At 44.2% G+C, this 57,671-nt stretch carries 53 protein-coding genes (1 of these 53 running past the window's edge); 42 read left to right on the top strand and 11 right to left on the bottom strand.

Features of this window, described 5'->3' with window-relative positions:
* Positions 1–2,373, bottom strand: the 5' portion of a protein-coding gene (locus DC094_RS18855; RefSeq protein ID WP_116688684.1) for an ATP-binding protein. The gene continues 384 nt to the left of window position 1, outside the view; 2,373 of the gene's 2,757 nt are visible here — the first part of the coding sequence; its start codon is at positions 2,371–2,373; the stop codon falls past the left edge of the window.
* Positions 2,374–2,515: 142 nt separating this feature from the next.
* Positions 2,516–3,463 carry an ABC transporter substrate binding protein gene (locus DC094_RS18850; RefSeq protein WP_116688683.1) on the bottom strand — a complete coding sequence of 316 codons (948 nt, stop codon included), beginning with the start codon at positions 3,461–3,463 and terminating at the stop codon, positions 2,516–2,518.
* 213 nt (positions 3,464–3,676) lie between these two features.
* On the opposite strand from DC094_RS18850, the gene cysM reads away from it, so the two are divergent.
* The 9 genes from cysM (at position 3,677) to DC094_RS18805 (ending at position 14,276) form a co-directional block, all read left to right on the top strand.
* Entirely contained in the window at positions 3,677–4,576 is a 900-nt protein-coding gene (gene cysM, locus DC094_RS18845; protein ID WP_116688682.1) for a cysteine synthase CysM, read from the top strand.
* On the top strand, positions 4,527–5,948 hold the full coding sequence (gene rlmD / locus DC094_RS18840) for a 23S rRNA (uracil(1939)-C(5))-methyltransferase RlmD (protein WP_158527393.1): 1,422 nt from the start codon (positions 4,527–4,529) through the stop codon (positions 5,946–5,948). Before cysM ends, rlmD begins: the two co-directional genes overlap by 50 nt.
* 3 nt (positions 5,949–5,951) lie before the next feature.
* The gene (gene relA, locus DC094_RS18835; RefSeq protein WP_116688680.1) at positions 5,952–8,174 is read left to right on the top strand and encodes a GTP diphosphokinase; all 2,223 of its coding nucleotides are present in this window, start codon (positions 5,952–5,954) and stop codon (positions 8,172–8,174) included.
* Entirely contained in the window at positions 8,174–8,971 is a 798-nt protein-coding gene (gene mazG, locus DC094_RS18830; RefSeq protein WP_116688679.1) for a nucleoside triphosphate pyrophosphohydrolase, read from the top strand. Before relA ends, mazG begins: the two co-directional genes overlap by 1 nt.
* Positions 8,972–9,068: 97 nt before the next feature.
* The gene (adk, locus tag DC094_RS18825; RefSeq protein WP_116688678.1) at positions 9,069–9,710 is read left to right on the top strand and encodes an adenylate kinase; all 642 of its coding nucleotides are present in this window, start codon (positions 9,069–9,071) and stop codon (positions 9,708–9,710) included.
* A 520-nt stretch (positions 9,711–10,230) separates the two neighbouring features.
* Complete coding sequence (locus tag DC094_RS18820; protein WP_116688677.1) at positions 10,231–11,220, top strand: hypothetical protein; 990 nt, start codon at positions 10,231–10,233, stop codon at positions 11,218–11,220.
* Positions 11,221–11,288: 68 nt separating this feature from the next.
* Entirely contained in the window at positions 11,289–11,981 is a 693-nt protein-coding gene (tsaB, locus tag DC094_RS18815) for a tRNA (adenosine(37)-N6)-threonylcarbamoyltransferase complex dimerization subunit type 1 TsaB (RefSeq protein WP_158527392.1), read from the top strand.
* A gap of 147 nt (positions 11,982–12,128) precedes the next feature.
* Positions 12,129–12,410 (top strand): YebG family protein, encoded by a 282-nt coding sequence (locus tag DC094_RS18810; protein ID WP_116688755.1) that lies wholly within the window; start codon positions 12,129–12,131, stop codon positions 12,408–12,410.
* 120 nt (positions 12,411–12,530) lie between these two features.
* Positions 12,531–14,276: a sensor domain-containing diguanylate cyclase gene (locus tag DC094_RS18805; RefSeq protein WP_116688675.1), complete on the top strand. Its 1,746-nt coding sequence runs from the start codon at positions 12,531–12,533 to the stop codon at positions 14,274–14,276.
* Here the strand turns inward: DC094_RS18805 and dapE are convergent.
* From dapE to dapD, 5 genes are all read right to left on the bottom strand, one after another.
* Positions 14,273–15,424 carry a succinyl-diaminopimelate desuccinylase gene (gene dapE, locus DC094_RS18800; protein ID WP_206605702.1) on the bottom strand — a complete coding sequence of 384 codons (1,152 nt, stop codon included), beginning with the start codon at positions 15,422–15,424 and terminating at the stop codon, positions 14,273–14,275. The two genes, DC094_RS18805 and dapE, sit on opposite strands and share 4 nt — an antisense overlap.
* Positions 15,414–15,764, bottom strand: a complete 351-nt coding sequence (locus tag DC094_RS18795) for a Spx/MgsR family RNA polymerase-binding regulatory protein (RefSeq protein WP_116688674.1) — start codon at positions 15,762–15,764, stop codon at positions 15,414–15,416. Before DC094_RS18795 ends, dapE begins: the two co-directional genes overlap by 11 nt.
* Before the next feature lie 23 nt (positions 15,765–15,787).
* Complete coding sequence (locus DC094_RS18790) at positions 15,788–16,696, bottom strand: NgoMIV family type II restriction endonuclease (protein ID WP_116688673.1); 909 nt, start codon at positions 16,694–16,696, stop codon at positions 15,788–15,790.
* A gap of 4 nt (positions 16,697–16,700) precedes the next feature.
* Positions 16,701–17,711 (bottom strand): DNA cytosine methyltransferase, encoded by a 1,011-nt coding sequence (locus DC094_RS18785; protein ID WP_178030932.1) that lies wholly within the window; start codon positions 17,709–17,711, stop codon positions 16,701–16,703.
* A gap of 76 nt (positions 17,712–17,787) precedes the next feature.
* Complete coding sequence (gene dapD / locus DC094_RS18780; RefSeq protein ID WP_206605705.1) at positions 17,788–18,813, bottom strand: 2,3,4,5-tetrahydropyridine-2,6-dicarboxylate N-succinyltransferase; 1,026 nt, start codon at positions 18,811–18,813, stop codon at positions 17,788–17,790.
* A 415-nt stretch (positions 18,814–19,228) separates the two neighbouring features.
* On the opposite strand from dapD, the gene DC094_RS22200 reads away from it, so the two are divergent.
* The gene (locus tag DC094_RS22200; protein WP_158527391.1) at positions 19,229–19,393 is read left to right on the top strand and encodes a hypothetical protein; all 165 of its coding nucleotides are present in this window, start codon (positions 19,229–19,231) and stop codon (positions 19,391–19,393) included.
* 76 nt (positions 19,394–19,469) lie between these two features.
* Here the strand turns inward: DC094_RS22200 and glnD are convergent, their stop codons facing one another.
* Together glnD and map are read right to left on the bottom strand one after the other, a co-directional pair.
* Positions 19,470–22,190, bottom strand: coding sequence for a [protein-PII] uridylyltransferase (gene glnD / locus DC094_RS18775; RefSeq protein WP_116688670.1), 2,721 nt, complete (start codon positions 22,188–22,190; stop codon positions 19,470–19,472).
* 7 nt (positions 22,191–22,197) lie between these two features.
* Positions 22,198–22,998 (bottom strand): type I methionyl aminopeptidase, encoded by an 801-nt coding sequence (gene map, locus DC094_RS18770; protein ID WP_116688669.1) that lies wholly within the window; start codon positions 22,996–22,998, stop codon positions 22,198–22,200.
* 201 nt (positions 22,999–23,199) lie between these two features.
* Between map and rpsB the strand changes: the two genes are divergently transcribed.
* The 20 genes from rpsB to eno all read left to right on the top strand — a co-directional run bounded on the left by rpsB (position 23,200) and on the right by eno (position 46,441).
* Positions 23,200–23,943, top strand: a complete 744-nt coding sequence (rpsB, locus tag DC094_RS18765; RefSeq protein WP_116688668.1) for a 30S ribosomal protein S2 — start codon at positions 23,200–23,202, stop codon at positions 23,941–23,943.
* Positions 23,944–24,033: 90 nt separating this feature from the next.
* Entirely contained in the window at positions 24,034–24,909 is an 876-nt protein-coding gene (gene tsf, locus DC094_RS18760) for a translation elongation factor Ts (RefSeq protein WP_116688667.1), read from the top strand.
* A gap of 2 nt (positions 24,910–24,911) precedes the next feature.
* Positions 24,912–25,652: a UMP kinase gene (gene pyrH, locus DC094_RS18755; protein WP_116688666.1), complete on the top strand. Its 741-nt coding sequence runs from the start codon at positions 24,912–24,914 to the stop codon at positions 25,650–25,652.
* Positions 25,649–26,206: a ribosome recycling factor gene (gene frr / locus DC094_RS18750; RefSeq protein ID WP_116688665.1), complete on the top strand. Its 558-nt coding sequence runs from the start codon at positions 25,649–25,651 to the stop codon at positions 26,204–26,206. The genes pyrH and frr overlap by 4 nt, the downstream gene beginning before the upstream one ends.
* A gap of 52 nt (positions 26,207–26,258) precedes the next feature.
* The gene (uppS, locus tag DC094_RS18745) at positions 26,259–27,014 is read left to right on the top strand and encodes a polyprenyl diphosphate synthase (RefSeq protein ID WP_116688664.1); all 756 of its coding nucleotides are present in this window, start codon (positions 26,259–26,261) and stop codon (positions 27,012–27,014) included.
* A complete protein-coding gene (locus DC094_RS18740; RefSeq protein WP_116688663.1) occupies positions 27,007–27,828 on the top strand; it encodes a phosphatidate cytidylyltransferase in 822 nt (273 codons plus the stop codon). The genes uppS and DC094_RS18740 overlap by 8 nt, the downstream gene beginning before the upstream one ends.
* 2 nt (positions 27,829–27,830) lie before the next feature.
* Positions 27,831–29,015 (top strand): 1-deoxy-D-xylulose-5-phosphate reductoisomerase, encoded by a 1,185-nt coding sequence (gene ispC, locus DC094_RS18735; RefSeq protein WP_116688662.1) that lies wholly within the window; start codon positions 27,831–27,833, stop codon positions 29,013–29,015.
* Complete coding sequence (gene rseP, locus DC094_RS18730) at positions 29,003–30,349, top strand: RIP metalloprotease RseP (RefSeq protein WP_116688661.1); 1,347 nt, start codon at positions 29,003–29,005, stop codon at positions 30,347–30,349. Before ispC ends, rseP begins: the two co-directional genes overlap by 13 nt.
* 43 nt (positions 30,350–30,392) lie before the next feature.
* Positions 30,393–32,834: an outer membrane protein assembly factor BamA gene (gene bamA / locus DC094_RS18725; RefSeq protein ID WP_116688660.1), complete on the top strand. Its 2,442-nt coding sequence runs from the start codon at positions 30,393–30,395 to the stop codon at positions 32,832–32,834.
* 15 nt (positions 32,835–32,849) lie between these two features.
* Positions 32,850–33,413: an OmpH/Skp family outer membrane protein gene (locus DC094_RS18720; protein ID WP_116688659.1), complete on the top strand. Its 564-nt coding sequence runs from the start codon at positions 32,850–32,852 to the stop codon at positions 33,411–33,413.
* Entirely contained in the window at positions 33,413–34,441 is a 1,029-nt protein-coding gene (gene lpxD, locus DC094_RS18715; RefSeq protein ID WP_116688658.1) for a UDP-3-O-(3-hydroxymyristoyl)glucosamine N-acyltransferase, read from the top strand. The genes DC094_RS18720 and lpxD overlap by 1 nt, the downstream gene beginning before the upstream one ends.
* A 5-nt stretch (positions 34,442–34,446) precedes the next feature.
* A complete protein-coding gene (gene fabZ / locus DC094_RS18710; protein ID WP_116688657.1) occupies positions 34,447–34,896 on the top strand; it encodes a 3-hydroxyacyl-ACP dehydratase FabZ in 450 nt (149 codons plus the stop codon).
* Positions 34,893–35,666 (top strand): acyl-ACP--UDP-N-acetylglucosamine O-acyltransferase, encoded by a 774-nt coding sequence (lpxA, locus tag DC094_RS18705; protein ID WP_116688656.1) that lies wholly within the window; start codon positions 34,893–34,895, stop codon positions 35,664–35,666. Before fabZ ends, lpxA begins: the two co-directional genes overlap by 4 nt.
* Positions 35,667–35,753: 87 nt before the next feature.
* Positions 35,754–36,908 (top strand): lipid-A-disaccharide synthase, encoded by a 1,155-nt coding sequence (gene lpxB / locus DC094_RS18700; RefSeq protein ID WP_116688655.1) that lies wholly within the window; start codon positions 35,754–35,756, stop codon positions 36,906–36,908.
* Entirely contained in the window at positions 36,902–37,468 is a 567-nt protein-coding gene (rnhB, locus tag DC094_RS18695) for a ribonuclease HII (protein ID WP_116688654.1), read from the top strand. Before lpxB ends, rnhB begins: the two co-directional genes overlap by 7 nt.
* 67 nt (positions 37,469–37,535) lie before the next feature.
* Complete coding sequence (dnaE, locus tag DC094_RS18690; protein ID WP_116688653.1) at positions 37,536–41,048, top strand: DNA polymerase III subunit alpha; 3,513 nt, start codon at positions 37,536–37,538, stop codon at positions 41,046–41,048.
* Between the two features lie 38 nt (positions 41,049–41,086).
* The gene (gene accA, locus DC094_RS18685; protein WP_116688652.1) at positions 41,087–42,034 is read left to right on the top strand and encodes an acetyl-CoA carboxylase carboxyl transferase subunit alpha; all 948 of its coding nucleotides are present in this window, start codon (positions 41,087–41,089) and stop codon (positions 42,032–42,034) included.
* Positions 42,024–43,361, top strand: coding sequence for a tRNA lysidine(34) synthetase TilS (gene tilS / locus DC094_RS18680; RefSeq protein ID WP_116688651.1), 1,338 nt, complete (start codon positions 42,024–42,026; stop codon positions 43,359–43,361). The genes accA and tilS overlap by 11 nt, the downstream gene beginning before the upstream one ends.
* A gap of 73 nt (positions 43,362–43,434) precedes the next feature.
* Positions 43,435–45,060: a CTP synthase gene (gene pyrG, locus DC094_RS18675; RefSeq protein WP_116688650.1), complete on the top strand. Its 1,626-nt coding sequence runs from the start codon at positions 43,435–43,437 to the stop codon at positions 45,058–45,060.
* Positions 45,061–45,148: 88 nt separating this feature from the next.
* Positions 45,149–46,441, top strand: coding sequence for a phosphopyruvate hydratase (gene eno, locus DC094_RS18670; protein ID WP_116688649.1), 1,293 nt, complete (start codon positions 45,149–45,151; stop codon positions 46,439–46,441).
* A gap of 61 nt (positions 46,442–46,502) precedes the next feature.
* Here the strand turns inward: eno and DC094_RS18665 are convergent, their stop codons facing one another.
* Positions 46,503–47,024: a hypothetical protein gene (locus DC094_RS18665; protein WP_116688648.1), complete on the bottom strand. Its 522-nt coding sequence runs from the start codon at positions 47,022–47,024 to the stop codon at positions 46,503–46,505.
* 209 nt (positions 47,025–47,233) lie between these two features.
* Here DC094_RS18665 and DC094_RS22195 point away from each other — a divergent pair, with 209 nt between their 5' ends.
* The 12 genes from DC094_RS22195 to rpoS all read left to right on the top strand — a co-directional run bounded on the left by DC094_RS22195 (position 47,234) and on the right by rpoS (position 56,219).
* Positions 47,234–47,380 (top strand): hypothetical protein, encoded by a 147-nt coding sequence (locus DC094_RS22195; RefSeq protein WP_158527390.1) that lies wholly within the window; start codon positions 47,234–47,236, stop codon positions 47,378–47,380.
* A gap of 3 nt (positions 47,381–47,383) precedes the next feature.
* Positions 47,384–48,736, top strand: coding sequence for an AAA family ATPase (locus DC094_RS18660; RefSeq protein ID WP_116688647.1), 1,353 nt, complete (start codon positions 47,384–47,386; stop codon positions 48,734–48,736).
* Entirely contained in the window at positions 48,720–49,388 is a 669-nt protein-coding gene (locus DC094_RS18655) for an HNH endonuclease family protein (protein WP_116688646.1), read from the top strand. Before DC094_RS18660 ends, DC094_RS18655 begins: the two co-directional genes overlap by 17 nt.
* Positions 49,385–49,666 carry a cell division protein FtsB gene (gene ftsB, locus DC094_RS18650; protein WP_116688645.1) on the top strand — a complete coding sequence of 94 codons (282 nt, stop codon included), beginning with the start codon at positions 49,385–49,387 and terminating at the stop codon, positions 49,664–49,666. The genes DC094_RS18655 and ftsB overlap by 4 nt, the downstream gene beginning before the upstream one ends.
* Positions 49,659–50,363: a 2-C-methyl-D-erythritol 4-phosphate cytidylyltransferase gene (gene ispD / locus DC094_RS18645; RefSeq protein WP_116688644.1), complete on the top strand. Its 705-nt coding sequence runs from the start codon at positions 49,659–49,661 to the stop codon at positions 50,361–50,363. Before ftsB ends, ispD begins: the two co-directional genes overlap by 8 nt.
* A complete protein-coding gene (gene ispF, locus DC094_RS18640; RefSeq protein ID WP_116688643.1) occupies positions 50,360–50,833 on the top strand; it encodes a 2-C-methyl-D-erythritol 2,4-cyclodiphosphate synthase in 474 nt (157 codons plus the stop codon). Before ispD ends, ispF begins: the two co-directional genes overlap by 4 nt.
* Before the next feature lie 55 nt (positions 50,834–50,888).
* Positions 50,889–51,968: a tRNA pseudouridine(13) synthase TruD gene (gene truD / locus DC094_RS18635; protein WP_158527389.1), complete on the top strand. Its 1,080-nt coding sequence runs from the start codon at positions 50,889–50,891 to the stop codon at positions 51,966–51,968.
* A gap of 41 nt (positions 51,969–52,009) precedes the next feature.
* Positions 52,010–52,759, top strand: coding sequence for a 5'/3'-nucleotidase SurE (gene surE / locus DC094_RS18630; protein ID WP_116688641.1), 750 nt, complete (start codon positions 52,010–52,012; stop codon positions 52,757–52,759).
* Positions 52,760–52,791: 32 nt separating this feature from the next.
* Positions 52,792–53,436, top strand: coding sequence for a protein-L-isoaspartate(D-aspartate) O-methyltransferase (locus DC094_RS18625; RefSeq protein ID WP_116688640.1), 645 nt, complete (start codon positions 52,792–52,794; stop codon positions 53,434–53,436).
* Positions 53,437–53,506: 70 nt separating this feature from the next.
* A complete protein-coding gene (locus DC094_RS18620; RefSeq protein ID WP_206605701.1) occupies positions 53,507–54,085 on the top strand; it encodes a YqaA family protein in 579 nt (192 codons plus the stop codon).
* A gap of 3 nt (positions 54,086–54,088) precedes the next feature.
* Entirely contained in the window at positions 54,089–55,075 is a 987-nt protein-coding gene (locus tag DC094_RS18615) for a peptidoglycan DD-metalloendopeptidase family protein (RefSeq protein ID WP_116688638.1), read from the top strand.
* A 100-nt stretch (positions 55,076–55,175) separates the two neighbouring features.
* The gene (rpoS, locus tag DC094_RS18610) at positions 55,176–56,219 is read left to right on the top strand and encodes an RNA polymerase sigma factor RpoS (RefSeq protein WP_116688637.1); all 1,044 of its coding nucleotides are present in this window, start codon (positions 55,176–55,178) and stop codon (positions 56,217–56,219) included.
* Positions 56,220–56,848: 629 nt separating this feature from the next.
* On the opposite strand, the gene DC094_RS21915 is transcribed toward rpoS, so the two are convergent.
* A partial coding sequence (locus DC094_RS21915) for a hypothetical protein (RefSeq protein WP_206605700.1) occupies positions 56,849–57,671 on the bottom strand: 823 nt, incomplete at its 5' end.

Raw genomic sequence — 57,671 nt, 5'->3', positions numbered from 1 at the left:
ATAGTTGCACCATTTTTCTAATAACTGGTGCATTTGAAATTCTTCCAAAGGCTTGGCTAGAAAATCATCCATGCCGCATTCTAATAACCGTTGGCGCTCACCTGTAGTGGCGTGGGCAGTTAAAGCAATTACTGGCGTGCCTTGCATACCCGCCAATTGCCTTAAATGTTTCAGTGTTTCAATGCCATCCATTACCGGCATTTGAATATCCATAAACACTAAATCAAATGACTGATCTCTTGCAGCTAATAAAGCTTGTTCGCCGCTAATCGCGGTAGTGACCTTAACGCCGGACTGTTGCAATAAAGTTGAAAGTAACAATAAATTAGCATCGTTATCATCAACCGCCAATATTTTAGGGTGATAGCCGGCGGTTGTTGGCTGACTTTCTATTTGTTTGGCAGGTGGGGCTTTACTGAAATTGTTCTCCAAGTATTGCTTGAGTTTGCTCTTACTTGCAGGCTTGGCTAAGAAATAACAATTTGGCAAGGATTTAGCTAGTTGCTCGCCTTTTTGCTGTTCTATATTACCTAGCAGTAATATTTTGCCGCCCATCGATTGTAAAATTTCATTGAGAGATCGAGCATGCTCGGCTATAGCAGAGTCCTGATAATCTTGGTAACTATTAAAACCAAGAATAATCCAGTCGACTTGTTTGCGATCATCGAGCCTTAATTCTATCGAGTCGAGGCTGCTAAAATTTCGGGTTTGCGCGCAGCAGGTATCGACTAAATGGCCTAAAGCCATTCTGGATTGTTCTTTTTTATCCCAATACCAGGTTTCCATAGCAAGTTTTTCTTCAGCTTGCGGCTGTTTAACTGGTTCGGCTTTAAAGGTAAACCAAAAGGTTGAACCCTGATCTTGGCGGCTTTCAACATCCATTGTGCCGCCCATTTGTTGTACCAGTCTTTGAGATATCACCAGACCTAGCCCGGTGCCGCCAAATTCACGACTGGTGCTGGCATCTGCTTGAGTAAAAGCCTGGAAAATTCGATTCCTGACTGCATCTGACATACCGACACCAGTATCACTAACGCTGATTCGAATCGTTAATTGTTCTTTTTCTTCGTGCTCCAGCATTACCCGGATCATCACATAGCCCTGCGGGGTAAATTTAATTGCGTTATTAATCAAATTTGTCAAGATTTGCTGGATCCGCAAAGGATCGGCCCGAATATACTCAGGAACATCTTTGTAAAATACTGGAATCAGTTCGAGTGATTTTTCTTTGGCTTGAGGTGCCAGCAATAAAACAGTTTGCTCAAGACTGTCCCGTAAGTTGGTAAATATCTGATCAAGCGACATTTTTCCAGCTTCTATCTTAGAAAAATCGAGTATGTCGTTGACTATTTTCAACAAATTCTTCGATGATTTGCGAATAGTGAGTAAATATTCTTTTTGCTGTTCGGTTAAGGGAGTTTTTAGCAATAGATTGGTAAAACCGAGCACGCCATTCATTGGGGTTCTGATTTCATGGCTCATATTTGCCAGAAATTCAGACTTTACTTGGCTGGCTTGCAATGCTTGTTTTCGCGCAAGATCCAGTTCAATATTTTGAATTTCGATCGTTTCCAGTGTTTGCCGTAAGTCAGAAGTTGCTTGGTCTACATTGTTTTGCATTTCATCGCGGGCGCTTTCTAAAAACTTTGCCAAAGTATTGATGCCACTTTCGAGCTGATAAAGCTCGCCGCCTGAATTTGAATTGAGCCGAATATCCAGTTTTCCGCGACGTAAGCTAGAAAGTGCCTGCAATACAGCGCTGATTGGGCGGTTAATATCGTTGCCCATTTTGATTGAAAATAACAAGGTGATAGTTAAACCGCCTATTAATAGCAATAGACTGGATAGCAAAGTTTGATATTGGCGCAAGTGCGTTTCAGTTTTACTGACTTCTACGCAACTCCAGCCAAGTAATTTTTGGTTGCTATTTAGATTGCGCTTTGAGCTGGCAAAATAGTCATCAACAAATAAGCTGCGGCTGAATATGGGGGTCAGAAATTCACTAAAATCCTTGTGCTCAAATTGTTGAAGGCCAGTTCCTTGGATATTATTAACGGTTTGGTTGCAGCTATTTAAACTGCCAGTCTGAGCGAGCAGCTTTTTGTCCGAGTCAAAGATGGCAACTGATTGTATTTCTTTATTTGTTAGAGCACGGCTAAGTTGTGCATCTAACGCATTGGTATTGCCAGCAAATATTCCGTATTCACTTGAAGCTGCAAGATGGCTGGAGAGTGAAACGCCTTTTTCAATTAACCGGTTTTGTAGATGGCTGATTAACTCGGAAGTGAAATAAGTTGTCAGAGAGATTGCAACTAATAGCGTTGGCATAAGTGCCAGTGCGAGCAAACGCTTTTTGATCGACCAATGTTTCATATTTTGCTCTTTAACAAGGCTGGAAGTTATGCCTTATTACAAATATTTTTATTTTGTATCCATGTTGTAAATTAACGATCCATGTTAACTAGCGATGTTCACTACCGATATATACAGGTTGGTTATTTGCTTGATGAATTCATTATTGATGCAGCTGTTGCATCAATAATTTGATGGTTGGTAGCGTTATTCCTAAAGATTTGGCAGCGTTCTGGTTAATCGATAGATCAAATAACCAAGGGTGTTGCTTGCCTGCAATATTTTCTTCTAGCCAAAGTTTTTCCAGTAATTCATGCGCCATGAATGCGTATTGTTGCGGCGTGCTGTATAAGCCTGCTAAAGCACCTGCCGCTACATATGCAGGAGAAAAAGCGATGCTGGGTACTCTGGCGCGAAATGTAGATAAAAGCATTGGCTGAATGTTGTTAGGTGCAATTATTTTGGGTTCTGGCAGTAAAATAACCGCATCAGCTCGTTTTAGTAGACGCTCAAGAATTCGCAATGGCATTTTGTTACCAGAAACTGTTGCGCCAATTAATGAATAGCCGTTACTGCGGGCAATATTTTTCAAGTTTGCTAAACGCTGCTGAGGTGGCGGAACTAGTGCAATCAGATTTTTGCTGTTGGGTATTATTGCTCGGGTGAGCTTCAGGTAGCGCTCAAATGGTTGGTCAGCAAGTACTATCGGCAGTGTTTTATGCCAGCTTGTGCCAAGCAGCGCCTTGTTGTTAACCATTAGAGCAATAGTCTTTTTATGGTCAAAACCTCGAGTTTGTGCGAGGCATTCTATTCCCAGGCAAACCAGCCAGTCGCCAGGATTTAAGAAAAGCTTTTTATCACTACTGAAAAGATGAAGTTGGCTGGAAAAATTACCACTATTACTGGCGAGCTGTTCTGCAAATGACTGATAGAACTTATGGATTGCAGGGCTGTGTGAATCGCCAGCGACAATAATTTTTTCTCTGGCAGCCAGTTGCTGTGAGAAAAAAGCGCTTAACAGTAACAGTGAAACTGCTCTGATGATCTTGAAAGTAGGTGATAAAATCAAAGGGATATCTATAGTTGTTTTTGTAATATGCTGGTTATGCATTCTAACAGTGCATTCCTTGGAACCTCAATAACTTCTGAAGGTCTTTAGCTAGTTGAATTGATAGATTGTTTAATAAATGAAAGGTCGACATCATTTCATGGTTGCTGTTTACCCGCGCTAACCCTATTAGTGCAACCGATAGCGAGGTTGAAGTCATTGTCAATCTGCAACAAATGATATGATGTACTGCCAAAAAGAGGTTCTGAGTAGAAAATGCGCTATCCAACAATAGCTGACCTAGTAGGAAATACGCCTCTGGTCGAGCTGACAAGAATCCTGAATGATAAATCTCGCAATAATAGAATTCTCGCCAAGCTAGAGGGCAATAACCCAGCTGGCTCGGTTAAAGACAGGCCTGCATTGAATATGATTGTGCAGGCTGAATTACGAGGCGAAATTCAAGCTGGCGATACTTTAATCGAAGCTACCAGCGGTAATACCGGTATTGCGCTTGCGATGGCTGCTTCGGTTAAAGGTTATAAATTGCGGCTAATTATGCCGGAAAATAGTACCCAAGAACGTAAAGATGCCATGCAGGCTTATGGCGCCGAATTAATCGGCGTTACTAAAGCGCAAGGAATGGAAGGTGCGCGAGATTTAGCTTTGGAAATGCAGCAGCGGGGTGAAGGTAAAGTACTTAATCAGTTTGCTAACCCTGATAACCCGAATGCGCATTACTTAACTACTGGGCCAGAAATTTGGCAACAAACCGACGGTGAAGTGAGCCACTTTGTTTCAGCTATGGGCACCACTGGAACTATTATGGGCGTGTCGCGCTATCTTAAAGAGCAAAATGAATCAGTCAGAATTGTGGGTGTTCAACCAGATGAAACCTCATCAATTCCCGGTATTCGCCGTTGGCCGAAAGCTTATTTACCAGAAATTTTTGAAGCGGTACGGGTTGATCAAACTATCGATGTTAATCAGGCCGAGTCAGAAGAAATGACCCGAAAACTATCTCGGGTTGAAGGATTATGTGCCGGCATTTCGTCTGGCGGAGCGCTTGCTGCAGCGTTGAAACTGGAACAGACCATAGAAAACGCCACAATTGTGGTGATTATTTGTGATCGGGGTGATCGTTACCTGTCCAGTGGTGTTTTTAGTCAGTCATAGTTTTTGGAGAAATCCCTTGGTTCGAATGGTTACTGGTGGGCGTAAACAACCGCCATTGCGACAAAATAATCAAAAGTTAACCTTAAAGGTTGATCGGTTAAGTCATGATGGTAGAGGGGTTGCCCATAATGATGGCAAGATTGTTTTTATTTCTGGTGCTTTGGCGGGAGAAATGGTTGAGTGCAGAATTGAAAAACAGTTATCTAAACAAGATCATGCCAGTTTATTAAAAGTGATCGAAGCCAGTCCACAGCGTATTGAACCATTTTGTAAGTATTTTGATAAATGTGGTGGTTGTAGCATGCAAATGTTGCAGCTAGAACAGCAAATCAGCCACAAGCAACAAATATTAGCGGAACAGCTAGCGCATTTTGCTGAATGTGAAGTTCAAAGCTGGCAGCCGCCGTTATTTTCTAATATTGAAAATACCGGTGAACAGGGTTATCGATATCGAGCCCGATTGCATGTTAATTACACTAAAGGTTTGGTTCAGGTCGGATTTTTACATGCATCCAGTCACAAAATAGTCGAGTTAAACGACGGCTGTCCGGTGCTAGTAAAACAATTGCGAGCCATTTTACCTTTGCTTCAACCGCTGTTGGCTGAAATTGCCAGTGGTTTTCGTGCCGATGAAATACAGCTTACTTATTCTGAGCAGAAAATTTCATTAGGTCTGGTGGGTGTAAAGCGGCAAAAGAAACCAGCTAAAAAAGTTATTTCTCATTTGCAGCAATGGGCTGAAATGCACCAAGTTTCGGTTTATTACCAGCTGCCAGATAACCCAATAGAAATGGTTTATGGAGATGAGTTTTTAATCTATCAAATCATGCCGGATCTGAAGTTAAAATTCTCACCATCTGATTTTACTCAAGTTAATCCCCAAATGAACCGGGCAATGATCAACCAAGCCCTGCAATGGATTGATATTCAACCGGCTAAACAATATTTAGATTTATTTTGTGGTTTAGGTAACTTCACTTTAGCTATGGCTAAATCAGGGGCTAATGTTACTGGCTTTGAGGTTGGGCAGGACATGGTTTTACGTGCCATGGATAATGCAAAACTGAATGGTTTGGAAAATGTAAACTTTATTAAGGCAGATCTGTTTAAGTCGATTGATCCAAAATGGCAAAAGCAACGCTTTGAAGCTATTTTGCTCGATCCGCCGCGCGCAGGCGCAGAGACAGTTTGTCGCTGGTTGGCCAATCAAAAACTAACCCATAAAATTCTTTATGTGTCCTGCAATCCGTCAACTCTAGCTAGAGACGCCGGGATTTTATGTCAGGGTGGCTTTTCTGTATCCCGGGCGGGTGTGATGGATATGTTTCCTCATACTTCCCACGTGGAATCCATGATCCTTTTTGAGCGTTAATTTATGGTCAAAGTGAGAGACGACCTGCCGCTAACTTCTGAGCGGCAAATTGATTTAAATGTCTGGTTAGAGCCCATTATGTCTGGTCGACAAGATGCTGCTGCCGAGCGATTAATTCGAGATGCGCTGGAATTGGCAAGGGTAACCGGACGAGGCGTTCCCAGTTTAAGTGGTAGTGATTGCCTCGATGCAGGCATGTCGGTCGCCGAAATTCTTAATTCAATGGGAATGGATCATCAGTCAGTTGCTGCAGGTTTAATTTTTCACTGTGTCGAAGAAGGTGGATTGTCACTTGAGGATGTAGAAGATTCTCTCGGTCGTCGAATTGCCTCTCTGGTGAGAGGTGTGATTCAAATGGATTCTATGGGCGAATTAGTTCGCCATGAAGACCAAGATCATCAACGACATAGAGTTCGTGTTGAGCATGTCAGAAAAATGTTGCTGGCAATGGTTCAAGACGTTCGGGTGGTTTTAATTAAGTTGGCCGAACGGCTGTGTTATTTGCGTGCAGTAAAGCATCAAAATGAACATGAACGAAAAACAACCGCTCGTGAAGTAAAAGAATTATATGCGCCTTTGGCAAATCGCTTAGGTGTTGGCCAGATGAAATGGGAAATGGAAGATTTGTCATTTCGTTATCTGGAAACGGATGAATATAAAAGAATTGCCAAGCTGTTGGATCAGCGACGGGTTGACCGTGAGCAATATATTAAGCATATGATCGAGCTGCTCGAGCAAAAAATGCAGCCGATGAAAATTGAATTCGAAGTGATGGGGCGGATTAAGCATATCTTCAGTATTTGGAAGAAAATGCAGCGTAAGCAATCTGGCTTTGAAGATATTTATGATGTGCGTGCTGTGCGCATTCTGGTGCCGGAAATTGAAGATTGTTATTTAGCATTGGGGATGGTTCACGCTGATTGGAATCATATTCCAGAAGAGTTTGATGATTATGTGGCTACGCCGAAACCTAATGGTTATCGCTCAATTCACACTGCGATTAATGGTCCGGAAGGTCGTGTGGTTGAAGTGCAAATTCGTACTTTTGCCATGCACCAAGAATCGGAGTTAGGTGTTGCTGCGCACTGGCGGTACAAGGAAGGTAGTCGTTTCCGTGGTGAAAGTGCTTACGAAGCAAAAATTGCTTGGTTAAGGCAGCTACTGGATTGGCAAGCTGAGCTGGGTAAAGAAAGTGAGCAGCTTGAAAAAATTCGTAATGAAGTTTTTGCAGATCGAGTTTATGTATTTACACCTAACGGCGATATTATCGATTTGCCTGCGGGCAGCACTCCACTCGACTTTGCTTATCATGTTCATACTGAATTAGGCCACCACTGCAAAGGCGCCAAAGTTAATGGCCAAATAGTGCCGTTAAATTATCAGCTACAAACTTCTGACCGTATCGACATTATGCGATCCAAACAACCAGTATTAAGTCGTGACTGGTTGCGGGCTGATAGTGGGTATTTATGTAGTTCACGGGCTAGAGCAAAAGTTCACCATTGGTTTAAGCAGCAAGATAAAGATATCTATATCGCTGATGGTCGAACGCAATTAAATAAATCCTTGCAGCAGCAAGGATTAGATAGTTGTGATATGGAGCGGTTATCACTCCGTTTTAATTACCACACCATAGATGACATGTTTGCAGGTATTGGTGCTGGCGATCTGAAAATTGGTAAAGTGCTAAATGCTGCCCAAGATATGGTGGTAATTGAGCACGCACCTGAACCGTTGCCGCTTAAAAAACCTTCGGTTAATAAAGGCAAGGGGGAAGTTTATGTTGAAGGCGCAGATAATCTTTTAACCAAGTTAGCGCAATGTTGTAAACCGGTTATTGGCGATCCAATTGTTGGCTTTATCACTCAAGGGCGGGGCATTACAATTCACCGCCGAAGCTGTTCCAATTTAACCAGCGTATTTGAATCTGAAACAGAGCGTTTGGTTGAGGTGGGTTGGACAGAAGAGCAGAAAAATGTGCTTTATCCTGTCGATCTAATTATTCTTGCTGATGACCGATCGGGGCTATTGGCTGAGATTATGCTGATGTTTGTTGAAGATAAAATCAATGTAACAGCAGTGAATACAACCAGTAATCGTCGTCAGGCTGAAGCGCGAATGATAATTACCATTGAAATTCGTAACGGTGAAATTCTTCAGCGGATAATTAATCGCTTACAAGCTCACCCAGCTCTAATTAGTGTTTCCCGTAGAGGTAAGCATTAATGGCAGATCTTAATGATTTACGGATGCTCATGGAGCGATTGCGCGGGCCGGATGGTTGCCCGTGGGATGCTAAGCAAACTTGGAATAGTTTAACGCGACATACTATTGAAGAGGCCTATGAAGTGGCGCAAGCCGCAGAAGATGGTGACGCGGAGCACTTAAAAGAAGAATTAGGGGACTTGCTGTTGCAGGTTTTATTTTATTCCAGCATTGCCCAGCAACAGAATCTATTTACCCTAGATGACGTAATGACCGGTTTAAGTGAAAAGCTGATTCGGCGCCATCCGCATGTTTTTGCAAATGCCGTTGCTAAAGATGCAGATTCGGTGAGTGTTTTGTGGGATCAAATTAAACATCAAGAAAAAAACCAACCTGATCAATCATCTTTATTAGATGATTTGCCAATAAACTTACCAGGCATGTCACTGGCGGCAAAAATTCAAAAAAGAGTCTCTCGGGTAGGCTTTGATTGGAAAAATACATCTCAAGTAATTGATAAGTTAGATGAAGAAGTGTCTGAGTTCAAAGCGGCGTATTCTGAGTCAGACCAAAGTGCAATTGCTGAAGAATATGGCGATTTGTTATTTACTATGGTGAATTTGGCCAGACATTTGAAAGTTGATTCTGAACAGCAGATGCGCTTTGCCAATAAGAAGTTTGTGCAAAGGTTTCAGATGTTGGAAGGTATGCTCCAACAAGCGGGAATTGCAGTAGAAAATGCCACGCAACAAGAAATGGATTTTTACTGGGAAGCATCTAAAAGGTTTGAAATTGATAATTCTAATTCTGATGAATGATAGTAACATTTGACAGCTGGCTGATGTCAGGCATCATAGCGGTTTTTTTGCTTGGCTATTTCATGACAGCAAGTAGCAACAAGCCAATGGAGGCAATATGAGAGCGATTCTACTAGGTCCCCCCGGAGCGGGTAAGGGCACCCAGGCGCAGTTTGTTAAGGAGCGCTATTCCATCCCTCAGATTTCTACCGGCGATATGCTTCGTGCGGCAGTTAAAGCTGGCACCCCTTTAGGGGTGGAAGCAAAGAAAGTAATGGATGCGGGACAGCTGGTTTCCGATGACATTATTATTGGTCTGGTAAAAGAAAGAATTGCCGAGCCTGACTGTAAAAATGGTTTTTTGTTTGATGGTTTTCCAAGAACATTACCTCAGGCAGCAGCTTTAAAAGCCTCAGGCGTTGTGATTGATGCAGTAATTGAAATTGCTGTAGCAGACGAAGAAATTGTTAAGCGCATGAGCGGTCGCCGTATTCATGAGGCTTCAGGTCGTTCTTATCACGTAATTTATAATCCACCTAAGCAAGAAGGATTGGATGATGAAACAGGTGATGTATTAATTCAGCGTGTTGATGATGCTGAAGAAACAGTAAGAAGTCGTCTTGATGTTTATCACCAACAAACAAGCCCGTTGGTTGAATATTATTCAAAAGATTCTGGCGATTCGACAGCTTATGTACGCGTGGAAGGTGTTGGTGAAGTAAATGAAATCCGTGACCGTATCTTTGGCGCGTTAAGCTAAATAGCAATTTAGCTGATTGAAATAAGACAGGGGTCATTCGTGGCTCCTGTTTTTTTTGTTTTGAAAATACGGTGTAGCATGCTCTAAATTCTATTGAATCATAGTGAATTCAGTAAAATCTGGTGCTAATTTGAAATAGAGCATCAAAATAAATTGAAACTTTTAGATGTTTCGTCTTTGATTACTCATCAATGGTAGGTAATTGATCATGGTTTTAGATCAACATGATTATGTAATTTTACTTTCTTGGGCTGATGACAGAAATTTGATCTGAAGTTTCACGATTTGATCTTACTCTGAAATTAGAAATTGCATGGGCTGAAATTTATAAGGAGATCAAAGCATTCCAATTTTGAAAGTTGGAAGGATTATTAGAAAGATGCTCTGAAAATGAGTTTTGTCAAAAAAAATTACTAGTGTATATTTCAAATGATTAAATCATTTGCTGCAGTATGGTCGCATTTGTGATTTTTCTGTGTTTAAATATTTATAGGAAATTCGAGTCTCCGGAGAAAGCCTGATGCCAAGAGTGAAAAAAACTATTGCAAAGAAAGCAGCTACTCGCGCTTCTTCTGCACCCAAGAGTGACAAAATGAATAAGCAGTTAGAAGCCGCGCGCGATAAATGGCACGTAGCAGTTAAAAAAGCTAAAGACGTTGAAGATAAATATAAATCTCAACTGAAAGAAGCTAAAGATGCATTGAAAGCTTTAAAAGCTGATCAAAAAGTTGAAATTGAAGCGGCTATTGCAGCAGCAGAAACTCAAGCAGTAGCTAAGTTTCTGGCTGATGCTCAGAGCCAATTAGGCACAGCAGCTAAACCAGCTAAGCGTCGCGGACGTCCAGCTAAGGCCGCAGCGGATAAAGCAGCACCTAAGGCAGAGCCTAAGCGTCGCGGTCGTCCACCTAAGGCCGCAGCTGATAAAGCAGCACCTAAGGCAGAGCCTAAGCGTCGCGGTCGTCCACCTAAGGCAGCAGCTGATAAAGCAGCAACTAAGGCGGAGCCTAAGCGTCGCGGTCGTCCACCTAAAGCAGCAGCTGATAAAGCAGTAGCAGAAGCACCTAAGCGTCGCGGTCGTCCACCTAAGGCCGCAGCTGACAAAGCAGCACCTAAGGCAGAGCCTAAGCGTCGCGGTCGTCCAGCTAAGGCCGCAGCTGATAAAGCAGCACCTAAGGCAGAGCCTAAGCGTCGCGGTCGTCCACCTAAGGCAGCAGCTGATAAAGCAGCACCTAAGGCAGAACCTAAGCGTCGCGGTCGTCCAGCTAAAGCCGCAGCTGATAAAGCCGCTGTTAAAGCAGAGCCTAAGCGTCGCGGTCGTCCAGCTAAAGCCGCAGCAGATAAAGCAGCACCTAAAGCAGAGCCTAAGCGTCGCGGTCGTCCACCTAAGGCAGCAGCTGATAAAGCAGCACCTAAGGCAGCACCTAAGCGTCGCGGTCGTCCACCAAAGGCTGCTAAGCCTGAAGTGAAAAGCGAGCCAGCAGCGCCCGTACAAGGTGAATTGACAGAATAATTCTGTAATTTTACTTTATAGCCGCCGTCCTTATTGAGGGCGGCGGCTTTTTTATGTGGTTAATAAAAATGACAGTTTCTAAATTAGTTAATGGGCCTATTCTGGCGCTTGAGTGTTGTACCGATGCTTGTTCTGTAGCATTGCAGGTTGATGGGAAAATATATTCCCGGTTTCAGGTTGTGCCGCGATCACATTCAAAAGTAATGTTGGAAATGGTTGATCAAGTTATTGCTGAAGCAGCAATTGATAAAAAGGATTTAAAGGCTTTAGCGGTTACGGCGGGCCCCGGAGCATTTACCGGTGTTCGATTGGGTGTCTCTTTTGCTCAAGGTATTGCATTTGGGTTGGATATTCCTGTTTATGCGGTAAATACTTTGGATGTTATTGCTCAAGGTGCTTATGTAGAAAATCCACAAGTAAAAAGTATTTTATCTGTTTTAGATGCTCGAATGGGTGAAGTGTACTTAGCGGGTTATCAAATTCAGAATGGGCAATTGCAGCTTGAAGTGCAATCTGGAGTATTCAAGCCTGAAGCGTTACCTAATTTAGACGTTGTCTCGCAGGCGCTGGTCTGCGGCACTGGCTGGAATGTATGTAAGCAGGCGTTACCGAAGGATGTGACTTCTGAAACAGAAAATCGTTTGCCTTCAGCTGTCGATATTTTCCCGCTGTTGGACAATACTCAGCCGATGTCAGCCGCTGATTTATTGCCAGTATATTTACGCAACGAGGTGACCTGGAAAAAATTAGACCAGCAGTAATGCAAAAGTAGAATTTACGTTTCCAGTTACAACTAATGGCAATTTAAAACTATTTCTAGTTTTGTGTCTGGTTTAACTTTACTTTCTCCTGTTTTTTTGTACAGTAAAAAAGATTTTTTAGGTAAGCGACAACCGGGAGTTATCGTTATGGCTGTAATTGTTCGCTATATCGTCGAAAGAAATGGTGTAGAGATGAAGGCTTTCAGCAGCAAAAAAGAAGCAGATGCTTATGATCGTCAGCTGGAAATTGCTGAGAAGTTCTCAGAATTCCTTGATCAATCAGGTTTAGAGTTAAATGAAGATCTGCAAGAAGAGTTAGGTATGTACCTAGCGGAGCATGCAGAGCAGGCTGTGGCCATACTTAAAGGCCAGAAAGAGAAAAAGCCTGCGTCGGCACCTAAGCCAGCAAAATTGGTAAAGAGTGCATAATCGTTGGTTGATTGGAAAAGCCGTAGCAATATCGCTGCGGCTTTTTTATGTCTTTTGCTTAATTAGGCATACAATCAATTTAAGCGAGTTATAGAAAATAATGATGACAGATCATTCAATATGACGACAAGAAAAAAATATCCAATCATAAATGCTAAAAATGTTGGTTCTCGTGAACAAGCATCAGCAGACATCGCCTGTAATTTCCAATCCAACACTCCTGTTGTATCGTCAAGCAACCCTCTTGCTGAAATACTGCTGGGTAGCGCTGGGCAGATAAATTTGTGTCGGCAATTGCTTGAAGATTTTACCCATCAAAAGCATCAAGGTGATGCTAGGAATTCAAATGTCGATTTTCATGCCACGTGTGAAGTGGAATGTGAAGGTTATCAATTAAATCTAAAATGTCACTATCAAAACGTAGATGACATCTATTTCATTTGGTTTAATATTGAGAAAAACCAACTGTTTTCCGAACACAATGGTTGGTTTAAAAAGGTTTCTGTCACCGATTTAGCTAAATACTCCGCCATGCTGCTAACGTTGTTAAAACAAGTTGCCGGTTGTGATTCGATTCTTTTCGATTATGTTTCCGGTTTAGTGGTTGAATCTTCTGATTTGAATAATGACAATTGCTCATTGCCAGGGTTATCAATTGTTAATCTAAAATCAGGCGCAGATATCCAACATGATTATCAACAATTGCTGGCACTAGCAACTCAAGTGATTAAAGATAAGCCCTGCCTGCTACTGCAAAAAATAGAATCTCGTTACTTGTTGGTAAGTTGGTTAAAAGATAGTGCAAAACAGTTGCCTGAAATTGCAGTGGCAGCAATTCAACAACAGTTGGCTTTGATTGTTAGCCAAACATTGCTTTCAATTGATATCTCTCATGTGGCTAAATCTGAAAAATCGCTCAATGTAGTTACGAGCCCAGAAATCTATAAAGAGACTTTTACTAAAGCGCAGTCCGCTTTGTTGCTAATGGATCAGAATGGACGGCTGCTTGAAGTGAATTCTGCTGCCGCAGCGGTTTTTCAACATTCGATTAATCAAATGGTTGGTAGTTTTTTTCAAAGTTACGTGAAGTTGTCTGATTGGCAGCGAGGCTTGAAAAGCTTTTATCAGTTGTTGGCGGGTAAACGTGAACGGCTTATAGCACGAAAAAGACTGGTTGGGCCTCAGGGTGAATTAATCTGGTGTGATTTAAAGCTATCAACTGTTATGTCAAAAGGGATTATTCTTGTTGAGATAAATGATATTTCACGAATATTGGCCCAGCAAGAACAGTTGCACTCAAGAAATATTCAATTAGCTCAAGATAACCAGCTATTGCAAGTACGCTCAGAAACCGATGAGTTAACTGGCCTACATAATCGTCGAGCGCTAGTAATGCGTTTAGCACAAGATCTTGAACGAACTATTCGTAATCAGCATTTTGTCTCAGTTGTCATGTTAGATGTCGATCATTTTAAAAGTTATAACGATCAATTTGGACATTTAGCGGGGGATCAAGTTTTAAAAATCATTGGTGAAATTTTAAGAGGCTGTGTCAGAACTATTGATATGGCAGCACGCTATGGCGGTGAAGAATTTACGCTAGTTTTACCTGAAACAGATATTGAAGGTGCGATGAGTCTAGCGGAGCGTTGCCGGGCTTCTATTGAGGCTTTTATTTGGCCGATGCGTGATATTACAGTGAGCTTGGGTGTGGTTTCTTGTCAGCCTAAAGAAAATGAAGTGGTGAGTAGTGCTAAATTATTATCGGTTGCAGATAAGGCGCTATATCAAGCCAAGCACAGTGGTAGGAATAAAATTGTGCAAGGGAGTTGGGATTCCCCTGCACAGGTCAATCAAGCGAGCTAATCTTTTGCTAGTAACTCTTTTAATGTCTCGAAATAAATTTGATCGAGTAATATAAGGTCATCGCAAGAGACGCATTCATTCAGTTTATGGATAGTTTTATTACAAGGCCCTAATTCAACAACTTGAGCACCTGTCGGTGCAATAAATCGCCCATCTGAAGTACCGCCAGAAGTCGATAGTTCGGTATCCAATCCAGTAACCAGTTTGATCGCCGATACGGCAGCGTTTACTAAGCCACCTCGATTAGTAATGAAAGGTTGGCCAGATAAGGTCCAGATAATTTCATAATCCAACTGGTGTTGTTGAAATAAAGTTTCAACTCGCTGTTTTAATTGCTCGGCTGTGACTTCAGTAGAAAAACGAAAGTTAAATAACAGCTCCAGTGTTCCAGGAATCACATTGGTAGCACCGGTGCCGCCATTGATATTCGAAATCTGAAAACTAGTCGCCGGGAAAAATTCATTTCCCTGATCCCATTCAGTTTTAGCTAATTCATCAAGTGCCTGCATTGCTGCATGGATAGGGTTTTTTGCCAGTTGCGGATAAGCAACATGCCCTTGAATCCCATTAATGATTAGCTTGGCATTTAGTGAACCGCGGCGACCATTTTTAACTGTATCGCCGACTTTTTCTGATGCGGAAGGTTCGCCGACAATGCACCAATCGATTTTTTCGTTGCGCTTTTCCAGCCACTCAATAACTTTAACAGTACCGTGAGTCGCGATGCCTTCTTCATCACTGGTGATTAAAAAAGCAATGGAACCTGAATGGTCAGGATGTGCAGCAACAAATTTTTCACAGGCGGTAACGATGGCAGCTAATGAGCCTTTCATATCTGCAGTGCCGCGACCATGCAGCATGCCATTTTCGATAACGCCTTCGAATGGAGGGTGTTGCCATTTGCTGGTGTCGCCGGTTGGCACGACATCAGTATGCCCTGCAAAAGCTAATAATGGTTTTTCAGTGCCGCGGCGGGCCCAAAAATTTTCCACTTCGCCAAATTTCAAACGGTGAATGGTAAAGCCGATTTTTTCTAAACGCTCAATCATCAATTCTTGGCAACCAGCATCTTCTGGAGTAATGCTTACTCGATGAATTAATTGCTGTGCCAAATCGATAGTTGGGTGCAGTGCTGAATTATTGTGCATTGAATATTTGCTCATACTGCTGGCTGTTAAATCCAAAATACACCTGTCCTTGATATTCCAGAACCGGGCGTTTGATCAAGCTGGAGAATTCGCTAGCCAGTGCAGCTGCTGATTTAGGCGTTTCCGCCAGCGCTTTTTGTTGATCATCAAGCTGACGCCAAGTGGTGCTACGCCGGTTAAGTACCGTCGTAGCAGGATGTTGTGCTAACCAACTTTGAATTAATTCTGCGCTGGGGGCTTCGGCCTTAAAATCACAAAATTGATAATCAAGCAGTTGGGTATCCATCCATTTTCTGGCTTTACGAACGGTATCGCAGTTTTTGATTCCGTAAAGTTTCATCTTTCTCTTTTCTCTCTGAGTTTTTATATTGCTAAATCAAGAGGTAGGTCGCTAATGTCTTTTATGCGTTTACCGACAACCATTTGTTCGAGTTGTTCAAGAGGTTCGCTTGCATCGAGCTCTTTTAATGCTTCAAGTAGTTCGTATAAAGCAATGTGATATACGCAGTCTAAGTCACCGGTACCAAGAGCAAGGGAAGCAATTCTGCTGACGGTTGGTTCTGCGGTTAATGATATTATATGGGGTGATCTTCCTTTGCGGGCTCTCATAAGATTAAGTGCTTCAGTTCTTGTGTTTTGAGCTCTATCTGAACGCATGGTGAATTTACAAGAGATACTTGCGTGGAGAATCAGGTTAGGTGCTTCAAGGGTTTTATGGTTTTTTATTCTTAGCGCAGATTGCTTGCAAGAGTGGTCATCAACAATAAGGGTGTTGCTATTTAGCATGTCGTCAGTTTCAGGTGATCTTGAGATGACGATATCAGGAGCGACGGTATAGCCATCACCTAAGAAATTTCTTAACTCTGCATGTTTATCTGCGAGCAATCCAAGTTCAGATAAATGAGTGTATTGCTCATATTGTCCAAGAACAGATTGGCGGCGGCTATTTATTTTTTCGACCTGCCAATTGCCTGGTCTGAGATTGCCAAGTTGGAGGAAAGTCTTTTGTAAGTATTCAGTGCAAGCTTGCTCAAATTCATTGCCCAATGTCTGCCCTTTTTTCTTTTGGCTTCGTGTAGTAACTGTTATGCCAAGGTTTTGAGCAATCTTGTCGGTGAGTAAATTTGCAGTCAGTACGCTGTGCTTCTGTCCTGAATCTGCATTACTGCATATTTTTTCTGCGCCATATTTTGAAAATGCGCTAAAAGTGAGTATTTCATTTTTAATTAATAACCTATGAAAATTATCTCTCTGCTTGGTCAGAAGGCTCATTCTCTTACTTCCTGTTTGAGGATGCTTGCAAGGCTTTGAAAATTTGTTTGCCAATAGCTTCGGCGACAGGTGGAGGGAAGGCATTGCCTACTTGGCGATAGGAATGTGTTTTTGAACCGTAAAAAGACCAATAGTCGGGGAAACCTTGAATGCGTGCTGCCATGCGGATGTTCAATAAAGGCATCTTTTCACAGCCAGGCTGTATTGTGCCATCGCGTTTTAGCGCACCTTGGAAGCCGGGTTCTGGAATTTCGTCGTCATTGGCTAATCGGTGTGCGTTGACGCCTAATGCTTGCCATTGACGCTTGGCTCTAGTTGGCCCTAAGTCTGGGCCGCCGTGCTTTTTAGATCCTCCAACCAAGGTGGGTGCGATATTGTTAGCTTTGGCTTTCCAGTCTTTTGCGCTTTCCCAGCCTTTTTGAGCAATTAGGTCGTAAAGAGCCTCTCCGACAGTGATTTTTGGGTTTGCTTGAGTAGGCCAGTGAAAGTGTTTGAATACAGATGGCTTCATGGCGACCAATATCACTCTAGGGCGCAGTTGCGGAACACTAAAATTGCTAGCTTGATGCAGTTTCCATTCGCTCTGATAGCCCATTTCAGAAAGCTGATTAGAGATTATCTCTCTATACCAAGAAAATTTTTCTTCAAGCAAGCCGGGGACATTTTCTAGCATTACAGCGCGGGGTTTGATTTTTCGAATAATTTCCAGAGCTGTGGGAAATAAATCTCTCTCATCTTCATGGCCAAGTTGTTGTCCTGCTTTGCTAAATGGTGGGCATGGGACGCCGCCAGCAACTAAATCAATATTTTTCCCAAGGTTGATAGTGTTCTTGGCAAAATCTTTTAAGTCACCCTCGATTATATTTTCCCAGCCAAGATTGAGTGTTTGGTTGTTTAGGCGAAGTGTTTCACAAGCGTGGTGATCGATTTCAATTAATGCAGCATGCTTAAACCCGGCCAAATGGAGGCCTAATGCTTGGCCTCCTGCTCCTGCACACATCTCAATAGCGATCATTGGTATTTAAATCTCCGAAATATCTAAAATTAAATTGGCTAAAGGGGCCGTTTATGCCCCCGAGTAGCGGGTTTAGTTAGTTATGTGCATGTAATTCGTGGTTAAGCTCAACCGCGTTTTTATTGGCTTTGGCTTCTAATGCACCGCTCAAACTGTTGCGACGGAATAGCAAATCATTCAAGCCGGAAAGCGCACGGGCTTTAACAACTTCGACCAATTGTCCCTTGTCATCTAGCAGGTTGACCTTGGCACCGGCAGTCAGATATAGGCCAGATTCAATAGTGCAGCGGTCGCCCAGTGGAATGCCCAAACCAGCATTGGCACCAATCAGACTTTCTGTGCCGACGGTGATCACTTCTTTACCGCCACCAGACAAGGTGCCCATGGTTGAGCAGCCGCCGCCAAGGTCAGAACCTTTAGCAACGGTAACACCAGCAGAAATACGACCTTCGATCATGCTGGTGCCTTCGGTGCCGGCATTAAAGTTAACAAAACCTTCGTGCATGATGGTGGTGCCTTCGCCCAAGTAAGCACCGAGGCGAACCCGTTGTGCATCGCCAATACGAATCCCAGACGGCACCACGTAATCGGCCATTGATGGAAATTTATCGACTGACTTCACTTCAAGTACTCGACCTTCCAAGCGTGCTTGTAGTTGGCGATCGGCCAGCTCGCGAGCGTCGACTGCACCTTCGCTGGTCCAAGCGGTGTTGATCAGCAAACCGAACATGCCATCAAGTTTGGTGTGGTGGGGCTTAACCAGCCTGTGAGATAGCAAATGCAGCTTTAAATAAACTTCAACAGCCGATGCCGGTGCCGAATCTTCTACTAGTGCGCAGATAATCGCTGGCTGTACGCTGTCTGCCATTCGAGCGGCAATCTTAGCAAGTTCAGCTTGATCATTTTGTTGTAGCTGCTGGCTTAGTTGCTTTAGCTGCTCACTAGATAATTCTACGCTGGTGTTTTCAGTGATCTCGCCAATCACAGAAGTTACAGATTTGATCACCGACGCTTCTGGGTTTAGTAGTGGTGCTGCAAAGAAAACTTCCAGCCACTCATTTGCCTGATTCTTGGTTCCGATTCCCCAGCCAAGACTAAACATCTTCATCAAATCTACTCCTTAAATCTTACCGTTATGGTTATAACTATTGGCACATCGGTCGCGGTAAAGTGCTAAGCCAAACAGCTTGGCAAGTTGCGTTGATCAATGTGCTGGAATTCAAGTTTTTGCTTTGGTCTCTGGCTTAAGTCTGAAATAGCTAGTGAATAGCCATAACAAAAACAAGTTTGAGTTATTGGTTTTATCAGTGCCCTGCAGGCTGATCGACAGTATATGGCAGTGAAAAGTTTTTTCACCCATCGATTTTGAAATGATAGCCAAATACAGTTGCCGATAAATTGTTATCAAATATATCTTTTGTTGGTTTTATTGGTGCGGGTCAATGTTTTTTGGTCGGCTTGGCAGATAATCGCTGCCAGTTAGGTTGTTGTTTGTAATAGTAATCCCGGAGATAGAAATGAGTTCTAACGATAGTGCTTCTGAAAGCTGCAATGAAGTGCTTGAAAATGTATATGCGACCCAGCAGCCGGTCGAAAATATTAGTCATGATCAACAAGCGTTGATCGAATTGGTCGCTTGTGCCCAGCAAAGTAATGAGAGTTATATTGCCGGTTATAACTAGTCATTTGCAGAATTAAGTAAAAAAGGGCTGTCATAGTGACGGCCCTTTTTTATTGTGTTCGTGCATTGCCTGACGGCTAAATATCAATTCCTTGGCTGCAGGCTTGCTGTACTAAATCTGAATCATTATCTGAAGCGTCGTCCTGTGGGTCTAGTTGCTGGATGATCTGCTCTCTTAATAATGAGAGTTTTTCACTATCTTCGATTGGGTTTCCGTCCATATCAGATATGAAAAATACATCCTCGATTTTTTCGCCATAGGTTGCAATGTGGGCGCTATGGATAATTGCGTTATTTTCCAGCAGGGTTCTTGCCACCTTTGCCAATAAGCCGGGATGGTCTAGGCCATAAAGCTCCATCACCGTCATGGTGTTATGGGAGTCAGGTGAAAAGGACACTCGGGTGGGTTTCTCGAAATGTTTCAGTTTTCTGGTTTTGAAGCTTTGCGACGGCAAAGAAGGGGCTGAATCTGCGCTGAGTGCTGCCAGTAATCGGCTGTGGATTTTTTCAGAAATGTATTCTGAAGAGATTGGCTGATTGTCTCGATCGAGAACGGTATAAGTATCCAGTCGACGATTATCAGCCGATAGCTGAATTCGAGCACTAACAATATTCAGACCCAGTTTTTCTAGGGTGGAAGTAACGCGAGCAAAAATATGGCTGCGATTATCTAAGTAAGTAAATATCTCGGTGCCGGCAAAATCTTCCCGCTGGCTTACTAAAATCAAAGGCTGTTTGGTTTGCTTGTGGTTAATAATGGCCCGGGTGTGGCGGGCAATGGCTCGAGGATCTTGGTGAATAAAATAGACCTCGCCCAGTGAGCTCCACAATTCATGGGTGCGCATTGGGCTGGCGTTATGGCCGGTCAGAATCATCCAAGATTTCTCTTGGGTTTCTTTGATTAGCTGACTCTTATTTTGTGGATTGCTCAAGCCTCGGCGTAATGCCAAGCGAGTTGAGGTATATAAATCCTGCAATAAATGTTGACGCCAGCTATTCCATAATTTGGCGTTGGTTGCTCGAATATCAGCAACGGTTAATACATATAAATAATCTAGGTGAACTTGGTCGCCGACTATTAGTGCAAAGTCGTGAATAACATCGGGATCAGAAATATCTTGTCGCTGTGCAGTGGTCGACATTAATAAATGGCTTTGTACTAACCATGCGACCAGTCGAGAGTCGTAACTGCCTAAGCCGTGGCGTTGGCAAAATGCTCTAGCGTCAACTGCGCCGAGTTGGGAATGGTCGCCGCCGCGCCCTTTACCGATATCGTGGAATAATCCCGCTAGGTAAATTAGCTCAGGCTTGGCGAGGTTTTGCATAATATGACAGCAAAGTGGGAATTCTTTACCTAGCCAGAATCGACGTAAATTCTCAATCAGAATCAGTGTATGTTCATCAACGGTGTAGCTGTGAAAAAGGTCATATTGCATTTGTCCTTCAATTTGACCAAATTCGGGAATATATGCGCCGAGCACGCCGTAACGTTTCATTAAAACCAGTTGCCGATAAACACCGTGTGGTAGGCGCAATAGCTCCATAAAAAAGCTACGATTTTGAATGTTAACCCTAAACTGCTGATCAATAAGATGGCGGTTTTGTCGAATCAATCGAATGGTAGTGGCTTGCACGCCTTCGATTTCATCCTGCTGTGCCATTAGTAAAAATATTTCGATCAGGGCGAAGGGGGATTTTTTAAAAACATTTTCATCAGTGACTTCGATGCGCTGGTTGCGAATTTGAAAGCGCTGATTAATTTCAGTGACGGTGCGGCAGTTTTCATCACACAATAAATCTTCTTCAAATAACTGCAGTAACATGTCGTTTAATTCGGATAATTCAGTCACAGTGCGAAAATATTCTTTCATCATGTGTTCTACGCCGAGTCTTTCTGGCGTGTCTTCATAGCCGAGCATTTGCGCTAGGTTTTTTTGATGATCAAAAATCAACCGGTCTTCTTTTCGGTTGGCTAACAAATGCAAACCAAAGCGCAGTTGCCAAAGGAAATGCTGGCCTTTGCTGAGCGCGTTATATTCTTCATCGGTTAAGAAACCTTCGCGCACTAATCCGCGAAATGAATCGGTATCAAAACGTCGTTTTGCTACCCAACCAATGGTTTGAATATCTCTTAATCCACCAGGGCTGGCTTTTAAATTTGGCTCAAGATTGTAGCCGGTGTCACCAAATTTATGGTGTCGCTGTTTTTGCTCTTCGAGCTTGGCGGTAAAAAACTCAGCGGGCGGCCAAACTTGAGCTAAATCTAATTGATATTTTAACTGGCTGAATAAATCATCTAGATCACAAAGTTGGCGCGCTTCAACCAAGTTGGTGAAGACCGTGACATCTTTTTCAGCCACGCTAACGCATTCTTTAATAGTGCGAACGGCATGGCCGATTTCCAGCCCGAGATCCCACAAAATATATAAAAACTGTTCGATCTCTTTGCACTGTTCTTTGCTTGGCGCTTGCTGCATTAACACCAGCAGGTCGATGTCAGAATGGGGGTGCAGTTCGCCACGACCATAACCACCAACACTGATCAAACTAATCGGTTTATTGCCAGTCTTGCTTTGTTTTTTCCAAGCGCAAAGAATGATCTGGTCTAGCAAGCGAGCTCGTTGTCGAACTAACTCTTCAACCGGTTGGTGCTTTGCAAAACCTTCTTCGAGTAATCGATTGGTTTCTTTTAGCGCGAATTGCAGTTGGCCGGTGAGCTCAGACCCTCCGCTGCCCAGTTGCTCTAGATAACTTGATAAGTATTCAGGCGATTGGAATGGTGCGGAGGGTATGCTCATGGGAAGTTTATTCTCCGGTGGCTGCTTCTAAGGCGTCTTGTTGTTTTTCTTCATTGCGGAGAGTGAGCACTTCAAAACCAGTCTCGGTCACCAGAATAGTATGCTCGAATTGCGCGGATAATTTTTTATCTTTAGTGGTTACCGTCCAGCCGTCTTTTTCTGACAATTTTACATGTCGCTTACCGGCATTAATCATCGGCTCAATGGTAAAAATCATGCCGGGTTTTAATTCAGGGCCGGTGTTGGCTTTGCCGTAATGCAGCACCTGAGGCTCTTCGTGGAATTCTGCGCCAATACCATGACCGCAATACTCTTGAACTACTGAGTAGTGATGTTGGTGGGCGTGCTTTTGGATTGCTGCGCCGATGTCGCCTAGCCGTGCACCAGGTTTCACTAGGTTGATGCCGATCCAAAGACATTCATGAGTGACCTTGGTCAAGCGCCTGGCTAATATTGTTGGTTCGCCGACGAAAAACATCTTGCTGGTGTCGCCGTGATAACCATCTTTGATCACGGTAACGTCAACATTGATAACATCGCCATTTTTCAAGCGTTTATTGTTTGGAATGCCGTGGCAGACCACATGGTTGACCGAAGTGCAGATGCTTTTCGGAAAACCGTGATAGTTCAAGGGTGCCGGGATGGCGTCCTGAACTTCGATGGTGTGCTTGTGCAAGATATCATTGAGTTCGTCGGTGGTTACACCCGGCACAATATAAGGTTCGATCAGTTCAAGTTGCTCTGCCGCTAGTTTGCCGGCGACACGCATCTTCTCGATTTCTTCTGCAGTTTTAATCTTTATGGTCATAAATTAGAGTCTTCAGCTAGGGCTGGAAAAGTCCGGGTTTGTCGATTTCAGGCGGTTATGGTATAAAGCGCGCCGCTGAGAAGCAATCTTGTTGCTTCTTAATATCCTTGTAGCGATTCGACACATCAGCCACGGGTGCCCGTCAGGGTCGGCTTTTGGGACTTGCTACATAATTTAACCCCAAACTTTTTGGAGATTTACATGGCTAATGTATCCATGCGCGACATGCTCGCAGCTGGTGTTCACTTCGGACACCAAACTCGTTACTGGTGCCCAAAGATGGCTCCTTACATCTTTGGTGAGCGCAACAAGATCCATATCATCAACCTTGAGAAGACTCTGCCTCTTTACAATGACGCAGTAAACTTCCTGAGCAAGATGGCTGCTCGTAAAGGCAAGATCTTGTTCGTTGGTACCAAGCGTTCAGCGGGTCGTGTGATTAAGGAAGAAGCATCGCGTTGTGGCATGCCTTACGTTAACCACCGCTGGTTGGGCGGTATGCTGACTAACTATAAAACAGTTCGTCAGTCTATCAAGCGTCTGAAAGATCTGGAAGCAATGGCTGCTGACGGAACGATGGATCGCCTGAACAAAAAAGAAGCTCTGGATACTCGTCGCCTGACTGAAAAGTTAGATCGTAGCCTGGGTGGCATCAAGGATATGGGCGGTCTTCCTGACGCACTGTTCGTAGTTGACGTTGACCACGAAAAGATTGCTATCGCAGAAGCTAAGAAGCTGGGTATTCCAGTTGTAGCGGTTGTTGATACCAACTCTAACCCTGCTGACGTTGATTACATCATTCCTGGCAACGATGACGCGATCCGCGCTATCAAGCTGTATGTTGCAGGTCTGGCCGATGCACTGATCGACGCACGTGCTGTCGATACTGTTGCTGCTGAAAAAGAAGGCTTCGTAGAAGTTTCTGAAGAAGCTGCTGCAGAGTAATTTCGGTTAGTTCGGTCTGTGCAAAAAGGGGGCTTAGCCCCCTTTTTGTCGATATCTGGTTTCGGTTTTAATTTTTTTGAGGAAGACACAATGGCTATCGGTCCAAAGCTGGTTAAAGAGCTTCGTGAGCGTACTGGTGCAGGCATGATGGACTGCAAAAAAGCTTTGCAGGCTACTGACGGTGACATCGAACTGGCAATTGAAAACATGCGCAAGTCTGGTGCTGCTAAAGCAGCTAAAAAGGCTGGTCGTGTTGCAGCGGAAGGCGTGATCGTAGGTCGCGTTGAAGGCAGCAAGGGCATGTTGTTAGAAGTAAACAGTGAAACTGACTTCGTTGCTCGTGACGAAGGTTTCCTGGGCTTCGTAAACACGGTTGCTGATGCGGCTATGGCTGCTGGCGCTGATACTGCTGAGGCAATTTCTGCTCTGCAGATCGAAGGCGGTTCTGTAGAAGAAGTACGTGCAGCTCTGGTTGCTAAAATCGGTGAAAACATCGGTGTTCGTCGCGCGGTATTCTTGGACGCTGGCGAAGGTAACATTGCTAGCTACCTGCACGGTGCTCGCATTGGTGTTCTGGCGACTGTTAGTGGCGGTCGAGCTGACCTGCCTAAAGACGTTGCAATGCACGTTGCAGCTTCTAATCCTTCAGTAATCGACCCTTCAGAAGTTTCTTCTGAAGTTGTTGAGAAGGAAAAAGAGATCATCAAGGCCCAGCCTGATATGGAAGGCAAGCCTGAAAACATCGTTGAAAAAATGATGGTGGGTCGTATCAACAAGTTCCTGAATGAAATCAGCCTGACGGGCCAGCCTTTCGTTAAGGATCCTTCAATTACAGTTGGCAAATTGCTGAAAGCTGAAAGCGCTACTGTAACTGGCTTCCTGCGTTTGGAAGTTGGCGAAGGTATTGAGAAAGCTGAAGAAGATTTTGCTGCTGAAGTTGCAGCTCAGGTAGCTGGAGCTAAGTAATCATGACAAGACCTGCGCAAAGACCAAGTTGTAATCGCATCCTGCTCAAAATGAGCGGTGAGGCGTTGATGGGCAATGGTGAGTTTGGTATTTCACCAGAAGTTCTAGATCGCATGGCCGGTGAGATTCGTCAGGTTGTGAATCTTGGTGTGCAGGTCGGTCTGGTTGTTGGTGGTGGCAACCTGTTCCGGGGCGCAGCTTTGCAAAAAGCTGGCCTCGGTCGGGTTACTGGTGATCACATGGGTATGCTGGCCACGGTAATGAATGCCTTGGCAATGCGTGATGCCCTTGAGAGAGCTGGTTTGCGTGCGCTGGCAATGTCAGCAATTCCTATGAGTGGCGTAGTAGAACGCTACGATAGAATGCGGGCAATTCGCCATATGGAAAAAGGCCGTGTTGTGCTTTTCTCTGCAGGTACGGGCAATCCTTTCTTTACTACGGACACTGCTGCCACCTTGAGAGGCATTGAGATCGAAGCTGATCTGGTACTCAAGGCGACTAAAGTAGATGGTGTTTACAGTGATGATCCGGTAACAAATCCAGATGCGATCCGTTATGATGAGTTGTCATTTGATGAAGCCATCAGTAAAGAGTTGCGAGTGATGGATTTGACTGCTTTGGCGTTGTGTCGAGATCACAACATGCCTTTGTGTGTGTTCAACATGAACAAACAAGGCGCATTGCAGCGGGTAGTCGCTGGCGAAGCTGAAGGTACGTTTCTGGTTTCGGGAGACAGATCGTGATCGATGAAATTCTAGAAGACAGTCAACAGCGTATGGCCAAGTCGCTTGAAGCACTTGAACATAACCTGTCAAAAATGCGCACAGGTCGTGCACATCCAAGTTTGCTAGAAGGCATTATGGTGCCTTACTACGGTGTTGATACACCGTTGAAGCAAGTTGCCAATGTGAGTATTGGTGACGCAAGAACATTGACCATTCAAGTTTGGGAAAAGACGTTAGTTTCTGCCGTTGAAAAGGCAATTATGACGTCTAACCTAGGTTTGAATCCTTGCTCTGCTGGTGAAATAATTCGCGTTCCATTGCCTGTTCTGACTGAAGAGCGTCGCCGTGAAATGGTGAAGCTGGTTCGTCACGAAGGTGAGAACAGTAAAGTATCGGTGCGTAATGCGCGTCGTGATGCTAATAGCGATTTTAAAGAACTAGTAAAAGAGAAAGAAGCCAGCGAAGACGATGAACGCAGAGCGCAGGAATCAGTGCAAAAACTGACTGATCGCTATGTAGCTGAAATCGATAAGCGTCTTGATGCAAAAGAAGCTGAGCTGATGGAAGTCTGATATTCAGATTTCGCGATGCATATAATGGCCTCTGGATGGAGGCCATTCTTTTATGGAGGCAGGGGTCTTGAGTGATCCGGGGCAAACCGGTCCGCGGCATGTAGCCATTGTCATGGATGGAAATGGTCGGTGGGCCAAACAGCGTAAACGACCAAGAGTTTTTGGCCATCGCAAAGGTGCTAAATCAGTTCGTGCCGCAATTCGAGGTGCGATGCTGGCAGGTGTTGAAGTGTTAACACTGTTTGCCTTTAGCAGTGAAAACTGGAAACGCCCTTTACGTGAAGTTAATTATCTAATGGGTTTGTTTTTCAATGTATTGGAAAGCGAACTTGCAGAGCTGTGCGAGCGAGATATTCGGCTGAGAATTATTGGCGATACCTCTGTATTTGATGTGCCGCTTCAACAGCGAATTGAAAAGGCAATTGCTAGTACTGCACATTGCCAAACGCTAGAACTCGTTATTGCAGCCAATTATGGCGGGCAATGGGATATCGCCCAGGCGGCTCAGAAGTTAGCCAGATCAGTCCAAGCTGGTGATATTCAACCTGAACAAATCACTCCTGAAGCACTTTCCAAGCATATTCAAATGGCTGATCTGCCGTTGCCCGATTTATTGATTCGTACTGGGGGAGAACAACGAATCAGTAATTTCCTGTTATGGCAGCTTGCCTACAGTGAATTCTATTTTACCCCTGTTTTGTGGCCGGATTTTGATGAGCAGAGCTTTGCTGATGCTGTAGCAGAATATCAATCCCGCCAGCGCCGTTTTGGCATGACCTCCGCACAGGTAGAAAAAAATAATGCTTAAGCAAAGATTTATTACTGCAGTGGTTTTAGCGGTCCCTGTTTTGACCGCAATTTTTGCCGCTTCACCGGCAGTTCTTGGAATGATTTTATCGCTATTTTGCGTGCCAGCAGCATGGGAATGGGCTAATTTGGCCGGGATGGGTAAAGTACAAAAGCTTGGCTATGGTGGATTGGTCGGTGGTGCGATTGTCGCTATGGCGATTTTTGCTCCAGCACCAGAGACTTGGTTTGATCAGGACTGGGTGCTCGTTTTAATGTCAGTAGCATCGATTTGTTGGGTATGGGCCGTGGCAAAGGTCTTAACCTTTGATGGCGAAAATGGACCGGATCGGGCGATTATTGCAGCAGCAGGTGTGTTATTAATTCCAGCTACTTGGTTGTCGGTGGTCTTGCTAAAAGCAATGATGCCAAATGGTGGCTTGATTCTGATTTTGATGTTTTTGGTTTGGGGTGCTGATGTTGGAGCCTACTTCACCGGAAAACGTTTTGGAAAAACCAAATTGGCGCCGAAGGTTAGTCCGGGAAAAACTTGGGAAGGCATGGCGGGCGGATTAGTCGCAGCACTGGCTCTTGGTACTATTTTAGCTTTGGCTTTTGGCTTGCCATTGACCGGTTGGTTGATCGGCCTAATGTTGCTAACGATTATTATTTCTGTGCCGGGCGACTTGTTTGAAAGTGTACTTAAACGCAGTGCCGGCATAAAAGACAGCAGTAACCTATTGCCGGGTCATGGCGGTGTGTTGGATAGAATTGATAGTTTGATGGCGGCAGGCCCAATCTTTGCCCTAGGTATTTTGTTGATGGAGCGATTATAAAAATGCGGCAGATAGCGATTCTGGGAGCTACTGGCTCTATCGGATGTAGTACGCTGGATGTTCTTGCCCGTTACCCAGATGTATACCGGGTAGCTGCTTTGACCGGTCACTCTAATCTGGAACGTTTGTTAGAGCAGTGCCGTAAATTCCGTCCTGATTATGTGGTGGTAACCGGTGATCATAATCTACAAAATTTTACTGATCAGCTAAGAAAATGCCGCTTACCTTGTGAATTGTTGCACGGTGCTGAAGGGCTAGATTATGTGGCGGCATTGCCACAAGTGGATACCGTTGTTGCAGCGATTGTTGGAGCTGCAGGTTTGAGCTCATCGCTAGAGGCCGTGCGTGCCGGTAAGCGGGTGTTGTTAGCGAATAAAGAATCACTGGTGATGTCTGGTGAATTATTTATGGCTGAAGCGCGTGAAAATGGCGCGTTGTTGTTGCCAGTTGATAGCGAACATAATGCGATCTTCCAGTGCTTGCCAGGTGATGGTAAGTGTGGTGTTCGTCCCGAAGGTGTTCGACGTTTATTATTGACCGCTTCCGGCGGACCATTTTTAAATACGCCATTGGATCAATTGGAAAGTGTCACGCCAGATCAGGCTTGCGCTCATCCTAATTGGTCAATGGGGCGAAAAATCTCTGTAGATTCTGCCACTATGATGAACAAAGGGTTGGAGCTGATTGAAGCCTGCCATTTGTTCTCTATGCCACCACAAGAAATCGATATTGTGATTCATCCGCAAAGTGTTATTCACTCGATGGTTGAATATTTTGACGGCTCAGTATTATCGCAAATGGGTAATCCAGATATGCGAACTCCGATTGCTCATGCTCTGTCATGGCCAAACCGAGTAGAGTCGGGTGTTGATTGGTTGGATTTGGTCAAAACGGGCAGCTTGGAATTTCATGCGCCAGATCTTGATCGTTTCCCTGCCTTAAGAATTGCAGCCGATGCTGCTGCTGCTGGCGGTGCTATGCCAGTTGCATTGAATGCGGCTAATGAAATTGCTGTAGAAGCGTTTTTACAGCAAAAAATAGGCTTTTTGGATATTGCACGTGTGGCTGATAAGGTATTGGCAAAAACTGAGCAGTGGACTCCAAGTTCGCTGGATCAGGTTTTATCAGTAGACCAACAAAGCCGTATTTATGCTAACGAGATTGCGGAACAGCTATGCAAACACTAATCGCCTTTTTATTGGCGTTAGGAATACTGGTAACCATCCATGAGTACGGCCATTTCTGGGTTGCTAGAAAAAATGGCATTAAAGTGCTGCGGTTTTCTATTGGTTTTGGTAAACCACTACTGCGCTGGAATGGTAAAGACGGTGTCGAGTATGTGATAGCCATGCTGCCTTTGGGTGGTTATGTGCAAATGCTGGGTGAAGATGACGAAGAAGTGGCTGAAAAAGATCGTCATTTAGCCTATGCGTCTAAATCAGTCGCCGCCAGAATGTCGGTGGTACTGGCAGGGCCAATTGCCAATTTGATTTTAGCTGTAGTACTTTACTGGATCGTTTTTTTGCCGTCACAGCAAGTGCTAAAGCCGGTGCTGGGTAAAGTAGCTGAATCGTCATTAATTGAAACGGCCGGTTTACAGGAAGGTGATCAACTACTTAAAGTCAGCGGTGATGAGGTGGTGGGCTGGTCTGATATCCAGTTGCAGCTGCTCAAGCATCTTGGCGATGATAAGCCAGTTGAAGTTCTGATTCAGAAATCTAATTCCAATGTCACTGAATTGCGTCGTCTTGATTTATCTGATTGGAAATTAGATGAATCGAACCCGAATATTTTAGGTGATTTGGGTATTTCACCCAGCTTGCCGAAGTTAATGCCAATTGTTGGATTGCTTTCCGACGACGGTGCAGCAAAATCTGCCGGTATTGTAGTAAATGATCAAATCGTTTCACTTAATGGAGAATCGATTGAAAGTTGGCAAGATCTGGTAGTTGAAGTACGTGGTAGGCCAGATCAGAAAGTCCAGATTGAAGTGATCAGAAATCAGCAAGTACAACCGATTTTTCTGACGCTGGGCTCGATGGAAGAAAATGGTAAAAAATATGGATTGTTGGGTGCAGGTGTTGCTAGGCAAGAGGCTGATGCTTCTTACTATCGCACCATAGATTATTCGCCAATTGAGGCTTTGGAAAAAGGCGTAGAGCGCACTTGGTATATGGCCAAGCTTACGCTGGGTATGATTGGAAAAATGCTGACGGGTCATGTTTCACCTAAGACGGTGAGTGGGCCATTAAGTATTGCTCAAGGGGCAGGGCAAGCGGCAGGCTTCGGCTTTTTTGCTTATGTAGGCTTTCTGGCTTACATCAGTTTGTCGTTAGGGGTATTAAATTTACTCCCTGTTCCAGTATTGGATGGTGGACATGCAGTACTTTTGGGGTTGGAATGGCTAAGAGGCAAGCCTTTATCACAAGGATCAGAGCTTTTATTTAGGCAGATAGGTTTGTTTCTGATTCTGGGCTTGACGGCTTTGGCAATTTACAACGATATTATGCGGCTGATTTGAGCCATACAGCGGCTTTTCGCTTACTTAACCCGGCATTGTTTTGATGGGAAAATTTACTCGACGATTATTGCTTTCCGGCCTGACCGGATTGTTTGCATCTACAGCTCAAGCGTTTAGTCCTTTTGTTGTTAGCGATGTTCAAGTACGTGGACTGGATCGAATTCCTGAAGGCGTGGTTTTCAAGGATTTGGCCATTGGCAAAGGGGATAAAGTCGATCAGCAGCGATTGGCTGAAGCGATTCGCTCAGTGTTCAAACGCGGCACATTTCAGGATGTGACGGTTGCACGCGATGGTGATGTTTTGATCATTACCGTAGAAGAACGACCAACCATTGGTCTGATTACCATTGATGGCAACGAAGATATTTCTGATGAAGATCTGAAAAAAGGTCTTTCTGAAAGTGGTCTTGGTAAAGGTGAGGTATTAAATCGTTCCTTGCTCGATAAGGTGACTCAGGAACTGGAACGCCAATATTTTGCCCAAGGTAAATATGGTGTAAAAGTTGAAGTAGTAACCGAAACCTTGCCGCAAAATCGTGTTGCGATCACCCTTAAAGTCAATGAAGGCCAGGTAGCTAAAATCCGTCAGGTAAAACTGATCGGTAATACCCAGTTCACTGACGAAGAATTACAGACAGAATTTTTGCAAGGTGCTGGCAATTTATGGTCTTTCTTTAGTAAAAATAACCAGTATTCCAAGCAAAAGTTTGCTGCCGATTTAGAGACGGTTCGTTCATTTTATCAAAACCGTGGTTTTGCTAATTTTAAAATCCTCTCTACCCAGGTTTCAATCACCACTGACCGCAAAGATGTTTATCTGACGGTTAACTTAGAAGAAGGCGATCAATATACGATTGGCGAAGTGAAAATTGCTGGTGAAACTCGGGTTGAAAAATCTAGGTTAACTTCTCGATTGTTCGTTGCATCGGGGGCGCTTTATGCGCGGCAAAATATTTCAGCTAGTCGTGACGGTATTGTTCGCATTTTAGGTAATGACGGTTATGCATTCGCCAATGTCAATGTGATTCCCGAAGTAAATGAAACGACCAAGCAAGTTGATCTGGTGTTTTTTGTTGATGCTGGAAAACGCGCTTATGTTCGTCGAATTAATTTCTTGGGTAATGTAAAAACCCAAGATGAAGTGCTGCGTCGGGAAATGCGTTTAGTTGAAGGCGGCTGGCTTTCCAATGCATCTGTTCAGCGTTCAAAAGTACGTTTAGAGCGCTTGGGCTTTTTCTCAGCTGTTGGTGTTGAAACTGTTCCTGTACCAGGTACCGATGACCAAGTAGATCTGAATTTCTCGGTGACAGAGCAGCCGTCTGGCAGTGTTAATGTCAGCTTAGGTGGTTCGTCACAGGGATTGGTTTATCAGTTTGGTATTTCCCAGAATAACTTTTTGGGCACTGGTAATCAGGTTGGCATTACGCTGAATAAGTCGGATGCGACAACCAACTATTCATTGTCATTTTCTGATCCCTACTTCACTTTGGATGGGGTTAGCCGCAGTTTCAGTGTTTATTATCGCAAAACTGATGCATCTAAGTTATCGATTACTAGCTATACCACCGACTCGATTGGCGGTAGTTTAAGTTTCGGTATTCCTCTAGATGAAAATCGTCGTTTGCGGTTGGGTATTACTGCAGAACAAACCGATATCATTACCGGTAGTTCGCCGTCATCCCAAGTCAGGTCGTTTTTCGCTGATCACGGTCAGGACATCGCTATCGACCCAACCATCGGTTTTGAGACGTTATCCTTAACTGGAAGTTGGAGTTACGATACTCGAAATCGAGGCTTGTTCCCGGATGCGGGTAGCTATCATCGAATTAATGCCGAAGCAACTATTCCAGTTGGTGATCTTCAGTTTTATAAAACCAGTTACGAAAACCAGTATTACTTTCCGATTGCCAAGAACTGGAGCTTTTTGCTGCGGTCTTCTATTGCCTATGGCGATGGTTACGGACAAACAGATACCGGCGTAAACCAATCGTTACCTTTCTTTGAAAGTTATTTTGCTGGTGGTGGTTCAACGATTCGCGGTTTTGATGATAACTCTCTAGGGCCGAGAGATATTATTCGTACTCCTGCGACGGAAATTGGAACTCCGTTGCCTAGTAGTAACGATACCATTAGAATTGACAATAGTGCGGTAGGCGGTAATTTACGATTAGTGGCTGGGGCATCATTATATTTCCCTAACCCATTCTCGGAAGACAGCACATCAACACGTTTCTCTTTATTTGTTGATGCCGGTAGTGCCTATAACACCCATTTTGATTACAGCGATTATCAGGAATTGTCGGCAACAGAGCGGGCAAAAATTCCAGATTTCAGTGATATTGGCCGTTATCGTGCTAGCTCTGGCGTTTCATTTGATTGGTTGTCTCCTTTGGGGTTGTTGTCATTTAGCTATGCCTTCCCACTCAAAGAACAGCCAGAAGATGTGACCCGTAATTTCCAGTTTAATATTGGCTCCCAGTTTTAATTGAAGGATGATTTAATGAAAAAGTTTGTTCAACTGGTTTGTTCTTCGGCGCTTTTACTTGCTGCTTCTTCAGTTAATGCAGTTGAATTGGGTGTGATTAACTTCTCTCGTGTTTTGCAAGAGTCACAAATGGGTAAAGAATTAACCACTTTACTGCAAAGCAAAGAGCAAGAAGCCCAGCAAGCAGTGCAAAAAATGGAACAGGAAATTCGTAAGGTATTTTCTGAACGCGCACAAAAAGCCCAGCAAGAATTTGAGCTACAAAAAGATTTGCTTTCAGCTCAGCAGTTGGATTCAGAACAGCAAAAATTGGTGCAAGCGATTAATGCGATGCAGGCATCTGCTCAACGTGAGTTAGCTGGCCGTAGGAATCAACAGCTAAATACGCTGGGTGTTTTTAAAAATACCGAACAAGCTAAAGTGGGTGAGCAAGTTCGTGCATTATTAAAAAAATTAGCTAAAGAGAAAAAACTAGACCTGATTTTAAATGAAACAGGTGTAGCAGTTATTGCCGATGAATCACTAGATATTACAGATTTAGTTATTGAACGTTTAAATGCGTCAAAGGCAGCCAAGTAATGAAACTTTCTGATATTGCCCAGCAGCTTGAGGCAGAATTAGTGGGTGATGGCGAGCTGGAAATTACTGGGTTGTCGACTTTGGAAACAGCCACTGCTGGCCAGATGACATTTCTGGCTAATCGGAAATATGAGTCTCAGCTAGAGCAAACCAAAGCGTCGGTGGTCATTGTTCACCCCGATCAAGCAGAACAAGCCCCTTGCGCCGTATTGAAAATGCAAAACCCATATTTGGGTTTTGCTATGGCAACTCGCTTGTTTGATACCGCGCCAAAAGCCAATGGCCTAATTCACCCTTCGGCAGTAATTGCCGAAGATGCTGAAATAGGAAGCAATGTGACCATTGGCGCATTTACTGTGATCGACTCCGGTGCACGAATTGGCGATAACTGTATGATTGGTGCCCGCTGTTCTGTGGGTCAAAATTCAGTCCTAGGTGAGAGTTGTCGCTTATGGGATGGGGTTACCTTGTACCATGATGTCAAAGTTGGTCAGCGTGCGATATTGCATAGCGGATCAGTACTTGGCGCAGATGGTTTTGGTTTCGCTAATGAGCAGGGGCGCTGGGTCAAAATTCATCAATTAGGTGGTGTCACTTTAGGTGATGATGTTGAAGTAGGTGTTGCTACTGCAATTGACCGAGGTGCATTAACCGATACCATTATTGGTAACGGCGTCAAGATCGATAATCAGGTGCAAATTGCACATAATGTCCAAATAAAAGATCACTGTGCTTTAGCAGGTCAATCTGGTGTTGCAGGAAGTTCCACTTTAGGCAAACGTTGTACGATTGCTGGTGGTGGTGGCGTTTCTGGTCATCTTGAATTGACGGATGATGTTCATGTTATGGCAATGACCATGATAAGCCGTTCAGTGAATAAGCCAGGAATGTATGCATCTCCAACACCTATGCAGCCACACCGCGACTGGTTAAAAAATTCTGTTCGATTCCGACATTTAGATAAAATGGCTCGCCAAATTAGCGAGTTACAAAAATCTCTTGCCGAATTGAAAGATTCTGAGGAATAAAGTTCGTGTTAATTGATGTAAACCAGATTAAAGAAGTGCTGCCACATCGCTATCCATTTTTGTTGATCGATAGAATTATCTCTATTACTGAGAATAAAAAGCTGGTGGCGATCAAAAATGTGACGGTTAATGAGCCTTGCTTTCAGGGGCATTTTCCAGGATATCCTGTAATGCCTGGTGTGTTAATGATTGAGTCGATGGCTCAGGCATGTGCACTGCTTGGCTTTGAAATCTTGAAATCCAGAAATGAAGAAAAAGGTGCTAGTTATTTGCTGACCGGTGTTGATGGTGCGCGTTTCCGTCGTCAAGTAGTGCCAGGTGATCAGCTGCATCTTGAAGTTGAATATACCAAAGATAGACGCGGAATCTGGAAGTTTGACTGCCGGGCTACAGTTGATGGTGAGCTGGCAGTTAAGGCTGAAATTACCTGTGCAGAGACGGACATTGAGCTTTGATTCATCCTACGGCAATTATTGACCCTGATGCTCGGCTTGGCCGAGATGTAAGGGTTGGCCCCTACAGTGTTATTGGCGCCGGTGTTGAAATTGGCGACGGCACTGATATTGCTTCCCATGTAGTCATTGAAGGGCCGACTTCAATCGGGAAGCAAAACAAAATTTACCAGTTCGCCTCTTTAGGCGCAGATCCCCAGGATAAAAAATATGCTGGGGAGCCTACGCGACTGGAAATTGGTGATCGAAATACTATTCGTGAATTTGTTACGTTTAATCGTGGCACGGTTCAAGATGGTGGTGTCACCAAAATTGGTAATGACAATTGGATTATGGCGTATGTGCATTTAGCCCATGACGTTTCGATTGCTAATCATTGTATTCTGGCGAATAACGCATCACTGGCAGGACATGCCAGTATGGATGATTACGCAATTTTAGGTGGCTTCACTTTAGTGCATCAGTTCTGTCGAATTGGCGCCCATGCATTCACTGCATTTTCCACCCGGGTTCATAAAGACATTCCTCCATATGTAATGGCACATGGTGAAGAAGGTTCGGCGCGTGGTCTGAACTTTGAAGGTCTTAAGCGGCGTGGTTTTTCTAAAGAAGCAGTTTCTGCTTTAAAGAAATGCTACATGTCGCTGTATGGCCGTAAAAAATTGCCGTTGGATGAAGCGTTACAATTTATGCAGCCGTTTGCCGATGAATTTTCCGAAGTTCAGTACTTCGCCGAATTCATCAAAGGTACCGAGCGTGGCATAACCCGCTAAAAAAATTTCACGCCTTCCTTCTTGGAAGGCGTTTGCTTTTCCCGCTTCACGACTCCGCAATAAATCATCGCTAAATCAGGAGGAACAATGCGAATTGCCATGGTGGCAGGCGAAATGTCTGGTGACATTTTAGGTTCTGGCCTGATTGAATCCCTTAAGAAACGTTATCCCGATGCCGAGTTTGTTGGTATTGGTGGTGACGATATGCAAGCTCAAGGCTTAAAAAGTCTTTATCCGATGGAGCGATTATCGGTGATGGGTTTGTGGGAAGTGCTGGGCCGATTGCGAGAGTTGTTGGCAATGCGCAAGCAATTAGTTCAGCAGCTGCTCGAATTAAAACCGGATGTATTTATTGGCATTGATGCGCCAGATTTTAATTTGGGGCTAGAAACCAAGCTTAAACAGGCCGGAATAAAAACGGTGCATTATGTCAGCCCCTCGGTTTGGGCTTGGCGTAAAAAGCGTATTTTCAAAATTGCTAAAGCGGTTGATCTAATGCTGTGCTTGCTGCCGTTTGAAACAGATATTTATAAGCAGCACAAAATAAAGCATTGTTTTGTTGGTCACCCTTTGGCGGATCAATTAAAGGTGATTGATGACCAGCAGCCTGCTAGAAGCAAGCTGGGTTTGGTGGTTGATCAGCCAGTGGTTGCGATTATGCCGGGCAGCCGCGGCAGTGAGCTTAAATATTTGGCGCGTCCATTTATTGAAACGGCTCAATTGCTGGCTAAGCAAAAACCGGGTATTCAATTTGCCGTGCCGCTAGCAAATCAGAAATGCCGACGTTTATTTGAAGCAGCACTACAACAGGCTGGATCTGTTGAGGGGCTAACGCTCTTTGACGGTCAATCGCGAGACATTATGGCGGCGAGTGATGTTGTTTTAATGGCATCGGGCACCGCGACATTGGAAGGGTTGCTCATTGGTCGGCCAATGGTGCCTTGTTACAAATTTTCCGCGATTAGCCACCAGATATTTATTCGAATTATCGATTTAACCCATTTCAGCTTGCCTAATTTACTCGGGCAAAAAATCTTGAAAAAAGCTGAGTTACTGCCAGAAATGTTGCAGTCTAAAGTGGAAGCGCAACCTTTAGCCGAGGTGGTCAATCATTGGTTAGATGCTAAATCGTCAGATGCGTTAAAACAGAACTTTGCCGATATCGCAAAAGCGTTGCGTTGTGACGCCAGTGAAAAATCAGCACAAGCGGTTATTCAATTATTAGAGGAACAACCATGCTAGTTGCAGGTGTCGATGAAGTAGGGCGTGGCCCTTTAGCTGGTCCAGTAGTGACCGCAGCGGTGATTTTAGATCCAGAAAACCCAATTGAGGGTTTGCGTGACTCCAAAAAATTATCTGAGAAAAAACGTGAGCTTTTATTCGATGAAATTCGTGAAAAAGCACTGAGCTATTGCGTGGCTCGTTGTGAGCTAGAAGAAATTGAAACGTTGAATATTTTGCATGCCACCATGCTAGCAATGCAAAAAGCGGTGGCAGGATTGACCATCGAACCAGAATTGGTTTTGATTGATGGTAACCGGGCACCGGAATTACCTTATCCGAGTAAATGCATTATTGGTGGTGATGATTCTGAACAATCGATTGCTGCAGCATCGATTTTAGCTAAAGTCACGCGCGACCGTGAAATGGTTGAGATGGCTGAAAAATATCCAGGTTATGGCTTTGAGAAACACAAGGGTTATGGCACCAAACAGCACATGTTGGCACTAGACGAATTGGGTATTTGTGACATTCATCGTCGAGGTTTTAAGCCAATAGCTAAGTTTTTGAATGGTAATTAAATAGTTTTTTATCCTATTGTTAATTTTCGACCGGTTGCAGGCTGACCACTGAAACAAGAGTCTTTTCATGACCCCTCGTTTTGTACATCTTCGCTTACATTCTGAATATTCATTAGTGGATGGCCTAGTTCGGCTTAAGCCGCTGGTCAAGATGTGCGCCGAGCAACAAATGCCCGCAGTTGCCTTAACCGATAACTGCAATTTTTTCGGCCTGATTAAATTTTATCGTGCAGCGATGGGCGCAGGTGTAAAGCCTATTTGTGGCGTCGATATTTTGCTGGAAAACGAGCAAGACCAAGATCATCCATTTCGTATGACCTTGCTGGCAATGACTGCCGATGGCTATCGAAATATTACCCGGCTTATTTCCAGAGCTTATATCGAAGGTCAGCAAACCGGTTTGCCATTGATTAAATACCAGTGGCTGGACGATGAAAATGAAGATGTCATTGTACTATCTGGTGCCAGAGAGGGTGATATTGGCCAGGCGCTTTTATCAGGAAAACCAGAATTAGCCGCTAGTTTGCTGGCGCATTGGCAAAAGCTTTACTCTGATCGTTTTTATATCGAATTGCAGCGAACCGGCCGACCCAATGAAGATGAATATCTATTTGCCGCGGTCGACTTAGCCACGCAAAACAATGTACCGGTAGTGGCGACTAACGACGTTCGCTTTCTTAAAGCCGATGATTTTAACGCCCATGAAGTTCGAGTTTGTGTTCATGACGGCGTAACGCAAGACGACCCGCGCCGAGAAAAAAATTACAGCCAGCAGCAGTATCTTCGTAGTGAAGCAGAAATGTGCGAGCTGTTTTCAGATATCCCTGAGGCGCTAGAAAACAGTGTTGAAATTGCCAAACGCTGTAATATCGAAATTGGATTAGGCACCTATTATTTACCGAATTATCCGATTCCAGAAGGCATGACGATTGATGAGTTTTTTTGCAAGGTCTCTTGGGATGGCTTGGAAGAACGATTAGATTTTCTGTTCGACCGGAATGCAGAAAACTTTGCTGAAATTCGAAAGCCCTACGATGAGCGTTTACAGATTGAACTCGATGTTATCTGTCAGATGGGTTTTCCCGGTTACTTCTTAATCGTAATGGACTTCATTCAGTGGGCTAAAGATAACGGCGTGCCAGTTGGGCCAGGTCGTGGTTCTGGTGCTGGTTCATTGGTGGCCTACGCGCAAAAAATCACCGACTTGGATCCGCTTGAATATGACTTGCTGTTTGAGCGATTTTTGAATCCAGAGCGGGTTTCCATGCCCGATTTTGATATCGACTTTTGCATGGAAGGTCGTGACCGGGTGATTGAATATGTTGCCAATACTTATGGCCGGGAGAGTGTTTCTCAGATTGCCACTTTCGGCACCATGGCAGCAAAAGGCGTTATTCGAGATGTTGGCCGTGTATTAGGTCATCCGTATGGCTTTGTTGATCGAATTACTAAACTGGTTCCGTTTGATTTAGGCATGACGCTGACCAAAGCACTGGAAATGGAGCCAGTGCTAAAAGATTTATACGACAACGACGAAGAAGTCACTGCACTGCTTGATATGGGTTTGTCGCTAGAAGGTATTACCCGGCAAACCGGCAAACACGCCGGTGGTGTTGTAATATCTCCTTCGCTGTTAACTGACTTTACCCCGCTGCTTTCTGATGGTGAAGGTGGTGGCTTAGTCACCCAACTAGACAAAGATGATGTGGAAGCGGTCGGATTGGTTAAATTCGACTTTTTGGGTCTAAGAACCCTGACCATTATCGATTGGGCATTGGAAATAATTAATGCCAAGAAAAAACAAATCGGTGAAGATTTAATCGATATCGCCCGGATTCCTTTGGAAGATCCTAAATCATTTAGGGTATTGAAAGACTGCTGTACCACCGCAGTTTTCCAGCTGGAATCTCGCGGTATGAAGGATCTGATTAAGCGACTTCAGCCAGATTGTTTTGAAGATATTATCGCACTGGTAGCGTTGTTCCGGCCGGGGCCTTTGGGCTCGGGCATGGTAGATGACTTTATCAACCGTAAGCATGGAAAGGCAGTTGTTGCTTACCCGCATGCCGATTATCAACACCCAGACTTGAAGCCGGTTTTAGAACCCACCTACGGCATTATTCTGTACCAAGAACAAGTGATGCAGATTGCCCAGGTATTGGCGAAATTTTCATTGGGTGGTGCTGACTTATTGCGTCGTGCAATGGGTAAAAAGAAAGTCGAGGTGATGCAAGAGCAGCGACTTCTTTTCCAAGATGGTGCTGAGACAAACAATGTTAGTCGTGAGCTGTCGGGCCCTATTTTTGACTTAATGGAAAAGTTTGCTGGTTATGGTTTTAACAAATCTCACTCTGCTGCTTATGCATTGGTTTCTTATCAAACCCTATGGCTTAAAACGCACTATCCAGCAGCCTTTATGGCAGCGGTTTGTTCTTCGGATATGGATAATACTGAAAAAGTAGTTATCTTGATCGAAGATTGTCGTGACATGAAACTGACCGTCACGCCGCCAGACGTAAATAGCTCGGCCTATAAATTTACCGTCAACGAGCAAGATCAAGTAGTTTATGGTCTGGGTGCGGTTAAAGGGGTAGGTGAAGGCGCGATTGAAGGTATTGTTAATGAACGACAAACCAACGGGCCATTTAAAGATCTGTTTGATTTTTGTAATCGGATCGACCTGAAAAAAGCCAATCGCCGGGTACTAGAATCTTTGATTCGTGCTGGCGCATTAGATTTGTTGGCACCGGTTGAACAAGGATTAAAAGTCTTTGATTCTCGCTCACGTTTAATGGCGACATTAGAAGGTGCAATCAAAGCAGCAGAACAGCAAGCAAAAGCCGCTGCATTGGGGCAAAATGACTTGTTTGGTGCAGTTGCCTTTGGTGAGGCAGATGCCGAACAACCGCAGTTTGTAGCAGCTCCAGCCTGGCGACAACAGCAGCGATTGCATGGTGAAAAAGAAACGCTAGGCTTGTATCTGACCGGCCACCCTATTGATGATTATCTGCCTGAACTGAAGCGGATGCGGTGTCAGCGGATTGCAGATTTAAAGCCTGCTCGGGGAGTTAGTGTTACTATTGCGGGTCTGGTTCTTGCGTTTAGAACCAAGTTGACCAAGACCGGTAAGCGAATGGCATTTGTCACGCTGGATGATCGTAGCGGCAGAATTGAAGTTGCGATCTTTGGTGAAGACTATGACAAAAACGCTGAAAAACTGGCGGTTGATAAAGTATTAGTGATCGACGGTGAAGTAGTCCATGACGACTTCAGTGGCGGTCAAAAAATGCAGGTTAAGAAACTGCATTCGATGGCTGAAGCAAGATCGTCCCATGCGCGTTGTTTGAGAATTTCTCTTAAGCAAGGTGAGTTGACTCCGGCAAGTTTGGAGCAGCTACGATCATTACTGGAACAACATACGAATGGCCAGTGCAGTGTCCGTTTTGATTATCAAGGCCATAGCGCAATTGGTAGTCTGGCGGCGAGCGAAGACTGGAAGCTCAATCTAGATGATGAATTATTGCATCAACTAGAAGAGTTACTCGGTCGTAAGCGTTGCAAAATTGACTATTCGGGGTAGGCCGTGAGGCGTCACGACCAACAACATAGAGTGTATCAATGAATCTGAATTTTCTGGATTTTGAGCAGCCTATCGCTGAGCTTGAAGCAAAAATTGAAGAGCTTCGCCGGATAGGTAACGACACTGAGGGTGATATTACCGAGGTCCTCAGTAAGCTTGAAGCATCAGCCCGTACCCTGACTGAGAAAATTTTCTCAAATTTGACCGCATGGCAGGTGAGCCAATTGGCCCGCCATCCATTGCGTCCTTATACCTTGGATTATATCGAAGAATTATTTACCGATTTCCAAGAGTTACATGGCGACCGTATGTACGCTGACGATAAGGCAATCGTTGGTGGATTGGCTCGTTTTGATGATCAGCCTGTGATGATCATTGGTCATCAAAAAGGTCGCGATACTGCAACTAAGGTAGAGCGTAATTTTGGCATGCCTAAGCCTGAAGGTTATCGCAAGGCTTTGCGTCTAATGCAGATGGCCGACAAGTTTGGTATTCCAATTTTTACTTTTATCGACACTCCAGGTGCCTATCCAGGTGTTGGCGCTGAAGAGCGCGGTCAAAGTGAAGCGATTGCCCGTAACCTTCGAGAAATGTCTCAGCTGAGAGTACCGGTCATTTGTACGGTAATTGGCGAAGGTGGTTCTGGTGGTGCTTTGGCAATTGGTGTGGGTGACAAGGTAATGATGCTGCAAAACAGCACCTACTCAGTTATTTCACCAGAAGGCTGCGCTACCATTTTGTGGAAGAGCGCCGAAAAAGCCTCGGATGCCGCAGAAGCAATGGGCCTGACCGCTGATAAATTATTAGATAACGGTTTGATCGATCAAATCGTACCTGAGCCATTGGGCGGTGCACATCGCCAGCCCCAGGCGATGGCTTCTAGCTTAGGAGATGCATTGCGCACTTCTCTGGCCGAGATCAAAGCATTAACTGAACAGGAACGTCTGGATCGTCGCTATCAGCGACTGATGGGATATGGCATCTGATTCGCTAGTAACCCAGTTCGAACAACAACTGCAGGGCATTTTAAATGCCCTGCCAGTTGCTCCCCATAAATTTCTGATCGCCTTTAGTGGTGGTCGAGACTCCACTGCTTTGCTTCATCTCGCTGCTCAGTTGTTGCCCAAGTCGCAATTGCTGGCGGTGCATATTAATCATCAACTTTCTGAAAATGCTAGCCAGTGGCAGCAGCATTGCCAGCATCAGGCCGAGCAGTTATCGATCGAATTCAAATCCGTTTCAGTCCAGTTAAACCCCCAGCCAAGACAAAGCCTTGAAGAGTTGGCGCGTGATGCCCGTTATCAGGTTTTTAGCCAGCTAATGCAGCCGGATGATGCTTTGTTAGTTGGTCATCACCTGCAAGATCAATCAGAAACATTATTGCTACGATTGTTCCGTGGTGCCGGAGTCAAAGGTTTATCGGCAATGGCCGATTGGCGAATGTTTGCTTCGGGTTATTTACTGCGACCTTTATTGCATCTGCCACGGCAGCAGTTAACTGAATGGTTAAAGCTGCAATCCATCGAATGGATTGAAGATGAATCAAATGCTGAAAATTTGTTTCGGCGTAATTTGATTCGCAATCAGTTTCTGCCGCAAATCCGTCAGCAATGGCAGGGAATTGATCGGGTGCTGAGCGCTACCGCCCGGCGAATGCAGCAAGCGAACCGATTATTAGATCAATTAGCCGATCAGGATTTAGCGCAGGTTCTATTGCCGGGCAATCGGCTGGACTTAAAACCATTGCAACAGCTAGACGATGATCGTTTGATCAACCTGCTGCGTTATTGGCTCAGTCAGGCGGGCCAAAGAAGCTTGCCAGAAATTCGTTTGCAGGAATTTGTTCGTCAGTTGAAATCGGCTAATAGCACCGCAAGCCCTCGGCAGGATTTAACCGACGGCAGTTTTATGGCCTGTTATGGGCAAATGCTTTGGTTAGTTGAAGGTCGGTTAATCGAGCAATTACAGCAACAGGCGCAAAATAGTTTTTGGAACCCGCAGCAGCAGCCAATATTGACTACAGAATCTTTTGAGCTTTCAGCGCAAGGTAACGAGTTACCAAACGTTGAGTTAAGGCTGGTTTTTGGGGTTACCGGGCTAAAGTTGCAGTGCTCAACAAGCGGTAGATTTGAGTCAGTTGGTCGGTTAATGAATCAAGCAGGAATACCACTTTGGTATCGAGACTATTGGCCGCTAATTGTTGATGATCAGGGGCTTGTAGCGATTGCAGGGATTAAAATGGCAACCAGAACTGACAATGTTAATTATAAAATTTTGTGTGATTTCTCAGCTTTGCCTACTGGGATCAATTGAGCCTGCCAATAAATTTCGGTATTATGCCCTTCCTTGAATTCCACTCGTTTTTATTGGTTTTTCAGGGCTTCTCATGACTCAATACGTTTTTGTTACCGGTGGTGTCGTTTCATCGCTTGGTAAAGGTATTACCGCCGCTTCCCTTGCCGCCATTCTGGAGGCTAGAGGCCTGAAGATCACTATGCTGAAACTGGATCCCTACATCAATGTAGATCCAGGGACTATGAGTCCTTATCAGCATGGCGAAGTGTTCGTAACCGAAGATGGTGCCGAAACTGATCTCGATTTAGGTCACTACGAACGTTTCATTCGTACCACAATGACCCAAAAACAGAACTTCACTACTGGCCGTGTTTACGAGAGCGTTATTCGTAAAGAGCGTCGTGGTGATTATAACGGCAGCACGGTTCAGGTTATTCCTCATATTACCGATGAAATCAAACGTCGAGTGCGTGCTGGCGCTGCTGGTGCTGATATTGCCATGGTTGAAATTGGCGGTACCGTAGGTGATATTGAGGCGATGCCGTTTTTGGAAGCCATTCGCCAAATGCGAGTCGAAGAAAGCAGCAAAAACACCATGTTCTTGCACTTAACATTGGTGCCGTATATTGGCGCTGCTGGCGAAATCAAAACCAAGCCGACTCAGCATTCTGTTAAAGAACTGCGTTCTATTGGTATACAGCCAGATGTTTTGGTTTGCCGGAGTGAGCGTGGCGTTGAAGGTAATGAGCGCCGTAAGATTGCCTTGTTCACCAATGTGGATGAAGAAGCGGTTATTTCTTGCCAAGACGTGGATTCTATTTATCGAATTCCGCAAATGCTAAGTGATCAGGGGCTGGATCAGCTTATTGTTGATCGTTTTCGCTTACAATGCTCGCCGGCAGATTTGAGCGAATGGGAACAAGTTGTCGATGCACAACTCAACCCAACATCGCGAGTAAAAATCGCCATGGTAGGCAAATATATGGACTTGTCCGATGCCTACAAATCTTTAACCGAATCTTTGAGTCACGCTGGTATTCATACCAGAACCAAAGTGGAAGTTTGCTATATCGATTCTGAATCTTTGGAATATGAAGGCACAGATAAACTCAAGCAAATGGATGCGATTTTGGTGCCTGGCGGGTTCGGTGAGCGGGGCGTTGAAGGCAAAATTATTGCTGCCCGTTTCGCTCGTGAAAACAAAGTACCTTATTTAGGTATTTGTCTGGGAATGCAGGTTGCTGTGATTGAATATGCGCGCCATCAGGCGGGAATGGACAATGCTCACAGCACCGAATTTAAGCCAGATACGCCGCATCCAGTGGTCGGTTTAATCACCGAATGGAAACGGTCAGATGGCGAAGTAGAACAGCGTGATGCGGCTGCCGACTTAGGCGGTACTATGCGTTTGGGTGCTCAGACATGTTTATTAGAGCCAGACAGCCTAGCGGCTAAAGTTTACGGCTCCGCTTCAGTCTTTGAGCGTCATCGCCATCGTTATGAAGTTAATGGTGAGTTGGTAACTCAGATTGAACAAGCAGGCTTGAAAGTGTCTGGTCGTTCAGAGGATGGACAGTTGGTCGAAATGGTCGAGATAGAGAATCACCCATGGTTCCTAGCTTGTCAGTTCCACCCGGAGTTCACATCAACTCCAAGAGATGGACATCCACTCTTTACCAGTTTTGTTAAGGCAGCAATCAATCAACGAGATGCATAAGCATTCGTTTGAATTGACTGTTGGAATTTAAGAGGGCTTTGGGCCCGCAGCTATCCTTTTTCTGCTGTTATTTTGGAGAATAGGCTTTATGGCAATTATCGCTAAAATTATTGGTCGCGAAATCATGGACTCTCGGGGCAACCCGACTGTTGAAGCTGAAGTACATCTGGAATCCGGTGCCATGGGTATGGCATGCGCTCCTTCCGGTGCTTCAACTGGTTCACGCGAAGCGTTGGAATTACGTGACGGCGATAAGTCTCGTTACATGGGTAAAGGTGTTCTGACTGCAGTTAGCAACATTAAAGACCTGATCACTCCAGCATTGATTGGTAAGGACGCTGCAGATCAGCGCGCAATCGATAACCTGATGATCGAATTAGACGGTACTGAAAACAAAGCTAAGCTGGGTGCAAACGCAATCTTGGCAGTTTCTTTAGCAGCGGCTAAAGCGGTTGCTGCTGAAAAGCGCATTCCTTTGTTCCAGCACATTGCTGATTTGAACGGCACTCCTGGTGTTTACCGCATGCCGGTACCAATGATGAACATCATCAATGGTGGCGAGCACGCTGACAACAACGTTGATATCCAAGAGTTCATGATTCAGCCAGTGAGCGCAACTAGCTTCCGTGAAGCACTGCGTATGGGTGCTGAAGTATTCCATTCACTGAAAAAAGTTCTGTCTGATCGCGGCTTGAGCACTGCAGTTGGCGATGAAGGTGGATTCGCGCCAAACTTGTCTTCTAACGCTGAAGCGTTAGCAGTAATCAAGATTGCTGTTGAAGCAGCTGGCTACAAACTGGGCACAGATATTACTCTGGCGCTGGACTGTGCAGCTTCTGAATTCTACGAAGACGGTCAATACAACCTGAAAGGCGAAGGCAAAATCTTCTCTTCAGAAGGTTTCTCTGACTTCTTGGCTGAGTTGGCTGAACAATATCCAATCATCTCTATTGAAGATGGTTTGAACGAATCAGATTGGGATGGTTTCGCATACCAGACCAAGATCATGGGTGACAAGATCCAAATCGTTGGTGACGACTTGTTCGTAACTAACACCAAGATCCTGCAAGAAGGTATCGACAAAGGTATCGCTAACTCTATCCTGATCAAATTCAACCAGATCGGTTCTTTGACCGAAACTCTGGACGCGATCAAGATGGCTAAAGATGCGGGTTACACAGCAGTTATCTCTCACCGTTCAGGTGAAACTGAAGATGCAACTATTGCTGATTTAGCGGTTGGTACTGCTGCTGGCCAGATTAAAACAGGTTCTCTGTGCCGTTCTGACCGTGTATCAAAGTACAACCAGTTGCTGCGTATCGAAGAAGCGCTGGGCGACGTTGAATATCCTGGTTTGAAAGCATTCAACCAGCAGCGCTAATTGTTAAAAACTAGCGTTGACAAAAAACCGGCTTCTTAGCCGGTTTTTTGGTTTTTGGAAGTTAGTAGCGATCATCTCTATCTTCATTGTCAGAGAAATCATCACCATCATAATCATCTTTATTGTCGCCAAAATTGTCACGGCCGTATGTGTTCTCTTGGACAGCAATATCTAAGGCAATACTGTCTTCAATGCTTTGTTTTTCGAACAAAGCCGTGTGATTCTGTGTTCTCTTCTTGTGTGTAGGTTTGAATTGGCCGAATGAATTAAAAGTTTTACTCTGGAATCGATCAGCACTTTTGATATTAGTTGTGTTGGTTTTCGTAGGCGATATTGGAGCTAGAACTATTTGTTTAAGTTGTTTGTTTTTAATATTTTGGCAGGCCAATTCGAGTTTGTTGATTTTATGCTCAAGTAGCTTCTCTTTTTTAATAAGCGTCTCTATTATATGTTTTTGTTCACTTTGACACTCTGAGAGTATCTCGATTTTGTTTTCTAGTTGCGCACTTTTTTTAAAGTGCGAGATGATTGTTTTGAACACCATTAGTTCTCGCGTCTTCTTTGTATCGCAATCATCATCCATTATTGCATGGTTGTTATTGATAAAAGTCTATTTAGGCTTAGGCTATGTTGGTTGCATCTAGTCATTTGAATCAACTTTCGCAGTAGAATTGTCGTTGATGCTAGGAAAACATTTCAAGGGATATTCACTTCTGAGTGACATCCAATCATTTTCTATCCAGAAATCGTAGCAACTGAAGTTAAATCAGTTGAATTTACGGATTGGTGCTAATGGCGTTAGGAAAAATGATTTCTTTATTTCGTGTAAAAATCGTTGTTGATAGTTTGGTTGCATTAGAAATTGGCCTGCCTGTTATTCGCAAACACTGTAAATTATTTGAGGCTTTGGCTAACAACGGCGTAGAGCGAGGCTGCTAAAACATGGAAATTAAATACTTCAAAATCTGCGATATCGGTATGTATGAGTCGCAGACAATCAAAGTCGCTCCAACTGACGACTATCCAGATAGCAACGCGACTGTTGTAATTGGTAATAATGGTTCTGGAAAGACAACGTTGCTACAAGCTGTGGCGACTTCTCTTAGTTGGTTAGTCGCTAGGATTTCCTCTGAAAAAGGCGTTGGTAAGCTAATCGAGGAAGATAGTATTCGTAATTCTGCCAATGATGCATTAATCGGGGTATGTGTACGGGAACGGCTCTTGAAGGACTTCCAAGAACGGGATTGGGAACTTGCCAGGAAGCGTAAAGGTAAGAACGGACGGTTTCAATCAGACTTGCAAGAACTGGCTTTGCTAGCCAATTTTTTTCGGCAAAGGTTGACGGATGACCCTTCTGCTTCGTTGCCGTTGGTAGCTTTTTATCCAGCAGAGCGTGGCGTTTTAGATATTCCACTAAAAATTCGCAAGAAACGTTTACTTCAGCAAATTGATGGCTTCGAAAATTCGCTAGGGCAAAGTGTAGATTTTCGCCGCTTTTTTGAGTGGTTTAGAGAACGTGAAGATGTTGAAAATGAACGGGGTGTTTCTGACGAAACAATAACGCTACTAAAAAAAGAACTAAAGAGTGATGAACAAGCATTGCAGAGGTTGGAGCAGCTTATTGAATCTAAAAAAGATCGTCAATTAACTGCGGTTCGCTCTGCAATCTCCAGTTTCATGCCGGATCTTAAAAACCTCAGAGTGCGCCGCAAGCCTCGGCTACATATGTCGGTAGATAAAAACGGTGAAACCTTTGATGTTTCCCAGTTATCTCAGGGCGAGAAAAGTCTAATGGCTTTGGTGGGTGATATCGCTCGCCGGTTAGCGATGATGAATCCTGCTTTGGAAAACCCGCTGCATGGTGATGGCGTAGTGTTGATTGATGAGGTTGACCTGCATTTACATCCGCAATGGCAAAGAAGTTTAATTCAGCGTTTGACTTCTACTTTTCCAAATATTCAATTTGTACTAACCACCCATTCACCGATTGTGATTAGTGATAACCGCAACATTCTTACATATTTACTGAATGACGGAGAGGTTTCACAGCTGCCATCGCAATTTGGTAAAGATGTAAATTCGGTTTTGCTAGATGTAATGAACACCAATATTCGTAACTCTGAAGTTGAGCAAAAGATAGATGCTTTGTTTGATTCGATTCAGGAGGTGCGTATTGTAGATGCATGCGGCCAGCTTGAAGAATTAGAGCAACAACTTTCTGCGGATAATATTGAATTGATGAGAGCGAGATTGTTATTAAGAAAACTGGAGCTCAAGCGTGAGAAAAATCACTAAAAATCTGTCTCCAGTCAGTCTTGAATCTTATAAAAGGCGAAACCCGTCGAACCGCTACTCTGATTTGAGTCCTCAAAATGACAATGATGCAAGGGTGTTGGCAGATGTCGGTGAAGCCTGCACTAAAGAGCAATACTTCTTGTGCGCCTATTGCTGTTGTGAGATTTCAGGCGCTGCTGAAGATACCCGCAATGAGCATGTGCAAGCCCGTCGATTGGCGCCCGATTTAAGTCTTGATTTCAACAATATCGTTGCTAGTTGTAAAACCCTTGCCCAGTGTGATGATGCGCATGGTTCTCAGGCACTGGGGTTAATGCCCTTAATGCAAGAATGTGAAACAGAATTACAGTTCACTATTAATGGTCGGGTGAAAGGGCTCACAGAACAAGCACGGCAAACGATAGATGTTCTTCGATTAGGTGGCGAACGAGATAATAATCGGTCATTAATTGAGAAGCGAAAGAGATTGGTCGAGGCACTTATTTGGAGTTACAACGAAAATCCAGATGAAATATTTACAGAGAGTGAAGAAACTCTAATGTGCTTGATTGACGATCTTCTGCAGCCTGAGCAGGGTAAACTACAGCCATATGGCCCTGTTTTGGTTAATATCCTCAAAGGCTGGCTTGGCGCTGTTAACATCACTGCATGAAATATCTACCTTTAGTGCTTTTAATCATGTTCTCCGGGCTCCAGTACAAACTTTGGCTGGGCGATAGCGGCTATCTGCGATTAACCCGATTGGATGCTGAAATTGTTTCTCAGAAGCAAGGTAATGGCGAACTTGAGCAGCAAAATGCTCAGCTGTCAGCTGAAGTGAAAGGCTTAAAGCAAAGCTTAGAAGCAGTTGAAGAGCGAGCACGGGCCGAGCTGGGTATGATCCGGCGTGGCGAAACCTTTGTTCAGGTAATTGAACCTGATAGTGAGTAGTAGATTGAAGTATTGGGTGATCATTCCCGCCGCTGGCGTTGGAAAAAGAATGCAAGCTAGCTGCCCTAAGCAATACCTGCCGCTGGGATCTGGAACAATTTTGCAACAAACACTGAATATTTTTCTCGATAATGAACAGTTTTCTGGCGTGTTATTGTTGCTCTCGCCAGAAGATGAATATTTTACCGGGCTCAATATCCGCAATCCAAAGCTGATGATTGCCAATGGTGGTAAAGAGCGTTGCGATAGTGTGTTAAATGGCTTACAGCAGCTTTCTATTTTGGCGGATGACGATGACTGGGTGCTAGTGCACGATGCAGCACGACCTTGTTTGAGTGATCAGGATTTACAAAAACTGCTTGACGCCTTGCCTGAATCTGACGGTGCTATTCTTGCCGCGCCAGTGATGGATACGATTAAGCAAGCGACCAATCAAAATGCGGCTGAAATAGATAAAACGGTTGATCGGAGTATGCTGTGGCGGGCGTTAACGCCCCAGGCATTTCGTGTAGGTCAATTACGACAAGCGCTGACACAAGCTTTACAGCAGAAAATTACCGTTACCGACGATGCTTCGGCGATGGAAGCGGCTGGTTACTCGGTTAAGCTGGTTTCGGGTCGTAGCGATAATATTAAAATTACCAGTCCGGAAGATCTCGATCTGGCACAATGGATTTTGGAGAAAAGGTTGTCATGAGAATTGGTCAGGGTTTTGATGTCCATGCATTTGGTGAAGGGCATTTTGTGACCATTTGTGGGGTAGAAATACCGCACAGTCATGGCTTAGTTGCCCACTCTGATGGCGATGTTGCGTTGCATGCATTAGCAGATGCGCTGTTAGGTGCTGCAGGCTTGGGCGATATTGGCCATCACTTTCCTGATACTGACCCTGAATTCAAAGGCGCTGATAGCCGAGGTTTACTTCGTCATGTCATGCAGCTTTTGCAGCAAAAACAATTCAAAGTTGGTAATTGTGATTTAACCGTTATTGCGCAAAAACCGAAAATGGCACCGCATATTGAAACGATGAAAACCAATATTGCGGCGGACTTGCAAGTCGACGTGTCCCAAGTAAATGTCAAAGCGACCACCACTGAAAAGCTCGGTTTTACTGGGCGTGGCGAAGGTATTGCCGCGATGTCGGTGGTGTTACTGCTCGCCAGCTAAATTTTCGAATGGTTTTATCTCGCTTGTTTTAAATGGTTCAAAAGGAAGTTTTACATTGGTATCACAGCAAAACTGGCCACAAGTTCACGGTGTTCCAGCAATTCAAGGTCAGTTGAAGTCGGTTGATGAAGATTTTTTTGTTGATGAAATCGCAGCAGAAAAACCATCGGGCGAAGGTAAGTTTTTGTGGCTGCAAGTCGAAAAAAAATCAACCAATACCGATTGGATGATTCGGGAAATTGCTAAAACGATTGAAGCGAAGCCAGAGCAAATTGGTTATGCCGGGCTTAAAGATCGTCATGCGGTGACTCGCCAATGGATTAGCCTGCCCGGTTTTTTTGAGAGAAAACTCGAACAACAAGACCATGTTGCTGGTTTTAAAATTCTGCAAAGAGAAAGAAGCAAGCAACCACTAAAACCGGGAATGCTCAAAGGCAACCGTTTTGAAATTCGGATTCGTCAATTATCAGCTGCAGAAGGCCAGCCTGAACTCACGCAGAATGAAATTGAACAGCAATTAAATCAAAAGCTGCAAAAAATCGCTGCCGAAGGTTTTGCTAACTACTTTACTGAGCAAAGATTTGGCTATGAAAACATTGCCGTCGCTAAAGATTTTCTAGAAAAAGACAAGCCAGTCGCCCAGTCAAAACAAGGTTTTTATTTTTCAGTCGCCCGTAGTTTGATTTTTAATGATTACCTTGCACAGCGAATTCAACGCCAGAATTGGAATCAGTGCATCGAAGCAGACTTGTTATTAGAGCACGAAACCGGCAAGCAAAAATTTGCACCAGAAATTGCTCGGTTTGCCGCTACGGTTGCCAAAGGAAAACTAAGTCCAAGCGGACCTATGTATGGAAAAGGCGAACCTAGGGCCGGTGGCCAAGCCTACTCGTTAGAAAAACAGGTTATTTCGCTGCATAGTGATTTGGCGGTGGGGTTAATCAGTTACGGTTTGAAAATGAAACGTCGCTCATTGCGCATATTTGCGCAAGCTTTGAGCTGGCGTTTTGAAGAGAATGACTTACTGCTTCAATTTGAACTGCCTGCTGGCTGCTATGCAACAGCGTTGATTCGAGAGCTGGTTGATTATCGTTCCGCCAGCCAACAACCTAATGATCGGCTAGCTAGTAATTAGAACTAGTGAAATAACTTTAAACCTGTAGCAATGGAGCCCAAGTGAAAATACTGATATCCAATGACGATGGAATCCATGCGCCAGGTTTACAAACGCTGGTAAAGGTTTTATCCAGCGAGCATGAATTGCGGGTGGTGGCACCAGACCGTAATCGAAGTGCTGCTAGTAATTCGCTGACTCTGGAAAACCCGCTAAGAGCAAACTGGCTTAATCAGCAGCAATGTTCAATTAATGGCACGCCGACTGATTGTGTGCATCTGGCGTTGTCCGGGGTATTGGAGCATTGGAAGCCAGATATTGTCGTGTCAGGTATAAATGCCGGTGCTAATTTGGGTGATGATGTTCTTTATTCAGGCACTGTGGCGGCTGCTACCGAGGGTCGATTTATGGGTTATCCAGCGATTGCCTTGTCGGTTGACTCATTTCAGCCAGAAAATTTTGAAGCGGCGGCCACTTTCACGCTCAGTTTGCTAAAGAAGATTCAATATAATGCATTGCCGGCCGATACTATTTTAAATATTAATTTCCCTGATCTGCCTTTTGAACAATTGAAGGCACCTGAGGTGACGCACTTAGGCTTTAGGCATCGTAGTGAACCGATGATTAGAGGAGAAGACGGTCGTGGTAATCCGGTAATGTGGATTGGGCCGCCGTCGCCAGAAAAAGAAGCTGGCATCGGCACTGATTTTTATGCTGTCAGGCAAGGCCATGTATCGATTACACCGCTACAGGTTGATATGACGGCGCATCAACAGAAACAGCAAATTAAAGCGTGGGTTGAAGGTTTGTGAGTAGTCGAGATTTTTCGTTAACAGGCATAGGAATGACCTCCCAGAGAACGCGAGACCGTTTGGTTAAGCGACTGGAAGCTCAAGGAATTACCAATCAGCGAGTTTTAGAATCAATTGCTAAGGTTCCGCGGCATCTATTTATTGATGAGGCATTATCTCATCGAGCTTATGAAGACACCGCCTTACCAATTGGTTTGGGGCAGACGATTTCCCAGCCATTTATGGTTGCTAAAATGACTGAACTAGTTTTGGGCGATTCACTGGCAGGTGAGCCTGAACCACAAAGGGTGCTAGAAATCGGCACAGGTTCTGGCTATCAAACGGCAGTTCTGGCAACGCTGGTACCACAGCTTTTTTCTATTGAGCGCATTGCAGCGCTCAAGCAGCGCGCTTCTGGTTTATTGTTTCGGCTGGGGTTAAATAATGTTCGTTTAAGCCATGCAGATGGTTATGAAGGTTGGCCTGCCGGTGGTGAGTTTGAAGCCATTATTGTAACGGCTGCACCGCCAGAAATTCCGCAGGCTTTATTGCAGCAATTAGCGGATGGTGGGCGATTGATTATTCCTGTGGGTGATGATCAACAGCAGCTGCAAGTGATTCGTCGGCGGGGGCGAAATTTTGAAACAGAATTTGTTGAATCGGTTAAATTTGTCCCTTTGCTTGGCGGTATAAACTAAATCGCACTCACTATAAAAAAACCAAATAAAATAAAACTGTGCCAGTTGAGCCGGTTAGGGGAGTATTGACTTGTTTTTAAAACTATATCAGTTGGTATTGAAATGGGCACAGCATAAGTTTGCGTCTTGGTATTTGTTTTTATTTAGTGCTGCCGAGTCGATCTTTTTTCCGATACCGGTTGATGCGATGCTGGCGCCTATGGCACTCAGTCAGCCAAAAAAAGCTTGGCGTTTTGCAGCAATTGCGACCATTGGCTCAGTTGGCGGTGCAGTAATCGGCTATATGTTAGGCAGCTTTTTTGCCGATACTTTGGTGATGCCGGTAATTGAATGGGCAGGTTACCAACACCATTTCGATACGGTGGTGAGCTGGTTTAGTGAATGGGGCTTTTGGGCAATTTTACTTGCTGGCTTTACTCCGATTCCTTACAAGGTTTTCACAGTTGGCGCAGGCGTATTAAACGTCGCTTTTTTGCCATTTATTCTGGGCTCGATTATCGGTCGAAGCGGTCGTTTTTTTCTGGTGGCAGGATTAATGAAATGGGGTGGTCCGGCAATGGAAGCTAGATTGATCAAACATATTGAATGGATTGGCTGGGGTGTGCTTTTGTTGGCAGTGGTCTGGTATCTGTTGAGGCAGCTGGGGTAATTTGTGCCGCGTCTGCTGATTGTTTTACTGCTGGTGCTACTAGCAGGTTGTAGCAGTAATTCTTTTTTTTCAGCAGTGCCTGCTTGGCATACAGTTGCCAAGGGCGAAACCCTTTATTCGATTGCCCGCCAATATGGCCAGGATTTTAAACGCCTGGCCAGCCGCAATCAGTTAAAAAAACCCTACACAATATTCCCCGGGCAAAAACTGCGGGTTGCCCTGACGACTTCGGTTCGATCGTCATCGACTAATGCACCTTATTCTGGCAATCAAACCTCGCCTTATGGTGGTAATCAGGCAGCGCCCTGGAAAGGAGCAGTAGCGAAACCTTGGCAAGGCAATTTAAAGCAGCCCTGGCAGGGTAAAACCAGTCAAAAAAATCTACTAGCAGCAAATACCAGTAGACCAGTTAAAAAGACTAACTCTGATCTCACGTCTCAAGCCAAGAAAAATCCTAAAGATGCTTCGGGTAAGTACTCCAAGCCAAAAATAACATCCAGAAAAAAACCATCCCCTGAGGTTAAGCCAAAGCCATTGGTCAGAAAGTCAGTGGCTACGTTGACCGGCGTCAATAAAAAACATTCATCAAATAACAGTAAGAAATGGCGTGCTTTGAAGTGGCGTTGGCCTGCAAACGGGATAATTTCAGGTCGTTTCTCACCTTCCCGAGAGCTGCAACAAGGGATCGATATTGCAGGGCGAAAAAACGCCTCTGTGACGGCTGCTGAAGCCGGAAAGGTAATTTACTCCGGTAGCGGTTTAAGAGGTTATGGGAAGTTGGTGATCATTAAGCATAGTGAGTTATTTATCAGTGCCTATGCGCATAACCATTTGTTATTGGTTAAAAAAGGAGACTTTGTCAAGTCTGGACAAAAGATAGCCGAAATGGGAAGCACCCCTCAAAAAAAAGTGCATCTACATTTTCAGATTCGTTATGATGGTCGAGCTGTTGACCCGCTGAAATACTTGCCTCAGCGGGTGGGAGGCTAATTGGTGGGCATGGATTGCCACTTTATCAATTGCCTGAATAACGAGAAATATTGGCGAAAATAAAAATAACAGCCGCACAATCTATAAGTGAGGTTTCATCATGACAGGGAAAAGTGATGGGGATCTTTTCGAAGTAGACGCAGCAGAAGTAGCAGAATTGGACCTCGGCGGAGAAGCTACCGAACCTAAAAATACTTCTGACGATACTGAAGAAAAGGCGGCTGTTAAAGACAGCCCAAAGTCCAGCAAACTTGAAGAAAAACTAGGTCTGAAAAAAGCACCGGTGCGCCGCGGTCGTCGTCCTGCAGCTGGTGGATTTGATGCGACACAAATGTATCTCGGTGAAATTGGTTTCTCACCGTTATTAACTGCTAAAGAAGAAGTGCATTACGCTCGTTTGGCGCTGAAAGGCTGTGAAGCTGCTCGCAAAAGAATGATTGAAAGTAACCTTCGTCTGGTAGTAAAAATTGCTCGCCGTTATAGCAACCGAGGTCTTGCATTATTAGATCTGGTTGAGGAAGGCAATTTAGGTTTGATCCGTGCGGTAGAAAAGTTTGATCCGGAACGAGGATTCCGTTTCTCAACTTATGCTACTTGGTGGATTCGTCAAACCATCGAACGTGCCATTATGAATCAGACTCGAACCATTCGATTGCCGATTCATGTGGTTAAAGAATTAAATGTCTATCTGCGGACATCTCGTGAATTGGCGCAAACGCTAGATCACGAACCTCGTGCAGAAGATATAGCGAAAAAGCTTGGTAAGCCGGTAGCAGATGTTGAACGCATGTTACGTGTTAATGAGCGAGTAACATCTGTCGATGTACCGATTGGTGGTGAGTCTGATAAATCACTGCTAGATACCGTTGCTGATGAAAATACTTTGAATCCGGCAGAGCAGTTGCAAGGCGATGATCTGCGCGAAGGTATTGATCGCTGGTTAGATGAATTGACTGAAAAGCAACGTGAAGTTTTAGCCCGTCGTTTTGGATTGCGTGGACATGAAACCAGCACTCTGGAAGAGGTGGGTAATGAAATTGGCTTAACTCGTGAGCGAGTGAGACAAATTCAGGTTGAAGCACTTCGCCGCTTGCGAGAAATTCTAGAAAAGCAGGGGTTATCGACCGAGTCTTTATTCCGCTAGTTTTTATATTTTTTGAAGAATAAAAATGCCGCACCATTTATTTATGGGCGGCATTTTTAATGCGTGTTTAAAATTTATTGTGGTCCAGCCACACTGGAAGATTCGCTCTGAGAAGTATCCCAAAAAAGATTTTATTTAAAGCCTCGATGTCTTCAAAATATAGTTCAGGATTCAGGATTATTAGTTGGTAATTTAAATGGTGTTGAGTCAAATGCAGCAGAGTTTTAAATCTGTAAAATAAAGCTGTTAATTTTAGTTAATAATTATTGGATAAGACCATCTGCCATAAATCCCAGCTGCTCGAGATGTTCGCGTTTATCTTTAATGCCGTTTTATTTATCATCCGGGACGCACTATTAAAATTGAGCTTTTCATAATTCTTCGGTTTGGTATCAAAGGCTTTGTCGTCGATTTGGTGTTCGCTGTTTAATGACAAATGGCTATGATGGTTATCAAGGTGTACCGGCTAAGTAGATTAATGGGATTATAAAGAATGAGTATTTAATCCGAAAATTAAATGATATAAATGAAGCAAAGATAATGGTAGGTGAATCAGTTCACATATATAACCAGCGGTGGTTTCATTTATTAGCATATAAAATGCTCGATGAAATACACCGGGTGATCACTTAAAGTAGGGTGCAACCGGACGAGGGCTCAGCTTCTCTAGAAGATTTTATAGAAGATTTCATAGAAGATTTCATAGAAGATTCCATGTCGCTTAATATTTTGATGAGTGCTGGTATAGGTACTACGTTGCAAGTAGAAATACCCGTTGGTGAAATTAGAGTCAGTAATGTGCCGCAGGGGCTGATAATATAACGGGATATATCGGGTGCATTAAAATCAAGGGTCTCTTCATTGTTATCGAAGAAGGGGTGTGCTTGTTCTCCATGAGCAATTTTCTGTCTCATTAATCCAGCTGATGATGTGTATGTTAAATAATAATCTGGTGATGCACCAATCGCAAGGTAAGGTGGATTGCCTGCAAGGTGTGAGTTGTCGATCTCTGCTCTTGATGCGGTGTGCATTGACGTAGTCACAAAGAATTGTCGAATTGCTCCGTAATTTTGAATTAAATGCAGTTCATACTTATTGCTTGAAAAAATCAGGGGGCACCTGGATGCTGTTTGTCCTCGTAGAGAAGCGCCTATAGCATTAGTAATAGGTTGATGCCTGCATGCAAAAGAAAATGTTTGTGAAGTAAGTGGAGACCAGCGATAAAGATTGCTTTCGCACAATATAAAAATCGACTCCTCGTTAGGGTGTACTATTGCGCATTGTATTTGATTTAAATTATTCCCTTTCAGTATATTGTTCGCAACGCTGCGGGTAAAATTTCGATAGATTAACTGGGTGCTACTCATGTTGTTTTGGGCGTAGTACATCATGCCGGGCGCATGAGCCTTCCAAAGATGAGAGACGTGGCCTGGAATTTGATTAACTGACGAT

Origin of the sequence: Pelagibaculum spongiae, from assembly GCF_003097315.1 — a bacterium.
In the GTDB taxonomy this organism is placed as follows: Bacteria; Pseudomonadota; Gammaproteobacteria; order Enterobacterales; family Pelagibaculaceae; genus Pelagibaculum; species Pelagibaculum spongiae.
Note: the sequence above shows the minus strand (reverse complement) of the source record. Positions and strands in the feature narration are given on the sequence as shown.

Coding starts and splice junctions, on each gene's coding strand:
- mazG (WP_116688679.1), top strand. CDS start 8,174: ATGGCAGATCTTAATGATTTACGGATGCTCATGGAGCGATTGCGCGGG.
- tilS (WP_116688651.1), top strand. CDS start 42,024: ATGGCATCTGATTCGCTAGTAACCCAGTTCGAACAACAACTGCAGGGC.
- DC094_RS18820 (WP_116688677.1), top strand. CDS start 10,231: ATGCCAAGAGTGAAAAAAACTATTGCAAAGAAAGCAGCTACTCGCGCT.
- ispF (WP_116688643.1), top strand. CDS start 50,360: ATGAGAATTGGTCAGGGTTTTGATGTCCATGCATTTGGTGAAGGGCAT.
- rpoS (WP_116688637.1), top strand. CDS start 55,176: ATGACAGGGAAAAGTGATGGGGATCTTTTCGAAGTAGACGCAGCAGAA.
- DC094_RS18625 (WP_116688640.1), top strand. CDS start 52,792: ATGACCTCCCAGAGAACGCGAGACCGTTTGGTTAAGCGACTGGAAGCT.
- rseP (WP_116688661.1), top strand. CDS start 29,003: ATGCAAACACTAATCGCCTTTTTATTGGCGTTAGGAATACTGGTAACC.
- cysM (WP_116688682.1), top strand. CDS start 3,677: ATGCGCTATCCAACAATAGCTGACCTAGTAGGAAATACGCCTCTGGTC.
- rpsB (WP_116688668.1), top strand. CDS start 23,200: ATGGCTAATGTATCCATGCGCGACATGCTCGCAGCTGGTGTTCACTTC.
- pyrH (WP_116688666.1), top strand. CDS start 24,912: ATGACAAGACCTGCGCAAAGACCAAGTTGTAATCGCATCCTGCTCAAA.
- dnaE (WP_116688653.1), top strand. CDS start 37,536: ATGACCCCTCGTTTTGTACATCTTCGCTTACATTCTGAATATTCATTA.
- DC094_RS22195 (WP_158527390.1), top strand. CDS start 47,234: ATGGCGTTAGGAAAAATGATTTCTTTATTTCGTGTAAAAATCGTTGTT.
- accA (WP_116688652.1), top strand. CDS start 41,087: ATGAATCTGAATTTTCTGGATTTTGAGCAGCCTATCGCTGAGCTTGAA.
- tsf (WP_116688667.1), top strand. CDS start 24,034: ATGGCTATCGGTCCAAAGCTGGTTAAAGAGCTTCGTGAGCGTACTGGT.
- tsaB (WP_158527392.1), top strand. CDS start 11,289: ATGACAGTTTCTAAATTAGTTAATGGGCCTATTCTGGCGCTTGAGTGT.
- adk (WP_116688678.1), top strand. CDS start 9,069: ATGAGAGCGATTCTACTAGGTCCCCCCGGAGCGGGTAAGGGCACCCAG.
- map (WP_116688669.1), bottom strand. CDS start 22,998: ATGACCATAAAGATTAAAACTGCAGAAGAAATCGAGAAGATGCGTGTC.
- ispC (WP_116688662.1), top strand. CDS start 27,831: ATGCGGCAGATAGCGATTCTGGGAGCTACTGGCTCTATCGGATGTAGT.
- DC094_RS18720 (WP_116688659.1), top strand. CDS start 32,850: ATGAAAAAGTTTGTTCAACTGGTTTGTTCTTCGGCGCTTTTACTTGCT.
- ftsB (WP_116688645.1), top strand. CDS start 49,385: ATGAAATATCTACCTTTAGTGCTTTTAATCATGTTCTCCGGGCTCCAG.
- DC094_RS18795 (WP_116688674.1), bottom strand. CDS start 15,764: ATGAAACTTTACGGAATCAAAAACTGCGATACCGTTCGTAAAGCCAGA.
- dapE (WP_206605702.1), bottom strand. CDS start 15,424: ATGCACAATAATTCAGCACTGCACCCAACTATCGATTTGGCACAGCAA.
- pyrG (WP_116688650.1), top strand. CDS start 43,435: ATGACTCAATACGTTTTTGTTACCGGTGGTGTCGTTTCATCGCTTGGT.
- dapD (WP_206605705.1), bottom strand. CDS start 18,813: ATGTTTAGTCTTGGCTGGGGAATCGGAACCAAGAATCAGGCAAATGAG.
- glnD (WP_116688670.1), bottom strand. CDS start 22,190: ATGAGCATACCCTCCGCACCATTCCAATCGCCTGAATACTTATCAAGT.
- DC094_RS18790 (WP_116688673.1), bottom strand. CDS start 16,696: ATGAGCCTTCTGACCAAGCAGAGAGATAATTTTCATAGGTTATTAATT.
- rnhB (WP_116688654.1), top strand. CDS start 36,902: ATGCTAGTTGCAGGTGTCGATGAAGTAGGGCGTGGCCCTTTAGCTGGT.
- uppS (WP_116688664.1), top strand. CDS start 26,259: ATGGAGGCAGGGGTCTTGAGTGATCCGGGGCAAACCGGTCCGCGGCAT.
- eno (WP_116688649.1), top strand. CDS start 45,149: ATGGCAATTATCGCTAAAATTATTGGTCGCGAAATCATGGACTCTCGG.
- DC094_RS22200 (WP_158527391.1), top strand. CDS start 19,229: ATGAGTTCTAACGATAGTGCTTCTGAAAGCTGCAATGAAGTGCTTGAA.
- DC094_RS18665 (WP_116688648.1), bottom strand. CDS start 47,024: ATGGATGATGATTGCGATACAAAGAAGACGCGAGAACTAATGGTGTTC.
- lpxD (WP_116688658.1), top strand. CDS start 33,413: ATGAAACTTTCTGATATTGCCCAGCAGCTTGAGGCAGAATTAGTGGGT.
- bamA (WP_116688660.1), top strand. CDS start 30,393: ATGGGAAAATTTACTCGACGATTATTGCTTTCCGGCCTGACCGGATTG.
- DC094_RS18740 (WP_116688663.1), top strand. CDS start 27,007: ATGCTTAAGCAAAGATTTATTACTGCAGTGGTTTTAGCGGTCCCTGTT.
- relA (WP_116688680.1), top strand. CDS start 5,952: ATGGTCAAAGTGAGAGACGACCTGCCGCTAACTTCTGAGCGGCAAATT.
- DC094_RS18785 (WP_178030932.1), bottom strand. CDS start 17,711: ATGATCGCTATTGAGATGTGTGCAGGAGCAGGAGGCCAAGCATTAGGC.
- DC094_RS18850 (WP_116688683.1), bottom strand. CDS start 3,463: ATGCATAACCAGCATATTACAAAAACAACTATAGATATCCCTTTGATT.
- lpxB (WP_116688655.1), top strand. CDS start 35,754: ATGCGAATTGCCATGGTGGCAGGCGAAATGTCTGGTGACATTTTAGGT.
- DC094_RS18805 (WP_116688675.1), top strand. CDS start 12,531: ATGACGACAAGAAAAAAATATCCAATCATAAATGCTAAAAATGTTGGT.
- DC094_RS18810 (WP_116688755.1), top strand. CDS start 12,129: ATGGCTGTAATTGTTCGCTATATCGTCGAAAGAAATGGTGTAGAGATG.
- DC094_RS18660 (WP_116688647.1), top strand. CDS start 47,384: ATGGAAATTAAATACTTCAAAATCTGCGATATCGGTATGTATGAGTCG.